We start from the raw sequence: 56,260 nt of genomic DNA on the forward strand, positions 1-56,260 counted from the left end.
TGAAAGCATCTAAGCGTGAAGCCCCCCTCAAGATGAGATTTCCCAATTAGTAAGACCCCTTGAAGACGACGAGGTTGATAGGTTCGGGGTGGAAGCACAGCAATGTGTGGAGCTGACGAATACTAATCGGTCGAGGGCTTATCCTAAAACGTTTATGATTSATTCATAAACATCGCTTAAGAAKTTTCACTTTCGCATCCAGTTTTCAGGGCACAAGTTCCTGATCTTGCAGTCGTTCCCACGCGCTGTAAGTGACACTAGTGGGATAAGTGTGGCGGTGTAGCTCAGCTGGCTAGAGCGTACGGTTCATACCCGTGAGGTCGGGGGTTCGATCCCCTTCGCCGCTACCATACTTTTCGGAGGCTTAGCTCAGCTGGGAGAGCATCTGCCTTACAAGCAGAGGGTCGGGGGTTCGATCCCCTCAGCCTCCACCATATAAGTTTTATATTGCCGCGAGGTGGAGCAGTCCGGTAGCTCGTCGGGCTCATAACCCGAAGGTCACAGGTTCAAATCCTGTCTTCGCAACCAATTTTTCGGACAAGATCCGGAAGCAGCATGGAGCTGTGGTGTAGAGGCCTAACATGCCTGCCTGTCACGCAGGAGACCGCGGGTTCGAATCCCGTCAGCTCCGCCATTTTTTTATGTGTAAATAAGGCTCGGTAGCTCAGTCGGTAGAGCAGAGGACTGAAAATCCTCGTGTCGGCGGTTCGATTCCGTCCCGAGCCACCATTTAGCTTGTGGAGGGCTAGTGAAGTGGCTAAACACGGCAGACTGTAAATCTGCTCCTTCGGGTTCGGTGGTTCGAATCCATCGCCCTCCACCATTTCTCTTTATTGAGAGCCATTAGCTCAGTTGGTAGAGCACCTGACTTTTAATCAGGGTGTCGAAGGTTCGAGTCCTTCATGGCTCACCATTTATTTAAACGTTCAACCCACATACTTAGGTATGTGGGTTTTTTGATGCTTCATTAATATAAAATAGAAAAAGCTTGAAGGATCGAGTGTCCCTCAAGCTTTTTTGTTATTTATTTTTCCGGAATTGAAGTTCTTCAATGATTTCTGCTACAGAGGAGTTTAAGCGTTCTTGTAATTCCTCGTTAAGTTCAAATTCACCGTTATCAACGCGTGCGATTTGGGAATCAGTAGCATATACTCCGCTGCCGAAGTGCTTAGCATTTAATGCGGAAAGGACTGGCTTAAGGGCGTAGTCAATTGAGAGCAAGTGTGCAATCGTACCGCCAATGAACAAAGGAGTGACAAATTTGCCGGATAGTCCTTTTTGAGGAAGCAGATCAAGGAATGTTTTGAGTACGCCGGTAAAGGATGCTTTGTACACAGGACTTGCAATAATGACAACATCAGCTGACTCAACTAAGGAAGAAGCCTCAACAATCGCAGGACTGTCGAATCGTGCATGGATGAGATCCTCTGCAGGAAGGGATGCAACCATAATATGGTTGAAAGAAATGCCTTCTTTAGACAAGTGTGATTCAACATACTGCGTAATACCTGTCAAACGTGATCCAGGATTAGGACTGCCATTTAAAATAACAACTTGCGGCATCGTATATTCACTCCTTAATTTTCGTTAATTCCGATATGATAAGTATGGATTTATCCTATCATGAACATTTCCAGTCGTCAAACACATTATAACGCTGTAAGAGGAGATTTTAATCATTATTTTCCTCTCGATAGGGAACAATGTTGACAGTTATAACAAATGATGTGACTGACGAAGGGGAACATTCGAATGACGTATTGGCTTGCTGTTGGGATGACTATTGTATTGACGGTTTTGCTTGTACCCATCATGCAGAGGATTGCTATCAGGTATGGGATTGTTGACCGGCCAAACTGGCGTAAAATTCATAATCGCCCGATTCCGCTTATGGGCGGGGCTGCGCTATACGGTGCTTGTGTTCTGACGATTCTTACTTTTCAGGGGATAACTCCACTTAGTTTATGCATTATCGTGGGTGGGGCTCTGCTTGTTACAATTGGATTGATGGATGATACATCGAAGGCGCAAGGAAAAGACTTTCCGGTGTGGCCTCGTGTCATTATCTATTTGGGAGTCTCAGCTATTCCGCTGTTTTTTGGTATTCATATGGATGGCGTTATGAATCCCGCTAATGGATTGTTCGTCAGCTTCCCTGCCTGGGTAGATTGGATCGGAACAATTCTCTGGATCTTCGCCCTTATTAATATGATTAATTTCATTGATGGTGTAGATGGCCTTGCTTCAGGAGTCTGTACATTGTCTTCAATTACTTTGTTTATTACTGCCCTTATTAAAGGGCAAGGGGATATAGGAGTAATCGCCCTTATTATTGGTGGTTCTTGTATCGGTTTTCTGCTGTATAATTTCCACCCTGCCAGAATTTTTATGGGTGATGCTGGAGCAACCTTTCTAGGCTATACCCTTGCGGTTATCGCTATAGATGGTGCGTTCAAGAAAGCTACGTTTATCACGATATTAGTGCCTCTACTAGCACTAGGCTTACCTATCTTGGATACAATAATCGTTATGCTTCGCAGACTGGCTACCGGAAAGGGACTCCATCAGGCAGATAAACTCCATACTCACCATACTCTTATGCGGTGGGGGCTAACACAGGTTCAAACAGTTTCATTTATGTATCTCATTGCAGCGCTGTTCTCCCTGCTGTCTATCTTGCTGCTTGTCATGAAAGGCTGAACTAAGCAGTGGTTTTGTGATACAATGACGAAAAAAAGCGTCATTCTTGGAGCTGGAGATTGGAGACATGTGAAATGAGCACGACAGATTGGCTAACCCCGCTGCAGCACATTTTGAACTGTCCGGTACGGTTCACTACGTTCTCGTTATCTGATTGGACAAGCTGGAGCGGAGATGACAAGCACGATAAGGTTATGGAAGGCAGTCGTGTAGAGCAAAACGGAAAGACTTGGATTGTGGTTAAGGTTACGGGCAACGATGTGGATGCCTTAGAGATCGAAGGGGAACTTAAGCGGGCTGAAGCGGAGTTATTGACTTGGACACTGCAATGGAATCAAGCTCAACAGCAGCAAGCAGTGAAACCGGGTAACTTATCAGAAAGCGAATCGTTTGCCCTCAAGCTAAGCGAGTGGATTCAACAGCAGGTTGATTCGGAGGAGCCGTCTTATTCGATTCCTGATCATTTGACTGCAGGCGGCAAGTTATTTGCGGAAATGATACCTTTCTTATTAGTAACGGAATATACGAATGGTAAACAGGCTTCTTATTCGGAACTGGAAAAGCTGCTTCGCTCATTTCTTGCGGAGGATATTTTGCTTATTCCACTTAAAAATCAGGAATGGCTTATCTGGGGACCTGTCTCTTTATTGAAGGAAGCCGATAGTGAGTTTATGGATGACGAAGATGAGGAAACGGTGGAAGACAGTTTGTCTTCTATATGTCATGGTTTATATGAGATGCTGGCAAGCGAATGGATCGGCGAATGCCATCTGGCTGTCGCTCATCCTGTAAGTCCGGCTAAAGGAATTGTGGAGACGACCGTACTGCTGCGTGAGACGATTAATCTTGGCCGTAAGTTCCATGTAGGAACAAGTATTCATTTGCCTTGGAATCTGCAGTTGGAGCGGCTCTTGAATGCGATTCCGGAGGTTCAACGTTCCCGTTACTTGGAGCATGCTTTAAAGCGGACCGAGTTATTCGTTGAATCGGAAATGCTGGCAACACTTGAAACTTTCTTCTCGCTTGATTGTAATGTAAGTGAAACGGCAAAAAAGCTTTATATCCATCGGAATACATTATTATATCGCTTAGATAAATTAAAACAGGAAACAGGACTTGATGTTCGACAGTTCCGTGATGCCGTATTAGTCAAAATTATTTTACTATTGTACAAAGTTACGAAAAGGAATTAGTTTTTTTGTATAGTTTGTGCATAGTCACAAACAGGCCTGTGCGATAAGATATACCCATAAGAAATTTTCTTTTAGGGGGACATTCAAATGGCAGGCGTACGTTTAGAAGGCATTTACAAAAAATACCCGGGTTCCGACAAAGCATCGGTAACTGATGTTAACCTTGACATTAAGGACAAAGAGTTTTTGGTACTGGTAGGACCTTCCGGCTGTGGTAAATCGACAACTCTTCGTATGATCGCAGGTCTTGAAGAAATCTCCGAGGGCAAGCTGTACATCGGCGACCGCGTCGTAAATGACGTAGCACCGAAAGACCGCGACATCGCGATGGTATTCCAATCCTACGCGTTGTACCCACACATGAACGTTTATCAAAACATGGCTTTCGGCCTTAAACTTCGTAAATTCAAAAAAGCAGACATCGACAAACGTGTTCGTGAAGCTGCTAAAATTCTTGATATCGAGCATTTGCTGGATCGTAAACCAAAAGCACTCTCCGGCGGTCAACGTCAACGTGTAGCTTTGGGACGCGCTATCGTTCGTGAACCACAAGTATTCTTGATGGACGAACCACTTTCCAACTTGGACGCTAAACTTCGTGGTCAAATGCGTGCTGAAATCAGCAAACTGACTAAACGTCTTGAAACAACTACTATCTACGTAACGCATGACCAAATCGAAGCAATGACGATGGGCGATCGTATCGTAGTTATGAAAGACGGCTTCATTCAACAAACAGCTTCTCCTGAAGAGCTGTACAACCACCCAGTAAACATCTTCGTAGCGGGCTTCATTGGCGCACCTTCGATGAACTTCATTACTGGTACGCTTGTTGATCAAGGCGGCGTTGTGAAATTCAAAACCACTGGCGTAGACGTTGTTGTACCTGAAGGTAAAGCAGCAGATCTTCGTGGCAGAGGTTACATTGGTAAAGAAGTAATTCTGGGTATTCGTCCAGAAGATCTTCACGAAGAGCCTGTGTTCTTGGAAGCTTCCCCGAACACAATCGTTAACGCTAACGTTGAAGTAGCTGAGAACCTTGGTCATGAAATGTACCTGTACCTGAATGGTATCGGTTCTGACACAGTAATCGCTCGCGTTGACGGTCGTTCGACACTTCGTGACGGTTCCAGCGTTAAGCTTGCTCTGGATATGAACAAAGTTCATATGTTCGACAAAGAGTCCGAGCTGAACATCTTCGAAAACTAATCCTTAACATTTACAACAAGGCTGTCCCCCGATTGGGGGGCAGTCTTTTTTACGTTTTTATAAATAAAAAAAACCGAAATGGCACCAGCACCGTCTAATACGTAATTAAGCTTAAGATGAGGGTTTGGGGAAGGAGGGGCAAATGGATAGAGATGAATATGCAGCGGATGCTATAAAAGGCGACGATGAGGCGCTTATTGCACGAATTCAGATGGATCAGAGCCGCCTATATGGCATTGCCTACTCCTATATGCGGAATGAAGCTGATGCACTCGAGGCTATACAGGAGACTACTTTTAGGGTATGGAATAAACGCCGTACTTTGCGTGATCCCAAGGTCTTTACGACCTGGATGACACGGATTCTTATCCGGGTCTGTCTGGATGAGCAAAAGAAGCGGCGACGTGAGCAGCCTCTAAATAACGAGCTTATGGAGAGAGATACGTTAGCTGCTACGGAAAATGGCGTGGATAGAATGGATTTGGCTGTTCAACTGCAGAAGTTACCTGCGAAATACAGGATGGTCATTGTGCTGAAATATTATCGGGACATGACGATTACGGAGATTGCTGAGCTCCTGGAGAAGCCCGATGGGACAATAAGAACGTGGCTGCATCAAGCTTTGAAGCAATTAAGAAGTAATGAGTCGTACGGAAAGGAGGGGATGACGGTTGAGTGGGAATAGGTTGGAGCTCGAGCACGCACTGGATGAGATGTTTGCAGAGGATAAGGCACAGGTGAACCTGTTACTAGGAAGTGCATCGGAGGATTCCTTTACATCAGCCATTCGGACAGGAGTAGAAAGGGCGCGCCTGCAAGGAAGGAGGAGGAGAAGAAGCAGACTGACCGTTCAAATGGCAGCTTCGGCGGTTATCGTGCTTGTTCTTCTGACAGCATGTATTCGGGTATCCCCTGCCTTTGCGAATCTGGTGCGTGAGATTCCGGGGTTGAATGGAGTTGTTGAGTTGATAAAAGGCGATAACACATTGACTAGTGCAATGAATCATGAATTTATTCAGCCGGTGAATGTCTCCGACAGTAAGAATGGCTATACGCTCACGGTTGATGGTGTTATGGCGGATCAACAGCGGATTGTGATTTTTTATACGGCAGAGGGTCCGAATGTGAGCGAAGATGCTCTTACCTCAGACTACAAGATTACCGACGGTAATGGTGAGCAATTGGAAGCTATGATCGGCAGTAACTATTATAGTATTGGGCAGACAGAGTCGGAAAAGGAAGAAGCGACAAGTATCCATGATATGATTGATATTATGTTGGGTGATGGTGTCGAGGTGCCGGACATAATAAAGTTCAACTTGAAGCTCGGCGGTAAATGGCATGAGGTCGATATTCCAATTGATCATAGCCGATTTGAAGAGTTAAGGGAAGAAATCACACTGAACAAAGAAATAGAGGTTGGGGGACAGCATTTCATCATAGAGAAAGCTCTCGTTACACCGCTGCAGGCATCGGTCACGATCCGAAGGGAACCGGATGCAAGGATTCGCGCAAATTCTTTTTTGAAGCTGGCATTGGTGGATGAGAAGGGACGGCGTTGGGAGACAAAAGGTGGTTTTGGCATGCTGGATGACGGGACAACGACGCTAACGTTCCAGAGCAATTACTTCGAGAAGCCTAAGCATCTTCAGTTGGTAGCTGATGGACTGCTACTGTCGCCGAAAGGACAAAAGCTCGTCATTAATACGGAGACGGGAGAAACGTTGGAAACTCCTGATGAACAGATACGGCTAAAGAGTGCTAAATCAACCTCAAAAGGCATCAACTTGGTAGTAGAAGCTTCGCATTTGGATAGCGTGGACATCGTTTACGGATATTGGCTTCTTGAATATAAAGGCATGTTTCATGATCAGTCGGGTAAGTCCTATCCAATAGAGGATTATACCGGTGGCAGTACTACAGGTGATGGCAGTATATCAAAGGGAATGTACGAAGCATACTACACAATCCCTAATAAACCTTATAAGCAGCCATTAACTTTTGAGCTGTATCAATACCCGGGATATGTCGAAGAACCCGTGAATGTGGTTATAAAATGACGAAAAGCGCTGAGCGACGGAGAAACGTTGCTTTCGGCGCTTTTTTCCTTTACGATGAAGTCATTGGAAATAGATTTACTTACTTCATATAACCTATTGGGAACGCAAGTGAGGAGGCCGTTCGATGGCTAAGAAAGTAAAAGTAGCGGAACTAGTGCAACATTTCTCAATGGAGATTGTCTCCGGAGAAGACGGCTTGAAGCGTTCTATTCTGGTTGATGATCTTTATCGTCCGGGCCTAGAGATGGCAGGATATTTCGACTATCACCCACATGAGCGCGTACAACTGCTTGGTAAGACAGAACTTACATTTCTCGATACGCTGACGAGTGAGGAACGCAGAAGCCGTTTTGAGCAGCTTTGTCATGAGAACACACCTTGTATTATTTTGACAAGGGGACTTGAAGCACCAGCCGAGCTGGTGGAACACTCGAACAAAGCACAAATTGCAGTGCTGCGCAGTAATGTGGCAACGACTATTTTGCAAAGCCGGATTACAGACTTCCTGGAGAAGAAGCTTGCTCCAACTGCTACGATTCATGGCGTCCTTGTAGACGTATATGGTGTTGGCATGCTTATTACGGGCGGAAGTGGTATTGGTAAAAGTGAAACCGCTCTAGAGCTTGTGAAACGCGGCCATCGTCTGGTAGCCGATGATGCGGTTGAAATTCGTCAGACGTCGGATGGACAGTTGTTCGGCAGTGCGCCGGAGCTTATTCGCCATTTGCTTGAAATTCGTGGGCTGGGAATCATTAACGTGATGACTTTGTTTGGTGCTGGTGCTGTACGTACGAGCAAGCGTATTACCCTGGTTATTAAGCTTGAGAACTGGCAGCAGGATAAACAATATGACCGTCTTGGCCTTGACGAGGAGAAGACTCGGATTATTGATACGGATATACCGCTAGTTACAGTGCCGGTTCGTCCTGGCCGAAACTTAGCCGTTATTATCGAGGTTGCAGCTATGAACTTCCGTCTGAAACGTATGGGCTACAATGCGGCTCTGCAGTTTACGAATAAGCTGACCGAAACGATTGCGGAAGATACCGATGATTTCGATTGATAGCTGAAAGAGTTGCAGGAATAGACCTATTATAGAAGGAGCATTGAACAATGAATCTGTTGATTGATCCAACGGCGTTTTCCCTTGGGGACATTCATGTGCGTTGGTACGGCATCATTCTTGGTACGGCTGCATTGGTCGGTTTGCTGCTGGCTGTACAGGAAGGAAAAAGATTCGGCATTAAGCCGGAGTTTTTCATGGACCTCTTGCTGCTTGGCGTGCCATCGGCCGTTATTTGCGCGAGAATTTATTATGTAGCATTCACATGGGACGAGTATAAGAACAATTGGGTAGATGTCTTTAAAATTTGGAATGGTGGGATTGCCATCTATGGTGCCTTGATCGGGGCGTTTGCATGTGGATTTTTCTATTTCCGCTACAAAGGCTACTCGTTCTGGCGAATGGTAGATATTTGTGCACCAGGGCTTCTTGCGGGTCAAATGATTGGCCGTTGGGGCAACTTCATGAACCAGGAAGCATACGGCGGTCCGGTGGACGAGAGCTTCCTGCGGAATACGCTGCATCTGCCTGACTTCATTGTGAATCAAATGTATGTTGCAAGTGAAGGCGTTTACCATCACCCGGCGTTTCTCTATGAATCGCTCTGGAGCTTGGTCGGTATTATCCTCTTGATGGTTATTCGTCGTCAAAAGTTCCTTCGCGCAGGTGAGCTTGTTGCGTACTACTTTATCTGGTACTCGATCGGCCGCTTCTTCATTGAAGGAATCCGTACGGACAGCTTGGCTTTCCAAGGTCCAGGGGCGCTGGGTTCCCTGATGGATGCTCTATGGACACCGATGACTTGGTTTGGGTTTGAACAAGGATTCCTTGATCCAGCTTATGGCGATGTACGTATCTCGCAGCTTCTTGCGGTCATTCTGATTATCGCGGCAGTCATCTTCATCGTTGTACGCCGTTCAACAGGAGCGGCATCTGTCCGCTATCAGGATCCGATTGTGTCCACGAAGGAGACAGCGGTGCCTGTAACGGATGTAAAGACGGACAACCTGTAAGCTTTTATATGTATTAGGAGTGAAGAAAAGCATGACGGGCAATATACGAACAATGCTGTTCGATCTGGATGGCACCATTATGGACACCAATGAGCTTATTATTCGCTCGTTTCTGGAATCACTGAAGGGCCTTGTCCCTGAGGGATTCGGCAGAGAACATATTATCCCGAGTATGGGACTTACACTTCAAGCGCAGTTTAGACATTTTACAGGGCTTGAGGATGTTGACCATCTCATTAAAGCCTATCGTACGGTGAATACAAGACTTCATGACGAGCTGCTCCGGCCATTCCCTTATACGAATGAGGTCATGAAGAATTTGCATGAACAAGGCATTCAGATTGGCGTTGTGACGACGAAGATTCGGATGTCGACAGAACGCGGAATGAAATTTTGCGGGCTGTATGATTATGTCGATGCGTTTGTTACCGTTGACGATGTTACAAATCCGAAGCCGCATCCTGAGCCAGTACTGATGGCGTTGGAGCAGCTTGGGGCTGACCCGGCAACCACGATTATGATTGGTGATAGTACCGTTGATATCATCTCCGCGAAGGAAGCGGGAGTAATCCCCGTGGGTGTTGCCTGGTCGCTGAAAGGCCAGGAGCTGCTGAAGGAGAGCGGAGCGCAGTATATCATTGAAGATATGCGCGAGTTGTATGCATTCGCAGGAATGGAGCGATAGCCGTTGCGAAACGTTGAGCGTTATCCGGTGGAAGGACCAAATGCGCTGTGGCAGGTATATCATACGGTAAGCCGTCTCAAGGCGGTACGGAATTTTATCGCGATTCAGGCTGCTCGTTATTGTCCGGAGCTCACGGTTAAAAATTGGATCTACCGCCGGATCCTTGGGATGAAAGTAGGCAAGCAGACCGCGTTTGCGCTGATGGTTATGGTTGATGTGTTTTTCCCAGAGAAGATTGAAGTAGGGGATAATACGATTATTGGCTATAACACGACCATTCTGACGCATGAGTACTTAATCAAGGAATATCGGCTGGGCAATGTGAAGATAGGCTCTCATGTTATGATTGGGGCTAACACGACCATCCTTCCTGGTGTGACGATTGGAGATCATGCGGTAATCGCTGCTGGTTCGATCGTCCATAAGGATGTACCAGCCTATATGTTTGTTGGAGGCAATCCCATTCGGGAGATAAGGCGGACGGATACCGAGTTGAAGTGATCCAGGATCTTTATAACAAGGGGAAAAGCCTCACTATTCGCAAACACTCGAAAGAGCGCGAATAGCGGGGCTTTCTTGCTGGACAGCACAAACTGGAAGCGATGCCCAGCTATCTTGACGTAAGCGAATGTTCATGCTAATATTACGACTAATACTTTATTTTGTTAGTATGGTAACATGGTAGCACTTTAATACACTAAAGTAACCGAAGGTGAATAATGATGTCTAAACCAAAAGTATTCGAGAAGCCAATTGGCGTTAAAGATTATCTACCAAACGCAGTAGCAAAGCTGCGTCATATTGAACGTGATGTACTGGCCTGTATGAAGGGCTGGGGCTACGAACAGATTATTACTCCAACGATGGAATACTACGATACAGTAGGGGTCGCGAGCTCGACTTCGGATCAGAAGCTGTTCAAGCTGCTCAATAACCGTGGTACGACACTTGTATTGCGCTCGGACATGACAGCACCGATTGCTCGTGTGGTGTCTTCCCTCCTTAAGGAATCACAATTCCCGTTGCGCTTGTCTTATCATGGCAACGTATTCCGTTCCATTGAAGAAGAGTCGGGCCGCGAAGCGGAGTTTTTCCAAACGGGTGTAGAGCTTGTTGGTGATGCTTCAGCTGAAGCGGATGCAGAGGTTGTTGCACTGGCCATCGCTTCCCTTAAGGCAGCTGGTGTTAACCGTTTCAAAATTGCGATTGGTCATGTCGGCTTCTTAAACGGTTTGTTTGAGGAGACGCTGGCTGGACGTGGGGAAGCACAGGAGCAGCTGAAGTCCTGCCTGCTTAATCGTGACTATGTCGGCTATCGTGAGAGCCTGCGTGAACTTGAGCTAGAGGAGCCGGTGCAGCGTGAGCTGGAAGGTATTCTCCGTCTACGCGGTGGGCAGGAAATCTGCGAGCAGGCACTAGAGCTGAGCGCTGATGCGACGGCGCAGAAGTCCATTCGCCATTTGTGCGAGATCTGGGATGTGCTGAAGGCATATGGCGTATGCGAGCATGTACTGATCGATCTGACGATGATTGGTGATTTCTCTTATTACACAGGCATGACGTTCGAGGGTTATGCGGCGGATCTTGGATTCCCGGTTGCAAGCGGCGGACGTTATGACAATCTGCTCAGCCAATTTGGACGTCCAGCACCGGCTACAGGCTTTGCGCTGAAGACAACACGTATTCTGGAGCTTGTTGGTGCAGAAGAGGACACAGCGGGTAAGGAGCGGGTCCTAATCGGCTATGACGGGCAAGGCCGTGCAGAAGCGCTGGGATCGGCTCAGCAGCTTCGTGAGCAGGGAACAGCGGTTGTTACAGAACGTATGGCGGCAGAGGATTGGAATGGGCTTGTAGAAGGCTCGTTTACTTATAAAGGTGTAGCGTACACGAAGGGAATGCCATTCATCAGCGGTATAGAAAAGGCGACAGGAGGCAGCGGACAATGAGCGAAGCGAGAAAAGATATTTTGAAGGTTGCGATGCCAAAGGGCCGCATCTATAAGCAGGCTTCGAAGCTGTTCCGTGAAGCGGGTCTGCCGATTCCAAGCGACTTCGATGATACACGTAAGCTCATTATCGAGCTGCCGGAGGTTGGCATGGAGTTCATCATGGCGAAGCCGGTTGATGTTCCAACTTATGTGGAATACGGTGTTGCCGATATCGGAATCGTGGGCAAAGACGTGCTGATGGAAGAGAACAAGGACGTCTATGAGCTTCTTGATCTGGGCATCGCAAAATGCCGAATGTCGGTTATTGGTCTTGCGGATTGGAAGCCGGCTATTAATCCACGGGTAGCGACGAAATATCCGAATGTGGCTTCGCAATATTTCCGCGAGCTGGGGCAGCAGGTTGAAGTTATCAAGTTGAATGGCTCCATCGAGCTTGCACCGCTGATTGGTCTTGCTGACCGCATCGTAGATATGGTAGAGACGGGTCAGACACTGCGTGAGAATGGTCTTGTGGAGATGCAGTCCATCTTCCCGATTACAAGCCGCCTGATTGCGAACCGTGTCAGCTACCGGATGAAGAATGAAGTGATTCAAGGCTTGTGTGACCGTCTGCAGAATACGATCACAGCCAAAATATAGCACGATAGATAGAGCGATATAGGTGAGGAAGGGGACGAAAGCTTATGCGGATTATGCAGGCGGAGCAGTTTGGACTGCAGCGTGAGGTGGAGTACGGAACACCTGAGCAAAATGAAACAGTGCGTCAGATCGTAGAAGCGATCAAGTCGGAAGGAGACGCGGCGCTGCTGCGGTATACGGAGCAGCTGGACCGCGTGCAGCTTGATGCGTCATCGCTGCGCGTGACGCAAGAAGAGATTCTGGCGGCGTACGATAAGGTCGACGCCGATTTCCTCACGGCAATCCGTGAGGCAGCCGTGAATATTCGGGTATTCCACGAGAAGCAGAAGCGTAACTCGTGGATGGATTTGCAGCCGGACGGTACGATGCTCGGGCAAATTCTCCGGCCCCTGAAGCGGGTCGGCGTGTATGTGCCCGGAGGCAAGGCGGCGTACCCGTCGTCCGTGCTTATGAACGTCATTCCGGCACAGGTAGCTGGCGTGCCGGAGATTGTGATGGTAACACCGCCAGCAACAGGCGGCAAGGCTGGCATTGACCCGTATATTCTTGTAGCCGCTGCAGAAGCAGGCGTTAAAGAGATGTACCGGGTTGGCGGCGCTCAGGCGATTGCAGCGCTTGCTTATGGCACAGCATCGATTGCACCGGTTGATAAAATTTGTGGACCGGGCAATATTTATGTAGCGCTGGCGAAGCGCTCCGTATTTGGTGCAGTCGACATCGACAGCATTGCCGGGCCAAGCGAAATCATAGTACTGGCGGATGAAGGGGCGAATGCCTCTTATATCGCAGCTGACCTGCTGTCGCAGGCAGAGCATGATGAGATGGCTTCGGCAATTCTCGTGACGCCATCCGAGAAGCTTGGTCAAGCGGTCGCTGCCGAAGTGGAACGCCAGCTAGCAACACTGCCGCGTGAAGCAATTGCGCGCGCGTCCATTGACAGCTACGGCGCGGTACTGCTCGTCGATTCCATTGAAGCGGGTATCGACGTTGTGAACAAACTGGCACCGGAGCATCTGGAGGTACTGACGGCTGATCCGATGAGCCTGCTTGGTCTCATCGAGAATGCCGGTGCAATTTTCCTCGGACCATACAGCTCGGAGCCGGTAGGTGATTATTTTGCCGGACCTAACCATATTATCCCGACGAATGGAACAGCACGCTTCTCCTCGCCGGTGAACGTGGATGATTTCCTGAAGAAGTCGAGCCTTATCTATTACAGCAAGGAAGCTTTGCTGAAGAACGGCAGCAGCATTATGACGCTGGCCCGCCATGAGGGGCTTGAGGCGCATGCCCGTGCGATTGAGATTCGGTTAGAGCAAGAAGGAAAGTAACAGACCATTCATATAGAAAGAAGGAATTATAGTGGCGGATACACAACGGAAAGCGGAAATTGTACGTAAAACAAATGAAACAGATATTAAGCTTAGCTTTGCAGTAGACGGTACGGGTGAAGTGAAGCTCGAGACGGATGTTCCTTTCCTGAACCATATGCTGGACCTGTTCGCCAAGCATGGCCAATTCGACTTGAATGTTGAAGCACGCGGCGATATCGACATCGATGATCACCACACGGTAGAAGATATCGGCATCTGCCTTGGTCAAACTCTTCGTGAAGCGCTTGGAGACAAACGCGGCATCAAGCGTTACGCTAGCGTATTCGTACCGATGGATGAGGCACTTGCTCAAGTCATTATCGACGTCAGCAACCGTCCTCACTTTGAATACCGTGCGGAATACCCATCTCCACAAGTCGGCAGCTTCTCGACGGAGCTAGTTCATGAATTCTTGTGGAAGTTTGCTCTTGAAGCACGTGTTACGCTGCACGTCATCGTTCACTACGGCAAGAACACGCATCATATGATCGAAGCGGTGTTCAAAGCCCTGGGACGTGCGGTCGACGAAGCTACTAGCATCGATCCTCGTGTACAAGGAGTGCCTTCAACGAAAGGAGTGCTGTAGTATGATCGCGATCATCGATTACGGCATGGGCAATCTGCACAGCGTCAGCAAGGCGGTTGAGCGTCTTGGCTACGAAGCAGTCGTAACAGCTGATCCAGCGGTTATTGCTGCAGCGGACGGTGCAATTCTGCCGGGCGTTGGCGCGTTTGGCGATGCAATGGACAATTTGCGTGAGACGAAGCTTGATGAGGCAACAAAAGCTTATGCAGCTTCCGGCAAGCCGCTTATCGGTATTTGCCTCGGTATGCAGCTGCTGTTTACTCAAAGCGAAGAGCATGGTGTGAATGAGGGTCTTAATTTGCTCCCAGGCAAAGTGATTCGGTTCCAAGGCGACTACAAAGTGCCGCATATGGGCTGGAACAAGCTAAACTTCCAACAAGACAGCCCACTGTTCAAAGGCCTCGAGGAAGGGCATGTGTACTTCGTACACTCCTATCATGCGAAGCCGGAGGTTGCTTCTGACCTCCTCGCGACAACGGATTATCATCAGCAGGTAACGGCGATTGTGGGACGCGGCAATGTGTATGGTATGCAGTTCCACCCGGAGAAGAGCAGTGAGCTTGGCATCAAGCTGCTGGGTAACTTCCTTGCTTTAACGGGAAGTCCGGTTGTACAGCGTTAAAAGGCGATTGCTCGCTACGATATAGATTAGATTCCAGCGATTAACGAGAGGGGAGCGTGCACATATGCTGGCGAAACGTATTATTCCATGTCTGGATGTAAAGGACGGACGAGTTGTAAAAGGAGTTAACTTCGTGAACCTGCGTGATGCAGGGGATCCGGTTGAGCTTGCGTCCACCTACGATCAGGAGGGCGCCGATGAGCTCGTCTTTCTCGATATTTCGGCATCGGTAGAAGGACGCGCAACAATGATTGAAGTTGTCAAAAGAACAGCTGGAGAGATTACGATTCCGTTCACAGTTGGAGGCGGTATCTCCCATGTTGACGATATGAAGCGGCTGCTTCGAGCTGGCGCGGACAAAATCGCAATCAACACAGCTGCGGTTCTTAATCCATCTCTTGTAAGCGGCGGTGCTCGCAAATTCGGCTCGCAATGTATTGTTGTAGCCATTGATGCGAAGTACAACGAGGCTTGGGGCGAGTGGGAAGTGTTCACCCACGGCGGACGCAAGGAGACTGGGATTAAGGTTCTCGAATGGGCGAAGGAGATTGAACGTCTAGGAGCAGGAGAAATTTTGCTTACTAGCATGGATGCAGACGGTACAAAAGACGGCTTTGACCTGAAGCTGACTCGTGCAGTATCGGACTCGGTTAGTATTCCGGTCATCGCTTCCGGCGGAGCGGGACGGATTGAGCATTTCTCTGACGTATTCGAAGAAGGTCATGCCGATGCAGGCCTTGCGGCGACCATTTTCCACTACAAAGAAATGACGATCCGCGAAGTGAAGGATGATCTGAGGCAGAAAGGCGTGGAAGTACGATGACGGAACTGGCAGAACGCATCAAATGGAGCGAGGACGGTCTTGTTCCGGCAATTGTGCAGGATGCGCAGAGCAAAGAAGTGCTTATGCTTGCTTACATGAACAAAGAGTCTCTTAAGTTGTCGGTGGAATCAGGTGTTACCTGGTTCTGGAGTCGCTCCCGCAATGAGTTGTGGAACAAAGGGGCAACAAGCGGCCATACACAGCGTATTCGCTCGATGTCGTATGATTGCGACGCCGACACGCTGCTCGTGCGTGTAGATCAGAAAGGTCCGGCTTGCCATACGGGTGCGTACTCCTGCTTCTTCAACGAGATTGAAGTAGCCGGCATTAGCACAGCGGGAGCAGAGACTGAGGCATCCGCTGATAATCGCTTTGCGATTCTTGGCGAGCTGGAGAGCGTTATCGCTGCGCGTTATGCAGAACGCCCCGAAGGCGCTTATACGACTTATCTGTTCGAGAAGGGTCTCGATAAGATCCTGAAAAAGGTCGGCGAAGAAGCTACGGAAGCGATTATTGCTGCGAAAAACAGTGACAACGACGAGCTTCGCTCGGAAGCAAGCGACCTTCTGTTCCATCTGCTTGTCCTGCTGCGTGAACGCGGATTGCCGCTTGACGATGTGATGAACGAGCTGCAAAGCCGTCACGGCAAGCCTGCCACTAACAATGCGATGAGAAGAGAGCAGGCAGGAAAATAACCTAATTTTTTGAAGAAAGGCCGGTATGCACATGTTTATCGATTATCATACCCATCATGCCCGCTGTGGGCATGCTGTCGGCTCGCTGGAGGAATACGTGCAGAAGGGGATAGAGATCGGTCTTCAGCAGATCGGTCTTTCTGACCATATGCCGCTTCTTCATGTTGATCCTGCTACGTATTATCCGGAGATGGCGATGCCGATGGAGGAGCTTTCCGGATATGTGGAAGAGTGTCTGGCTCTGAAGGAGAAATATAAAGGCCAGATCGACATTCGTGTCGGCCTCGAAGGGGACTATATCGAAGGTCAAGAAGAAAAGATTGAAGCCATTATTAACGCGTATCCATTCGACTATGTGATTGGGTCGGTTCATTTTCTCGGTGAATGGGATATTACGGACTTCCGGCAGACACATGGCTGGGAAGGTAAAGACCCTATGAAGGTGTATGAGCAGTATTACGATGCGGTGGCGAAAGCAGCAGCAACGAGATTCTACGACTACATCGGGCATATCGATGTCATTAAGCGTTTTGGCTTCAAGCCAGAAGGCGATGTGACTCATCTGGAGAAGGCTGCTCTAGATGCCGTTAAGCGTCATGGGATGGCGATCGAGCTTAATGCATCGGGTCTTCGGACCCCCGCTGAGGAGATGTTTCCAAGCCGCAGAATGCTCGAATATGCCAAACAATTGAACATTCCAATCACTATTGGCTCGGATGCGCATCAGCCGCAGCGACTGGGGCAATATTTAGATCAAGCGCGTGCGGTGTTGAAAGATGTCGGTTTTTCTCAGCTGGCGACGTTTGAACGGCGAAAATTGGTATTTGTCGATTTTTGAATTATAGTAAATTAGATGTATAATGATATGGAACAAGCTTGACGCTGTACGAAAGTGTCGAGCAAACGACGAAGACTTTGCCCATGCAAAGAAGCACTTCATGTCAAATTATTGGTTTAAAACGCTCAGGAGGGTATCATGTTTAGCGACAAGTTGCGTATTTTTTCGGGTTCGTCCAATCCGATATTGGCTCAAAAGATCGCCAGTGATTTGGGATTGACACTCGGCGCCATCAAAATGTCCCGTTTCAAGAGCGGGGAAATCTACGTTCACTATGAAGAAACGATTCGGAACTGTGACGTATTCCTCGTTCAATCGTTCTCGCATCCGATCAATGAGCATTTTGTCGAATTGCTTGTAATGATTGATGCAGCGAAGCGGGCATCCGCGAAGACGATTAACATCATCATGCCGTATTACGGCTATGCGCGCCAAGAGCGCAAAGCAGCTCCGCGGGAGCCTATCTCTGCTAAAATGGTTGCAGACGTACTGACTACGGTTGGCGCAAACCGTGTTATCACAATTGATCTTCACGCGCCGGCTATTCAAGGCTTCTTCAATATTCCGGTAGACCACATGACAGCGCTCGATCTGATCAGTGACTATCTGAAATCGAAGAACATTAAAAACCCGGTAGTCGTATCTCCGGACGCTGGACGTGCTTCCACCGCAGAGAAACTTGCGAACAACCTGGACACATCGTTTGCTATTATGATCAAGAAGCGTCCTGCACACAATGAATCATCGATTACTCACGTTATCGGCGATGTAGAGGGACAAACTGCGATTATCATCGAGGACTTGATCGATACGGGCTCTACTATTGTCAACGTTGTTGAAAGCTTGAAAGAGCGTGGAGCAGAAGACGTCTATGTATGCGCAACTCACCCTCTGTTCTCGGGAAATGCCATTGAGCGTTTGAATCATCCTCATATCAAAGAAATAATCGTAACGGATTCGATCTCTCTGCCAGAGGATCATCCGGAGAAGTTCACCGTATTGTCGGTAGCTCCGCTGCTTGCGGAAGCAACTCGCATTATCATTGAAGGCGGTTCGATCAGTACCCTCTTCAAGACAAACGGCGGCGTTTAATTAAATAAGGCAATGACAGAAAATCGCGGGCGTTTTACCTAACGTTCGCGATTTTCCCACATATTCTTTCGTGTTAGGATAGGCATTGCTATGGTATAATCGTAGAAAATCAAGTTCCGGGAGGTGCCTTGCTAGGTGAAAGAAAAGAAACGTGAAGCCATAGAAGAGACAGCCAAGATCATACCGATTCAATGGGACGCCACGTTCTTTTTCGAACGGGCGGTTCGCTCGTTGGATCGTTACCACTATGACAAGGCACTCAAATATTTCCGGCGTGCCGTGGAGTATGAACCGGAAAATCCGGTTAATCATTGCAACATGGCAGGCATCATGTCGGAGATGGGCAATTATGAAGAATCCAATCGGATTTTGAAATGGATTGTCGATGAGCTGGATCCGACGATGACGGAATGTCATTTCTACATGGCCAATAACTATGCCAATATGGAGATGTATGAAGCAGCCGAGGGCTCGCTTGTTAAATATCTTGAAGAAGATGCGGATGGACAATACCTCGACGAAGCCGATGAGATGATGGAGCTTCTCCAGTATGAGCTTGAGCGCCCTGCGCCGCTTACGAATATTAAAGCACGTGAAGGTATGTTCGAACATGATCAGGCCCGTAAGCTCCTTGAGGAAGGCAAGTTTACGGAGGCTGTTCGTATTCTTGAGAAGATTATCGAGGAGCAGCCAGAGTTTCTGGCCGCACGAAACAATTTGGCATTGGCTTATTACTATATGGGCATGTTCGACAAAGCGATGGCAACGATTCATGAAGCGCTTGAACTTGAGCCCGGTAATTTGCATGCCCTTTGTAATTTGGGGATCTTCTATCAGCATTCGGGGGATACGGCGAGCCTTGCCCCGTTGCTAGATCTTCTGCGCAAAACAGCACCATTTCATCAAGAGCATGTATTTAAACTTGCAACAACGATGGGGATCTTGGGCGAACATGAATCGGCTTATCGCCATTTCACCCGTCTATTGAAAGATTCGGAGCTTAATCTCGATCCATGCTTATACCATTATGCTGCGGTAGCGGCATGCAATATTAACCGGTACGTGGAAGCAGAGCGCCTCTGGAAGCAGGCGGCGAAGCTTGATCCTGAATCGGATATTCCACGTTATTACATGGAACAGCTATCGTTGATTAAGATCGGTGACCAGTCAGCGACGGTGAGCTATCATTATCATTTGCCGTTCGAGGAGCAGTTTAAACTGTGGGAAAATTCCTCCGATGGTCTTCCTGAGCATTTGAAGCGGGATCCGCTAGTCCGCTCATCGTTCTTCTGGGCGCTTCGTCATGGTGATCAGAATACGAAGCTGCAGGTGATCCAAGCGCTTGGTATGATTGCCGACAATGAAGTAAAAGATGTGCTTCGCGCCTTTTTGCTTGAGGCGGACGAAGATGACTACTTGAAGCGAATTGCCGTATTCGTGCTTCGTACACTCGGCGTACAGGAGCCGCTTCATGCTGTACTGGAAGGAAAGGCAACAGTCATTGAACCTAATCGTGTTCCATCGCGTCTTCCGGTTTGGGAAGACAAATGGCAGGAGGTTGTTGAGGCAGCACTATCCCGCGTTAATAAGCGGTTTGACCTCGTACAGCAATACGACCTGATGACACTGTGGGTTGAATTTCTCTCACGTCTGTATCCGGAAGTGCCAAAGCTGACGAAGCCGGAGGGCTGGGCAGCAGCACTTGAATATTTAACGGCCAAGATGCATCGTCGAACGACTTCGTATCCTGAAATAGCAGAGCGTTATGGTATCTCCATTGCGACAGTTAGCAAGAACGCCAAAAAAATCGACGAGATTTGTGGAATAAAGGAAAAGATGAAATCGTTCAGTTCTGTCTTCTCTTTAGACCATCTCGAATAGGCTAAATGCTTTAAATACGCCTTGTTATCACAACGCACTGAAGGATATGGTTCCCTAAGTGCGTTTTGTCTTTGCCGGGCAAACTTATATATAATAAAGTAATTAGCTTTGCCCCTGCTCTCGCCCTTATCTTTCCCTACTCAACCACTTGTTAAGTGGTTGAAACGACTTTAAAATCCTGCATGTTGCTCTCAGCACTTGGTGAGCGGAGCGAACATAACGTACTGGAGAAGCGGAGCGTTCGCCTTTGCCCCTGAATTTCAACCGCTATAGCGGTTATTGAAACCAAGAAATTCGGGGGCAACAGCGATCGGAAGGACGTTATGTTCGCGCAGCGGCCTTTGTTGCTGAGAGCAACATGCATACTTTTAGGAGGACAACCATGTACAAATCCATCATTATTGGCACCGGCCCAGCCGGCCTAACGGCAGCGATCTATCTTGCACGTGCGAATATGAAGCCCCTCATTATCGAAGGTCCTGAGCCAGGCGGCCAGTTGACGACGACTACAGAGGTTGAGAATTTCCCTGGTTTCCCTGAAGGCATTATGGGACCGGAGCTTATGGTGAATATGCGTAAGCAGGCTGAACGCTTTGGTGCCGAGTTTGTTACAGGCTGGGTTAACAGCGTTGATATGTCGGAGCGTCCATTCAAGCTTCAAGTGGAAGGCAAAGGCGAGTTCGTTGGTGAATCCATTATTATATCGACTGGCGCATCCGCTAGATGGCTTGGCATCCCGGGCGAAAAAGACAATGTTGGACGCGGCGTAAGTACATGCGCAACGTGTGATGGTTTCTTCTTCCGTAACAAGAAAATTATTGTTGTTGGCGGTGGTGACTCTGCCATGGAAGAAGCGAACTTCCTGACTCGCTTTGCGACAAACGTTGAGCTGGTAAACCGTCGTGATGAACTTCGTGCTTCGAAGATCATGCAGGACCGTGCACGGGAGAATGAGAAGATTAGCTGGAGCTTGAACCGTACGCCTCTTGAAGTTGTAGCGAGCGGCATGGGGGTTACTGGTCTTAAAGTTCGTAACAACGTTTCTGGTGAAGAGGAAGTTATTGAAACAGATGGTGTCTTCATCGCAATAGGTCATACACCAAACACGAAGTTCCTCAATGGCCAAATCGATACCGATGACCATGGCTACATTAAAGTGAAGCCAGGCAGCTCGGAAACGAATGTACCAGGCGTATTCGCTTGCGGCGATGTACAGGACAATAAGTACCGTCAAGCCATTACGGCAGCGGGCAGCGGATGTATGGCAGCACTTGATTGCGAACGATTCCTTGAGAGTAACGGTTCGCATTAATCGTTGCTTTTGATTATGAATGCAGCAATCCAGTATAAGAGGCGTATTCGGTCAGCCCTTTCCTGTTTGTTGGAGAGGGTTTTTTCACGCCAAACTTACGCAGCGGCAAGGATCCAGAGGTAAACACTGGGTAAGCGGTTATCTTGACCGAAATTGGGCATTGGCTTATAGTTGGTAACAGAGTAGATAACATATTAATGAGGTGGACTAGTAATGTCTGAGAAGATTTACGTTGGAGTCGATGTCGGCGGCACCGCTATTAAAGTTGGGATTTGTAATGTAGAGGGAGAGTTGCTCCATACTTACGAAGGGCCGACAGAAACAAGTAAAGGTACGGACACCATCCTTCATAATATTGCGCAATATGCGCGTAACATCGTTGATGAATCTTCGTTCGCATGGGAGCAAGTAGAAGGCGTTGGCGTTGGTATCGCCGGCTTCCTTGATATCCCGAACGGTATTGTGAAATTTTCGGGCAACTTGAAGATTGAGAATGTTCACTTGAAAGACTACCTCGAGAAGGAGCTTCAAGTAAAAGTTCTTGTAAATAATGACGCAAACGTTGCTGCACTTGGCGAAGCATGGGCTGGCGCTGGCAAAGGCATCGATAACTGCGTATGTTATACCCTCGGTACTGGCGTTGGCGGCGGTATTATTATCGGCGGCAAAATCGTAGAAGGCTTCGCAGGTATGGCTGGCGAGCTGGGTCATATCGCAATTGTGCCTGATCTGGAAGCTATTCAATGCGGCTGCGGCAAAATGGGCTGCCTCGAGACGGTATCGTCTGCAACGGGTATTATCCGTATGGCTAAAGACGCTGTTGAGCGCGGTGATCGTACATCGCTGACGCAAGTTGAAGATATTATGGCGAAAGACGTTATTGACGCTGCCAAAGCAGGCGATGAAGTTGCGGCGCGTATCGTTAGCCGTGCGGCTTATTACTTGGGCAAGTCGATGGCTTTGATGGCTGTTGTACTGAATCCAGAATGCTTTATTATCGGCGGCGGCGTGTCGAAAGCAGGCGATTTCTTGTTCGACCAAATTCGCGAAGTATTCGCGAAATACACGCAAAAAGAGGCGCAAGAAGGCGTGAAGATCGTTGCAGCTACGCTTGGCAATAATGCCGGCGTTGTAGGTGCGGCAGGACTCATCTTGCGGTCGTAGTGAATATAAACAGCGGCGTTACGATGGAGAAAGAGGGTGCAGCTATGGAAACGGGAGCAATGTCAAAGCTCGTTATCATTACAGGGATGTCCGGCGCGGGCAAGACCATTGCCGTACAAAGCCTTGAAGATCTTGGCTTTTTCTGCGTCGATAATTTACCGCCGGTACTTATTCCTAAATTTGCAGAGCTGATTGAGCAGTCGAACGGTAAAATAGGCAAAGTAGCTCTTGTTATTGATTTGCGGGGTCGTGAGTTTTTTACTGCCTTGTCGGAATCATTAAATTTCATAAAAGAACATTTTACAATCAGCTGCGAAATTCTGTTCCTGGATGCGACGGACGAAGTGCTTGTTCAGAGATACAAGGAAAGCCGGCGCCGTCATCCGCTTGCTCCGGAAGGTATGCCTCTTGAAGGCATTCGCTTGGAGAGAAGAATGCTGGAGGACCTGAAGGGCTCGGCTTCTCAAGTTATCGATACGAGCAGCATTAAGCCTACGCAGCTTAAAGAACGCATTATTTCCCGCTTTACCAATTTGGAACACAACAGTCTGTCGGTGAATGTAACTTCATTCGGATTTAAATACGGAATCCCGATAGATGCCGATTTGATATATGATGTACGGTTTTTACCTAATCCTCATTATGTAGACCATCTGCGCCCGAACACCGGGCAAAATCCGGACGTCTATGATTACGTGATGAAATGGCCGGAGACGCAAGCCTTTCTAACCAAGCTGCTCGATATGCTTCAGTTTCTTCTTCCTCTTTATCATAAAGAAGGCAAGAGTCAGGTTGTTATCGGCATCGGGTGTACGGGTGGCAAACACCGCTCGGTTGCGATCGCGGAATATTTAGGTCGCATGCTCGGCAGCAGTGATACAGAACGGGTACGCGTCAGCCACCGCGATGCTGACCGTGATAAGCATTGACGGGGTGATTGGATGCAGAGTAGGCATAAAATATTAAGGCGACCTAAAATCGTCGTTGTTGGCGGCGGTACGGGCCTGTCAGTTATGCTCCGAGGACTTAAGGAGAAGCCGCTTGATATTACGGCGATCGTAACGGTTGCCGATGACGGCGGCAGCTCAGGGATTCTACGCAATGAGCTGCAGATTCCTCCACCGGGCGATATCCGCAACGTCATTATGGCACTTGCAGATGCTGAGCCGCTGCTGACCGAGGTGCTGCAGTATCGCTTTCCGAGCGGCACAGGCTTAGCCGGTCACAGTCTTGGCAATCTGATGCTGGCGGCGATGACGGATATCGCAGGGGATTTCGTAACGGGAATCCGTGAACTTAGCAAGGTGCTGGCTGTACGCGGGCGTGTTCTTCCAGCAGCAGGGCGGGCCATTGTGCTGAGCGCGGAAATGACTGACGGTACGATTGTTGTTGGGGAATCACTTATTCCGAAGGCAGGCAAAAAGATTAAACGGGTATTTGTTGAGCCCGATGATGTGGAGCCGCTCCCGGAAGCGATAGAAGCCATTGAGCAAGCCGATGCGATCCTGATCGGTCCCGGCAGCTTATATACGAGCATCATTCCGAATTTGCTCGTGCCTAGGCTGGCGCAAGCGATCGTGGATTCGACAGCGGTTAAGCTGTTTGTATGTAATGTGATGACACAGCCCGGTGAGACGGATGGCTATTCTGTCAGTGATCATCTGAAGGCGATTCATGAGCATATCGGGCATAGCCTGTTCGATTATGTACTCGTTAATGATGGAGAGATTCCGCCAGAGGTATCGGATAAATATGCAGAGCTGGGCGCAACCCCTGTGGGGCTGGATTTTGACGAAGTTGCCAAAATGGGACCGGAGATTATCTCCGACCGCCTTGTCCTTTATCGGACTTTCCTAAGGCATGACGCAGAACGGCTAAGTCATCATATTTATAAATTAGTGGAAAACTGGATGATAAGAAAGAGGTGAACAAGCGATGTCATTTGCGGCGCAAACGAAGAAAGAGCTGACAATGGTTGAGGCGGACACCTGCTGCGAGCGGGCTGAATTGTCTGCACTCATTCGAATGAACGGCTCCGTCAGTGTATCCAGCCGCAAAGTCGTCCTCGACATCTCAACCGAAAATGCAGCAATTGCCCGTCGGATCTATTCCTTGTTAAAAAAGCATTTTGAAGTGCATACGGAACTGCTCGTTCGTAAAAAAATGCGGCTTAAAAAAAATAATGTATACATCGTCAGAATTCCGACGAGGGTACAGGAAATACTAAGTGAGCTTCGAATTGTATCTGAGGGTTTTGTATTTAATGATGGCATTGATAAGAATATTATCAAGAAGTCTTGCTGTAAACGGTCTTATTTGCGGGGAGCATTCCTTGCGGGTGGCTCTGTCAATAATCCGGAAGGCTCGTCCTACCACCTTGAAATTTCTTCGATGTATGAAGAACATTGTGAGGCTTTGGTGGAGCTCGCGAATAAGTTTGATCTGAATGCCAGATGTATTGAGCGCAAGAAGGGCTTTGTGTTCTACATCAAAGAGGGCGAGAAAATTATTGAGTTGCTGAACATTGTGGGCGCTCACCAAGCACTGTTCAAATTCGAGGATGTACGTATTATGCGTGACATGCGTAATTCCGTTAATCGGATTGTTAACTGTGAAACGGCGAACTTGAACAAAACGATTGGTGCAGCTGTTCGACAAATCGACAACATCAGACTGCTTCAGAGGGAGATTGGGCTCAATAATTTGCCGGATAAGCTGAGAGAAGTTGCAGAAGTCAGGCTTCAGCATCCCGATATGAATCTGAAGGAAGTTGGCGAAATGCTCAAGGGCAGTGTAAGCAAATCAGGCGTTAACCATCGGCTTAGGAAGATTGATGAGCTTGCGGAAAAAATACGCAATGGCTAAACTTTTAACCTAGTGCATCAGATGGTATAATGATATAATATGAACAAAAAGTCTTATTGAAAATTATTAGTCATGTCAGGCTGAGCATGAAGCGAAATGTCCGTTTGTATGGAGGGCTGCTTGCCGGACTTATTATAGTATAGGGGGTATGGTTACCATGACAAGGCTACCGGTTGTCGTTCGTCTTAAAACAGGTCTGCACGCAAGACCTGCCGCATTATTCGTTCAAGAAGCGAACAAATTTTCCTCCGAAGTATTTGTTGAGAAAGACGACAAGAAAGTAAATGCAAAATCCATTATGGGTATTATGAGCCTTGCTATTAGCTCGGGTACAGAGATTTTCATCAGCGCAGAAGGCTCGGATGCAGAGCAGGCTGTAAACGCTTTAGTCGCTCTCGTCAGCAAAGAAGAGCTGGAGAACCAATAATAGCGAAAGACAAAAGAGCGCCCCGGTATTCATTATGAATACCGGGGCGCTCTTTTTGTATTAATTAAACTTTCTCGATAACTCTGTCGATCAAGCCGTATTCCTGTGCTTCCGCTGCACTCATGAAGTAATCGCGGTCCGTATCTTTCTCGATCCGTTCAAGCGGCTGGCCGGAACGTTCAGCAAGAATACCGTTTAGCTTATCGCGCATCTTAATAATGCGGCGAGCCCGAATCTCGATATCACTAGCTTGGCCTTCAGCGCCGCCAAGCGGCTGATGGATCATAACCTCGCTGTTCGGAAGTGCATAGCGTTTGCCTTTAGCACCGGCCGTGAGCAGGAAAGCACCCATCGAAGCAGCCATACCTACACAAATCGTCGAAACATCAGGTTTAATGTATTGCATCGTATCATAGATTGCCATGCCCGCTGTAATGGAACCACCTGGGCTATTAATGTAGAGAGAAATATCTTTTTCAGGATCATCAGCTGCCAGGAACAGCAATTGGGCGATAATGGAGTTGGCCACTACGTCGTTTACGCCTGACCCGAGGAAGATGATGCGATCCTTCAGAAGACGGGAGTAAATGTCATAAGCGCGCTCTCCGCGATTGTTCTGTTCAATAACCATAGGAACGAAATTCATATCCAACCAAGTCCCCTCCTCATAATAAAAAAGATGGTATTGCAATAATTTCATAATAGCGGATTGCTATTCAAAAGTCAAAGAAAGTCAAACTCGCTTTGAGAAAAGCTAAATCCTGTAACAAGCAAAAAAACCGCCCTCAATCAAGAGGGCGGTTTAACGTTTATGTATAGGCGATAATGATAGTTGAATGGCGCGCCCGCTAGGAATCGAACCTAGATCTCAGGCTCCGGAGGCCTACGTCATATCCATTGGACCACGGGCGCACAATGTAAAGCAACAGCAAAACTTAGTATACGCGAATCATTTGTAGAAAGCAAGATAGATGAGAAAAATAAATTTGAGCAAATCGTGAATACAAACGCTTACATCAACATTTGCTTACTTGCCATGTGAACTGTTTTTAGCTAAAATAAAGGTGGGACTTAAAGTGAGTATGCGGGACGTTTAACGTCCATCCCCTGAAAGCCCATTACGCCTATTGACGGGTGGAGTGAAAAGTAGAGGATGCGTCACATTATTGAGCTGCAGAAGCAGCTTCTCCCAGATATGCTTGACGTAATGAAGAAGCGATACTCGATATTGCGCCAAGTTATGTTGTCTGATCTCATCGGTCGTCGAACACTCGCGAATTCTTTAGGGATGACGGAACGGGTACTCCGGGCGGAGACAGACTTCCTGAAATCACAGGGCCTGCTCGATATTCATACGGCGGGAATGCGAATCAGTGAGTCAGGAAAACAACTGCTTGAACAATTGGAGCCCTTCTACAAAACGTTGTTCGGATTATCCGATCTGGAAGAGAAGATCAGAAGTCATTTCGGTTTATCGCAAGTTGTTATTGTAGCAGGCGATTCCGAGGAGTCTGAGCAAACGAAGCGAGAGCTCGGACGAGCAGCTTGCCAAGTGCTCAGCAAAGTAATGGAGCCTAACGATGTCGTAGCCGTAACTGGTGGAACGACAATTGCCCAGGTTGCCAACCACTTAACGTCAACAACGCCGCTCAAGAACAATTGGTTCGTGCCGGCAAGAGGCGGGCTTGGAGAAAGCCTTGATTATCAAGCGAATACGATTGCCTCAACGATGGCCAAGCGCACGGGTGCGAATTACCGTATGCTGCATGTGCCGGATCATCTTGGTGATGAGGCTTATGCATCCATGATGCAAGAGCCGAGTATCCGAGATATTGTTGAAGTCATTCGTAGTGCTCGAATCGTAGTGCACGGGATCGGGGACGCTATGGTGATGGCCAGACGCAGAAAGCTGAAGCCTGAGCTTGTGAATGCAATGGCAGCTGATGGCGCATTGGCGGAGGCATTTGGGTTTTATTTCGACCGTAACGGTGAGGTTGTTCACAAAATGCAAACAGTAGGATTACGACTCGATGATATTGTGAAGACTGAAGTTGTTATTGGTATTGCTGGCGGCAAAAGCAAAGCTGAAGCGATAGGTGCCATAATGAAGTTCGGGCACGATGATGTATTGATTACAGATGAAGCGGCTGCTCTTGAGTTGTCCGCCATTATCGACGCACAGCAACAATCGTTATCTTAACGATTTGCGGCAAGTCTTGCTGCAGACCGTTTTGAAATATATACCATAGTCATTTAAAAAAGCTTAGGAGGAATTTAAAATGGTTAAAATTGGTATTAACGGATTTGGCCGTATCGGCCGTAACGTGTTCCGCGCAGCGCTGAACAACCCTAATGTAGAAGTAGTAGCGGTGAATGACCTGACTGACACTAGCACTCTGGCTCACCTGCTGAAATATGATACAACTCATGGCACTCTTGATGCTACAGTTGAAGCTAAAGAAGGCGCAATCGTTGTTAACGGCAAAGAAATCAAAGTATTTGCTGAGCGTAACCCTGAGAACCTGGCATGGGGCTCCGTAGGCGCTGAAATCGTTGTTGAATCGACTGGTATCTTCACAGCTAAAGAAAAAGCTGAGCTTCACCTTAAAGGCGGCGCTAAAAAAGTTATCATCTCCGCTCCAGCAACTAACGAAGACATCACTATCGTTATGGGCGTTAACGAAGACAAGTACGATGCTGCATCGCACACTGTTATCTCGAACGCTTCTTGCACAACGAACTGTCTGGCTCCATTTGCAAAAGTGTTGAACGACAAATTCGGTATCGTAAAAGGTATGATGACTACAATTCACTCGTACACTAACGACCAATCCGTTCTGGACGTTCCTCATAAAGACCTGCGCCGTGCTCGCGCAGCTGCTGAGAACATCATTCCTTCGTCGACTGGCGCTGCTAAAGCAGTATCCCTGGTTCTGCCTGAACTGAAAGGCAAACTGAACGGCATGGCTATGCGCGTTCCTACGCCTAACGTTTCCGTAACTGACCTGGTTGCTGAACTGAAAGTTAACGTAACAGTTGAAGAAGTTAACGCAGCTCTGAAAGATGCTTCCGAAGGCGCTCTTAAAGGCATTCTGAACTACAACGAACTGCCATTGGTTTCGAGCGACTACAACTCCGACCCAGCTTCCTCCACAATCGACGGTCTGTCGACTATGGTAGTAGAAGGCAACATGGTTAAAGTCATTTCTTGGTACGACAACGAGTGGGGCTACTCGAACCGTGTAGTTGACCTCGCAGCATTTGTTGCATCTAAAGGTCTGTAAGATAATCTAGCATTCCCCACAATGGCATGGAGGTCCCGGGGTTAATGCCCCGGGATACGCTTAGTCTGCGGCTCCACTTGGGTGGAATTTAAGGCAAAGGCGTTCCTTCCTGCGAGAAGGGGCGCCTTTTTTGCTGTATATATGCATTATGCTTTGAACTTCATAATCAGGGAGGCAACACCAATGAATAAGAAAAGTGTTCGTGACGTAGAAGTAGCAGGCAAACGCGTATTTGTACGCGTCGATTTTAACGTGCCATTGGAAGACGGCAAAATTACAGACGACAAACGGATCCGTGAAACACTGCCTACGATTAACTTCTTGATCGAAAAAGGCGCTAAAGTTATTCTCGCGAGCCACTTGGGTCGTCCTAATGGTGAAGTAGTTGAAGAACTGCGCCACACGGCTTCTGCTGCTCGTCTCTCCGAGCTTCTGGGCAAACCAGTTGTGAAAGCTAACGATTCGGTTGGCGAAGAAGTAAAAGCACAAGTAAACGCTCTGAACAATGGCGACGTATTGCTGCTTGAAAACGTTCGTTTCCATGCTGGCGAAGAGAAAAACGATCCGGAACTGGCTAAGCAATTCGCTGAGCTGGCTGACCTGTACGTAAACGATGCATTTGGCGCGGCACACCGTGCTCATGCTTCGACAGAAGGCATCGCTCACTACTTGCCTGCAGTATCCGGCCTTCTGATGGAGAAAGAACTGGATGTTCTCGGTAAAGCACTGAACAATCCAGAGCGTCCTTTCACAGCTATCGTTGGTGGTTCGAAAGTAAAAGACAAAATTGACGTTATCAACAAAATGATCGAGATCGCTGACAACATCATCATCGGCGGCGGCTTGTCTTACACGTTCTTCAAAGCACAAGGTCATGAAATCGGCCAATCGCTCGTTGATAACTCCAAGCTGGATCTGGCTCTTGAGTTCATCGAGAAAGCAAAATCGCTCGGCAAAAACTTCTACATTCCAGTAGATATCGTAGTTACTGACGAATTCAGCAAAAACGCGAACACAAAAATCGTTGACGTTGACGGCATCCCTGCTGATTGGGAAGGTATCGACATCGGTCCTAAAACGCGTGAAATCTATGCTGATGTAATCAAAAACTCGAAGCTGGTTGTATGGAACGGACCAATGGGCGTATTCGAAATCGAACCATTCTCCCATGGTACTATTGCAGTTGCTAACGCATGTGCAGAAACAGCTGGCTATACGGTTATCGGCGGCGGCGACTCTGCTGCAGCAGCTGAGAAATTCGGCGTTGCAGACAAAATGAATCATATCTCGACTGGCGGCGGCGCTTCCCTGGAGTTCATGGAAGGCAAAGCACTTCCAGGCGTTGTAGCTCTTAACGATAAATAAGAAGTTTATAGAACTATCATTATAGAAAAGAGGGATTACGATGAGCAGAACACCAATCATTGCAGGTAACTGGAAAATGTTCAAAACGGTTTCAGAAGCCGTATCGTTCTTCTCCGAAGTTAAAGGCAAAGCAGAGGTTGCTGGTGTAGAGAGCGTGATTTGCGCACCTTACACAACACTTCCAGCGCTTGTTGAAGCAGCTAAAGGCACATCGATCGCAATCGGTGCGCAAAACCTGCACTTCGAAGACAATGGTGCATTCACAGGCGAGATCAGCGGCGTAATGCTGAAGGATCTTGGTGTAAAATATGTAATTATCGGCCACTCCGAGCGTCGTGCTTACTTCGCTGAGACTGACGAAATCGTTAATAAAAAAATGCATGCAGCTTTCAAACATGGCATTACGCCAATCGTTTGCGTAGGCGAAAAGCTCGAAGAGCGCGAAGCGAACCAAACGAAAGATGTTTGTAAAGTACAAACAGAAGCAGCTTTCCAAGGCCTGTCGGCTGCACAGGCTGCTGAAGTGGTTATCGCTTATGAGCCAATCTGGGCGATCGGCACTGGCAAATCCTCGACTTCCGAGGATGCACAAGACGTTATCGGTTACATCCGCAGCGTAGTTGCTGATCTGTATGATGCAGCAACAGCTGATGTGGTTCGTATCCAATACGGCGGCAGTGTAAAACCTAACAACGTAGCAGAATATATGGGCCAAGCGGACATCGACGGCGCACTTGTAGGCGGCGCATCGCTTGAGCCAGCTTCCTATATTGCACTAGTTGAGGGGGCCAAGTAAGATGGCTCCGAAACCAGTTGCACTGATTATTCTTGACGGCTTTGGTCTTCGTGATGACGTAACAGGTAATGCTGTAGCACAAGCGAAAAAGCCTAACTACGACCGTTATTGGTCGACTTACCCGCATACGACTTTGACGGCATGCGGTGAGGCTGTTGGTTTGCCGGAAGGGCAAATGGGCAACTCTGAAGTAGGTCACCTAAACATCGGCGCTGGCCGTATCGTTTATCAGGATTTGACTCGGATTTCCAAGTCGATCCGTGATGGAGAGTTCTACGACAATGAAACGCTTCTTGGGGCAGTTCACCATGCGAAATCGAATGGCAAGAAGCTTCACTTGTACGGTCTTCTGTCTGATGGCGGCGTTCATAGTCATATCGAACATCTCTTCGCTCTGCTTGATCTGGCGAAGAAAGAAGAGCTGAACGAAGTATTCATTCATGCTTTCCTCGATGGCCGTGACGTTGCTCCAGACAGCGCAAAAGGTTACCTCGAAAGACTGCAAGCGAAGATCGAAGAAGTAGGCGTAGGCCAAATCGCAACGGTACAAGGCCGTTACTATGCGATGGACCGTGACAAACGTTGGGAGCGTACGGAAAAATCGTACCGCGCCATGGTATACGGTGATGGTCCTAAGTACACGGATCCAATCAAGGCAGTAGTTGAATCCTATGAGAAATCCGTTTATGATGAATTCGTTATGCCAACGGTTATCGTAGGTGAGAATGACCAGCCGGTAGGGCTTGTTGAATCGGAAGATTCTATCATCTTCTTCAACTTCCGTCCTGACCGTGCGATCCAGCTTGGACAAGTATTCACGAATGAAGACTTCCGTGGTTTCGACCGTGGCGAGAGCTGCCCTAAAAATCTGCATTTTGTCTGCCTGACACTGTTTAGTGAGACAATTGGCGGTTATGTGGCTTATTCGCCAAAGAACCTGGATAACACGCTTGGTGAAGTGCTTGTTCAGAACAACAAGAAGCAGCTGCGCATCGCGGAAACGGAGAAATATCCGCATGTTACGTTCTTCTTCAGCGGTGGCCGCGATGTTGAGCTTCCAGGCGAGACACGTGTTCTGATCAATTCGCCAAAAGTTGCAACTTATGATCTGCAGCCAGAAATGAGTGCATATGAAGTTGCAGCAGCTGCGGTGAAAGAAATCGAAGCCGACAATCATGATGCGATTATTCTGAACTTTGCTAACCCTGACATGGTTGGTCACTCCGGCATGCTGGAGCCAACGATCAAAGCGGTAGAAGCAACAGATGATTGCCTTGGTCAAGTGGTCGAAGCTATCCTTGCAAAAGGCGGCGTAGCGATTATTACAGCTGACCATGGCAACGCGGATATGGTATTTGACGAGAATGGCCGTCCGTTCACAGCACATACAACGAACCCTGTTCCTTGTATTGTTACAGTGGCAGGCGGAGAGCTTCGCGAAGGCGGTATTCTAGCTGACCTGGCCCCAACCGTCCTTGACCTGATGGAACTGGCTAAACCTGTACAAATGACAGGAACAACATTGATTCAGAAGTAAGTTCAAGGTAAGATCAATAAAGATGTTTTCCATGCTTCAACCCTATAAATAAACCTTAATAAGGAGTGTTACTCAAAATGTCTATTATCGTTGACGTATACGCACGCGAAGTGCTGGATTCCCGCGGGAATCCAACTGTAGAAGTAGAAGTATCCCTGGAATCCGGCGGCAAAGGCCGCGCCATCGTTCCATCTGGCGCATCCACTGGCGCTTACGAAGCTGTTGAGCTTCGTGACGGCGACAAAGGCCGTTACCTGGGTAAAGGTGTAGAAAAAGCGGTTGAGAACGTAAACGCAATTATCGCACCAGAAATCATCGGTCTGGACGCACTTGATCAAGTAGTAATCGACCGTAAAATGATCGAGCTTGACGGTACGCCTAACAAAGCTAAACTCGGCGCTAACGCAATCCTGGCTGTATCGATGGCTGTTGCTCGCGCTGCAGCTGACGCTCTGAACGTGTCCCTGTACACTTACCTGGGCGGCTTCAATGCAAAAGTTCTGCCAGTTCCAATGATGAACATCATCAACGGCGGCGAGCATGCTGACAACAACATTGACGTACAAGAGTTCATGGTTCTGCCAGTTGGCGCACCAACATTCAAAGAAGCTCTTCGTATCGGCGCTGAAATCTTCCACAACCTGAAATCGGTTCTGAAAGATAAAGGCCTGAACACTGCAGTAGGCGACGAAGGCGGCTTTGCTCCTAACCTTGGTTCCAACGAAGAAGCAATCACAACAATCATCTCTGCTATCGAGCGTTCTGGTTACAAACCAGGCGTTGACGTATTCCTCGGTATGGACGTAGCTTCCACTGAGTTCTACAAAGACGGCAAATACCACCTCGAAGGCGAAGGCAAATCGTTCACATCCGCTGAATTCGTTGACCTGCTTGCTTCGTGGGTTGAGAAGTACCCAATCATCACAATCGAAGACGGCTGCTCCGAAGACGACTGGGAAGGTTGGAAATTGCTCACTGATAAACTCGGCGACAAAGTTCAACTCGTTGGTGACGACCTGTTCGTTACAAACACTGAGCGTCTGTCCGACGGTATCGAAAAAGGCGTGGGTAACTCGATCCTGGTTAAAGTTAACCAAATCGGTTCCCTTACTGAAACATTCGATGCAATCGAAATGGCAAAACGCGCTGGTTACACAGCAGTTATCTCTCACCGTTCGGGCGAAAGCGAAGACAGCACAATTGCTGACATCGCTGTTGCTACAAACGCTGGCCAAATCAAAACAGGCGCTCCATCCCGTACGGACCGCGTTGCAAAATACAACCAATTGCTTCGCATCGAAGACCAACTGGGTTCGGTTGCTCAATATGCAGGCAAATCGGCATTCTACAACCTGAAAAACTTCAAATAAGTTTTAAAGGTCAAATAGAAGAAGGCGTTCCGCTTAGCGGAACGTCTTCTTTTTTTGCTAGATGAAGGAAATTGTAGTTAAATTTGAAACTATTGAATTACTTGTCCGCCTATGATAAAATAAATTTATGTGTTTTACGGAGCTCCTATGCTGGAGGTGGATCAAATGGAAATCTTTTGGAAGATTTTGCTCGTTATTTTCGCAGTTGGCTTGATATCGGTCGTATTGCTTCAAAAAGGGAAAAGTGCTGGTTTGTCTGGTGCGATTTCTGGCGGTGCTGAGCATTTGTTCGGTAAGCAGAAAGCTCGCGGTTTGGACTTGTTCCTTCAGCGTCTGACAGTAGGCCTGGCTTCTGGATTCTTTATCTTAGCTTTGGTTGTAGCATACGTCGTTAAAGTTTAATGATCATGATTCGTACTCGAAAACGGAGGGACACCTCCGTTTTTTGTTTTTTCCGGGGTTTTACGGATGCTGGGGAATGATTTCGTGTATACTTACGATATATGATATTCTATCAGCCGGTAGCAAAATAACGGTAGAAAAGGCCTCCGGTGTATGAGGTGACTAGGAGAATTATGATGCAAGAGCAGGAACTGCTTGATTTTATGAGGGAAACGGCTTATAAGCCAATGACTTATCAGGAGCTGGAACAGCATTTCGGCATAACCGATGCGACTGAGTTTAAACAATTTTTGAAGCTGCTTAACCAGTTGGAGGAAGAAGGTAAGGTCATTCGGACGCGCAATGAGCGCTATGGCGTTCCAGAGAGAATGAACCTGCTAAGAGGTAAAATCCAGGCGCATGCGAAAGGGTTCGCATTCTTATTGCCTGATGAAAAGGATCACCCTGACGTTTACATACATGCTAACGATCAGAAGAGTGCGATGAACGGTGATATCGTGCTGGTACGGATTACTTCGCAAAGCGAAGGCGGCGGACGAATGGAAGGCGAGGTTGTCCGCATTGTGCAGCGTGCGGTCACCCAGGTTGTTGGTACCTTCGACAGTCATGAAGCTTATGGCTTTGTGATTCCGGATGACAAACGGATTAACCGTGATATTTTTATCGCGAAAGGTGAATTCCAAGGTGCGGTTTCGGGACAAAAGGTTGTCGTTCGTATCGTATCTTATCCGGAAGGGCGTTCTGCTGCGCAAGGTGAGATCGTTGAGATTCTGGGGCACAAAAATGACCCGGGTATCGACATCCTGTCGATTATCCGCAAGCATCAGCTTCCAGAGAGCTTCCCTGATGAAGTAATGGCAGAGGCTGAAGCAGCCCCGGATTCCATTACTGAGGAAGAGATTATCGAGCAAGGTCGCCGCGACCTGCGTAGCGAAGTTATCGTTACGATTGACGGTGAAGATGCGAAAGACCTTGATGATGCTGTTCATGTGAAACGGCTTGAGAATGGTAACTATCTGCTGGGCGTTCATATCGCAGATGTCGGGTATTACGTGAAAGAGAAATCGGAGCTTGATCAAGAAGCGTTCCGCCGTGGGTGCAGCGTATATCTCGTTGACCGGGTTATTCCAATGCTGCCGCATCGGTTGTCGAATGGGATCTGCTCGCTGAATCCTCAGGTTGACCGTCTGACGTTGTCCTGCGAAATGGAATTTGAAGCGAAGACGCTGAAGCGCGTTCGTCATGATGTGTTTACTAGTGTGATCAAGACAAAAGAGCGTATGACGTATACGAATGTGAAGAAGATCCTGACAGCTACGGAAGAGGAACCGCAAACCGAGCTGAAAGAACGTTATGCAGATCTTCTCGATATGTTCAGCTTGATGGAAGAGCTGGCGATGAAGCTTCGGAAGAAACGGATGAAGCGCGGAGCAATAGACTTTGACTTCCAAGAGTCTAAGGTTATTGTGGATGAGCAGGGCAAAGCGGTTGATATTGTAAAAAGAGAGCGTTCTGTCGCTGAGCAGATTATCGAGGAATTCATGCTCTCGGCGAATGAGACAGTGGCCGAGCATTTTCACTGGCTGCGCGTTCCGTTCTTATACCGGATCCATGAAGATCCGGATCAAGAGAAACTGCTTCACTTCATGCAGTTTGCTTCGAACTTCGGTTATGTCGTGAAGGGCAAAGGTAATACGGTTCACCCTCGCGCTCTGCAGACGCTGCTTGAAGAGATTCGCGGCTCGAAGGAAGAGACAGTTATCTCGACAGTAATGCTGCGCTCCATGAAGCAGGCGAAATATGATGCAGAGAGTCTAGGTCACTTTGGTCTCGCAGCTGAGTTTTATTCTCACTTTACCTCGCCAATCCGGCGTTATCCGGACCTTGTGATTCACCGTGTTATCCGTGAAGTGTTGGACAACCATGGAGCATTATCGGAAGCACGCAACGAAGCACTCGCAGCACGCATGCCGGATATTGCGCAGCATTCGTCCGAACGTGAGCGTGTAGCAGTTGATGCAGAACGGGATACGGATAAGCTCAAAAAATGTGAATACATGCTGGATAAAGTCGGTGAGGAATTCGACGGCATTATTAGCAGCGTGACAAGCTTCGGCATGTTTGTCGAACTGAGCAATACGGTGGAAGGGCTTATTCGTCTAAGTGATATGTCGGATGACTATTACCACTTCCACGAGCTGCATATGGTGCTGATCGGCGAACGTACCTCGAAGGTATATCGCATTGGCGATGAAGTAAAAATCCGCGTCTCGCGGGTAAATATGGACGACCATACGATCGATTTTGAGATGGTTGATATGAAGCCGCGCAGTGATTTCAAAGGCGTAGCGGATGCTGGCTTTGGTGCTGGCCGCGGCAACAACGGCCGCAAACGCGGCGGTTTTGGCCGCGGCGGTGATGCAGGAGCGGTGGCTGGTCGCGGAGGCGACCGCGCTGGCGGCGGACGCAGCGGCGGAGATAAACGCGCCGGGCAAAACGGTGCGCAAGGTGGTTCCCGCGGCGGCGCAAATGCGGGCCGCGGCAAAGCCGGCGAAGCCGGTGGCGCACAGCGGAAGCGCGGAGGCGCTGACCGCGGAGCGGCGCAGGGCGCGAATCGCCCAGCCGAAGGCGCGGCGGAGCGCACGCCATGGCAAGAGCCGGCGAAGCCGCTCGAGCAAGGGCGGCAAGTGCGCGGAGCAAGATCGCGCACGGATATGTGGGGGCTGCCGATTAGCGGCAGCCGGGGTCGCGAAGCCGATACGGGTGAAGATTCGGATCAAGGGCAGCGTTCAGGCGGTAATCGCGGTGGCCGAGGTCAACGCGGAGATCGCAGTGGAGGCCAGCGTGGCGCTGGTCAACGCAGCGGCGGCACAAATTCTTCGAGTGGAGTGAATAATTCCAGCGAAGAAGGGAAAAATAAGAAGAGGAAAAGAAATAGCGGAGACGGCAATAATAACAACGGAGGAGGCAACTCCACCGCAGCGTTTGTCCGCAAGAAACGCAAATAAAAGTAAATAAATATGGAACAGATATAGTACTATAACCTGGAAAAACGGTGCTGCCAGAAGCGGCGCGGTCTGCGAGTAAGCAGCACCGTTTCTTAGGATAAGCTGGGAAAATATATTTAAGCTTGTCACTTGCATTTTGAATTTGGGTATAGTAAACTCAAAGCAATTGATGATATGAACCTGAATTCACATATTGAAAAGGGTGTCATTAAAGTCATGGACCTTTTTCAATGTGTGAATTTTTTGTTTCGATACGAAATAGGCGCATATTAATACATTTTTGGAGGTAATACACATGCAACAAGGTACAGTTAAATGGTTCAACGCTGAGAAAGGTTTCGGCTTCATCGAAGTTGAAGGCGGCAATGACGTATTCGTTCACTTCTCCGCAATCGTTGGCGAAGGCTTCAAAACTCTTGAAGAAGGCCAACGCGTTGAGTTCAACGTTGTTCAAGGCAACCGTGGACCACAAGCTGAGAACGTTGTTAAGCTGTAATAGCTTAATTTAACGAATGGAGACCGCCCTTAATGGGGCGGTCTTTTGATTTATGTAAGCGATGTATTTCCGTGGACAGGTCTCTTGCTTTAGGCTTTTAAAGTTGTTACAATGAATTCCTAATAGCACATTTTAGAGCTGAATGGCGTAAACAAAGATGAGGTGAATGACTGTGGGTAGTAAGAAAAATGACGGCAAGCAACTCGCTCAGAATAAGAAAGCTTCCCATGATTACTTCATTGAGGATACGTATGAAGCGGGAATCGTGCTTATGGGCACGGAGATCAAAGCGCTTCGAATGGGTAAAGCGAATATTGGCGATGCGTTCGCGACGATCCGGAATGGCGAGATGTTCATTCATAATATGCACATCAGTCCTTTTGAACAAGGCAACCGCCATAATCCAACCGATCCGACACGAGCTCGGAAGCTGTTGCTTCATAAGCAGCAAATTCACAAACTGCTCGGTCAGTCCAAGCAGGAAGGCTATTCGATCGTGCCGCTCAAGATTTATGTACGCAATGGTTATGCGAAGCTGCTGATTGGCCTTGGTAAAGGTAAGAAGCAGTATGATAAGCGTGAGACCGCTGCGAAGCGTGATGCACAGCGTGATATCCAGCGTGTGCTTCGTGAGAAGCAGAAGGTTGCAAGATAACCTTTTATGGTGCATCCTGTATACAATGGTATCAAGAAGCTAAGCAATTGTGATTGAGTTCGTGTTATACTAGAGAAGCGCTAAAGGAAAGACGAGGCGCTGATCTAGAAGTTATACAAGGTAAGGTAATGCTTGCTTGTAATGAAATAGCGTGTAAGTGCGCTACACCTCATTCCAGGCGTTCTTAAAGCTAATCGGCAATATGCCGTTTATGCGATATTGGGGGCGTTTATGGATTCGACGGGGATAGTACGAGCATGGGTTGCGGGTAGCAGGGAGTCGTCTGCTTCATCAACGCTAAAGCCTATTAAATGGCAAACAACAACAAACTTACGCTTTCGCAGCTTAATAACCTGTGAGCGTGCTCCTACCTAGCATCGCCCATGTGACTAGACTAGGGGCTAACAAGTAGTGGGATACGCCGTTCGGTCTCCGCCTGGGGTCGACGGAAGAAGATAATCAGGCTGACCCAACGCGTAGTCGGTTACGGGACGACGCTCGGGTGACATCAATACTGTGACTACACCCGTAGAAGCCTGTGTGGCGTTGTCTTCGGACAGGGGTTCAAATCCCCTCGCCTCCACCATGTAAAACCCCGACCGCAAGAGGTCGGGGTTTTTGCTTTCTTCGTGCGGAATCATTAGGGCAAGGTGTTGACTCTTATCCCACAAAAGGTCGGCAGAATTTTTGTCGACCCTTTGTGTTTTAATCAATTTGGCAAAGAAGCGTTGTAGTGCCTTCTAGAGCGGCGTTATGACGGGTATGGGTAATAAGCGGATGAAAATCTACTCGGAGTTGTAGAAGGGGTTTATAACGGTTATAGTGGGTCGAGGAATAGTCTATTAATACATTTCAACAAACATGCAGGCATGAGGAACTGGTATATTTGAATCGGTCCGACTAGCATTCAGCAAGTAAGCCGCAAGCAAAAAGAGGATGGATCGGCTATAGCCGATCCATCCTCTTTCTCATTCCGTTAAATTCAATTCACAAGTCCCATGCGGCGTTACTTCGCTGCCGTGATGCCTACCGTATAGATCTCGCACGGCCCGAGCTCCGCCGCGAACGATCCGTTCGCCCCTTCAACGGACGGCTGCAGGCGTTCGCCCGCCTGTTCGAGCACGTCACTCGCGTAAGCCACTGCGGCCTCCCCGACGTTCGGCTGCACTTGCAGCTTCGCGGCTTCTGGCCGCATGTTGAACCAGCGCAGCATGAAGTCTCCCGTCGCTTCCGCGATCTTGGCCGATGAGAATGCAATGCCTTCGCCTTCCCATGCCAGGAACGAGTGCGCCGGCGACAGCGTTCCACCATGTACGCCGGTTTGCGCGCTGGTCCACGGAGCTTGGAACTGATACGCGGCCGCGAATGCGCCCGTCGTTGCTCCATCGCCGCTGTGCGGAAGGATCAACAACTCGACCGTACTCTCTCCGAGGCATTGCGCTTCTGGCGTTGGGAAGACGCCCCAGTCGCCCAGCTCGGAGACGGAGCGAAGCAGCGTGACGGCAATCGTATTGCGGCCGTCGCGAAGCACTTCATATTCGTTTAAGCCCAGGTTCGCAATCGTGAGGCCCTGTGTGCCGTCGCTGACATCGGCAAAGGCTTGCTGATGCTGCGCGTTGCTCGGATTCTCCCATTCGGAAGCAGGCTCGTTATCGCGAACCGCCACTTCGAAGATCGCGTCTGCCCGATGGACGGACGCGGACAGGTCGGTCGGGAACAAGGCGCGCACGCGATGGTCCTTCGCTTGGTTATTGAACGTCGTACGGATGCCAACGCCGCGCCCGGAGCGCTCCAGGCTGACGACGGTGCGGATCGTGAACGGCACGAATACCTTCGAACGGCCTGCTTTGCGCTCGGGATAATAGACGGCTTCCTGCTTCTCCTGCTCGAACAGCTCGTCGGCGGATGCCGGGATCGACCAATGATGCACGATCTCGACCGCCGCGCGGTACGTGCTGTCTTCGATGACGCGGATTTCGGCCGCGAGACCCTTGGTCGTGAGAGCCGGCTCGCCGTCCGGCTGCTTGAACATATACTCGTTGCCGATATCTCCGACATTTTCATAGATGAGCAGATCGCGGTACGTGCGTCCGCTGGCGATATCCGTTACCGCCAAGGTTCCGTCCTCGGCGATCTCGATGCTCAGGTTGGAGTTCGCAAGCGTACGGGGACCGGTCACCAGCGATGGCGACGAAGCGACGCCATCAGCGCCGAGCACCCAAGCGTAAGTCTTCAAGCCGAGCGCCGGCACGGCGGTCGCTTCGAACGTCAGCTTCACGCGGCGTGTCCAATACGGCTGACGGAATTTGTCATCCGGCAGGTCGTAGCCGAACTGTAAGCCTAGATCCTCGACCGTATGCGCAACGGCGTTGCCGTCCGCATCCACGAGCGTCCGGCCCTCGATGGACATTTCCTTCATCATGCGAATCATGTCATTCGGGGCGATGCCTTCACGGAAATACACGCGCGCAATGTCCAGCTCAATTCCCAAGACGCCGCTGCGCGTCCATCCCGTTGTATTGAACGCGACGAGCGGCAGTGGATCCTGGCCGTAGCCTGCGAATACGCTTGTATCGACCGTGCCTGCGACCGCGTGTTTACTGTCGTCGACGATCGTCTCGGCCACATGGCGGCTCTTATCGAACCGGGTGACCATCTCGCGGTGCACCTCGTCGACGCTGCAGCCGCAGATGCTGTCGTGCGGATGGTTCTGCATGAGCGTTTTCCAAGCGTACTTCAATAGATGATGCGGGTACTTGGCCTGGCCCGTCACATGCGCAAACGCGGCAAGCGGCTCGGCGACCTTCTCGAGGATCGTCTGGCCGACCTGATTCATCTGTTTCAGGTAGACGCGGGCGGATGCCGTATTCACGAGCGTCGACCAGCCGTCTGTCCGCTGGCTGCGCAGCTCGCCGCGCACGACCGACAATTGCTTGTCTTCGAGCGACGACTTCAGTGACGCGAGGTAATCCGGGAAATTCGAATGGACGAAATCCGTATCCGGGTACAGCTTGCTTGCGACGCGGATCGCTTCGGCCAGATCCGTCTGGATTGGCTGGTGATCACAACCGTTCATGAACAGCAGCTGCTCCGTCGATGCGTATTTGCCGGCATCGGCCAGCTTGCGTTCCCAGTAGTCCCTCGCTTCCGCCTCGTCCACGGGCACCTCGTTGCCATTGCTGTACCAGTTGGCGAACAGAATGCCGAGCACCTGCGAGCCGTCCGGTCCTTCCCATACGAGCTCAGAGAAGGAGGACTCGTACGCGGAGTCCGAGACCATGTTGTTGAAGCCCGTCGGCTTGACGCCGCGGCCAAATACCGCGTTGTCGATGCCCGCCTGCTTCATGAGCTGCGGCGCTTGGCCGATGTTGCCGAAGGTGTCAGGGAAATACCCGACCTTCGCGATCGTGCCGTAATGCGAGGCATCTTGATGCCCGATCTGCAGATTTCGGACGTTCGCTTCGCTGCTCGTCAGGAACGCATCCTGCAGGACATACCATGGACCGATATGAATGCGGCCCTCGCGGATCCATTTCTCCAGGCGCTCCCGTTGGTCCGGGCGTACTTGCAGGTAGTCCTCGATGATGATCGTCTGTCCATCGAGATAGAAGCTGCGGTATTCCGCGTCGTTCTCCAGCGTGTCCAGCAGTGTATCCATGAGTGCGATGAGCCGCACGTGGTGTTTCTCGTAAGGCAGATACCATTCGCGGTCCCAATGCGTGTGCGAGATGATATGTGCCGTTTTTCTATTATTAGCGTTAGCCATGGCGAGCGTCTCCTTTCGATTTCAAGCTTTCTTCGGCCGGCTGCGCCAGCACTTCCACTTCATTCGGGCGATAGACTTCCGTCACGCAGCCGGTCCGGTCGACGGTAAACAGCACCGCGCGCTCCCGTTCCAACATGAACGAATACGTCGTTCCTGTCGCGGCGGACTTCACTTCGATCCGCGCGTCATGTGCGTATTCGGACACGAAAACGAAGAGCTCGCCGTCCTTGAAACGAAGACTCCGGCCGTATACGCCGGCCAGGTCGCCGCCTCTCAGCCATTCCAATTCGCGGCGCGCGCCCGAAACTTCCAGTGCGTGTGCATAGAGCGCCTTGACCGGTTCGGTGCGTTCGTTCAGCTCCACGGGCAGAGGGCACCAGATCAGGCGTCCTTGTCCGTAGGCCGTTTCCATGACCTGGTCTGCTCCCGCAGGGGCACCGCAGCCAGCTTCCTTGAACACTTCGGCGATCCTCCGGTGACCGTATGATACCGGATACTCCTTGTCCCCAATCGCGAGCCGTTCTTCCCGGACGACGTTGGCCGGCTTCCGCCGGTCGAACGTATCCGCGAGCCGGTCCGCTTCCCTCCAGTAGGCGTCGAACCCGATCGGGCCCGTGAACAAAAGTGTTGCAGCCGTCCGATCCACGATGTCCAGCAGCCGCGTGAATGCCTCGTCATCGAAGTTATGCGCGGATGGCACAATGATCAACTTGGCCGGCTCTGTCTCCAGCGCGTCCAGATGGTACTCCGACACGCCGCGGAACGGCGTCTTCAGCTCGTAGCCGAGCACGCGCGTCAGGCGTGTCGTCGCGTCGAACGCCAGCTTGCGGTTGGAGAAGTCGTTGGAGTACGGGAACACAGCGGCGACATCTTCCAGCTCGCGGTCCCGGAACAGATCGCGGATCCGCTCCATGAAGCTACCGAACCGGTAGGAGACGTCCGCCTCTGGCTTCTCGGTTCCATCCGCCCGCAGCGCGCCGATATGAGATTCGTTAGCGTTGTCCATGTAGAAGTTAGTATTCCAGATCCACTGTACGGCGCCGGCTCCGCCTGCCGCGAAGGCATACGCGTACTTGCGCTCCAGCATCGCTCGAAGCTCTTCCTCGGACCGCTTCGCGAATCCGGCCGGCGTTTCCACGTACATGATGCCTGTCTCCTGAACGACGTTTGGCTTGTCAGCCGTCTTCGCGAAGATACCGTCCCACAGCAGGTGGTCGTTCAGCCACCAGGAATGAACGGTCGTATAGTCAACCGCTTCCCCGTAAAAGAACGGCGACGGTCGCTGCGCGCCAAGCGCTTCGTCCTGGCCGACAGTCACAAGCTGCGACGGATTGCTTTCCTTGATCGCATCGACGAGCTGCTTTGCCCAGCGGTTGTGCATGTCCATGGAGAACAGCGCGTAATCCAGCCAACGCGTACCCCGTTTGCCTTGGTGCATATCTTGCACGTCGAAGTTGATGTCCTCCGGCTCCGGAATGACAGCGGACGCAAAATCCGGCAGCTCGCCCGGGGTCATGCCCCAGCGCTCGCGCAGTTTCTCGATGGCGCCGTGGCGCTCCGCCAGCCATTCCGCGTACGCCGCCTTCTCGAACCGGTCACGGCTCGAGCGCGGACCGTCGGAGAAGATCCGCGGCGGATCGAACATCGACGGCTCGTTGATCAGATCCCAATCGACGTTCGTCGTCTCGCGGTGACGGCTGACGATGGAGCGGATGAACCGCTTTTGTGCTTCCACGCTGCGCGGATCAAGGTACGGGTTCGTGCCTTCCCATGTCTCCGGAGTAAAGGAGAAGAACGTGAACGTTACCTGCAAGCCGTGCCGCTTCGCGGTCATGAAGAATGCGTCGATCGAGCGCAGCACTTCTTCGGACGCATGCCCGTCCACCTGCATGATGTTGCGGTACGCCGTCCAGATACCCGTGCGGATCCAGTTGATGCCCGCCTTGCGCATCTGCGCCATATCGCGATCCCACACCGATACATTCGGCAGGAACAGGAACTTGCGCGCGACGTCCGAGGTCATATACGTCATGCCGACGACCGGCATCGGCCGGCCATCCTTCTCGAAATAATCCCGGCCACGCAACAGCAGTCCGCCGGCGTTCAGCAAGTCGGCGTCCATCCCCCAGAAGCCTTGGTGAAGCAGGCGCGTCTCGCCGTCCGAGGACTTGGCGACACAATCCACATGATAATAACCCGAGTGGATGTCGCTGGGCAGCGGAATGCGCTTCAGCTCGAGCTCGGAGCCGATTTCCGCCTCGTGACGGCAGGTGAACACGTTCGAGTCTCCGCCATGGTGGACTTTGATGTCAAAGGTCCATTTCGTTTTGCCCGCCGTGCCTCGACCCAGCTTCTGCGACTGCAGTGTCAGCATCGGACGCTCATGCAGCTCATAAGAAGCATAGCTCGGCTTCAGCCACAGCTCGGTCACGCCAGCCGCGCAGAATGCCGTCCACGCTTGCAGCGCCTCGGCTCCGCCGCGTGCGAAGAAATCCGAGCTAATCGGCTGGTTGACGAAGAGCCAGCGTCCGCCGGCGAAATCACCTTTCGTGTTCTCCCACAGCACGGCTGGTGCAGCAACTTCCCGTCCTTCGGCGGAGATGCCCTTCAGCACGGGGTAAATATGCGCGTCCATCGGACCGGCCGAGCCCATCTGCTGCGGCAGGTCGCTCGATTTGGTCACATGCGGCACGAGATTCCACGTATCCGCAACGTCGAGAAGCGCCTCTCGGCCCTTGAAAAGCGGGATTTCCACGGCAGCTGCCAGCTTCGTGATTGGCGCTGCCTTCACTGGCAGCATCTCGTGAATGCGCAACTGCCGGTGATACGCCGTTTGCTCCAGCTCTGCGAGCCACTCGCCAGCTTCTTTGCGGACCGGCACGCGGAAGGGCGCGCCGCCCAAGCTGATTAATCCGCCGCCGCGTTTCAAAAACCCGAGCAGCGCTTCCCACGCCGCGACGGGAAAATAAGGCGCGTGCAGCGACACGAATACGCCGCTGTCCGCACCTTCCAGCCTTGCCGCCAGCGTATCGGCGCCGCACACCTCGCCGGAGCCCCGCAGCTGTTCCAAATCCGCTCCGCCAATGGCAGAGGCGCCCGGAAAGGCGCCATCATAGAAAATTATCGTTGAATTAAGCATCGAGTAATCCTGCTTTCATCGCTTTATAGACCAGCTGCGAAAACAAGCTGTTGGACCACGCGAACCATTTGCGCGTGAACACGGCGGGATCGTCCGAATGGAAGCCTTCGTGCATGAAGCCGGTATCGGCGTCTGTCGCTTCTAAGACTGCGATCATGGCGAGTATCTCCTCGTCTGTATTGGCCGTCAGCCCTTGCATAGACAGGGCCATATGCCAGATATATCCCGGCGGCGTATGCGGGCTGCCGATGCCTTTCGCGGCCGTACCTTCGTAATAGAACGGGTTTTCCTTGCTCAACGCGAAACGGCGTGTGTTCTGGTAGATCGGATCGTCCCCGTCCACGTAACCGAGGTACGGAATCGAGATCAAGCCCGGCGTGCCCGCGTCGTCCATCAGACAGTAGTTGCCGAAGCCGTCGGTCTCGTACGCATAGATCGGCCCGAACTCCGGATGCCGGTAGATGCCGTACAGCTGGATGCCATGGTTGATCTCACGCTCCAGCTTCGCCATTTCCTGCTCGAACGACAGGTCGCGGAAAACGAATTCGGCAATCTCGCGCATCTGGCGCAGCGTGACAACCGCGAACATGTTGTCCGGGATGTTGTAATGGAAATCGCAGGCGTCGTCGCTCGGCCGGAAGCCGGACCAGACCATGCCCGTGTAGTTGACCGGCATGCCAATGCCGTCGTTCATCAGTGAGTCGGTCATGATGCCATTGTCCCGCTCGAAGCGGTATGGCGAACGCTCGAAATGGTATTGCTCCCGTTTCCACAGGTCAACTGCGGCGCGCATGGCGATCTTGAAGTCCGCGTCAAAAATGTCGGCACGGCCTGTTTCCTTCCAGTACGCGAACGCGAGGCGCATCGAGAAGCAGATGGAATCGAGCTCGAATTTGCGCTCCCATACCCAAGGGGACATGTCCGTCTTGTCGTCGGTGTTCCAGTGCCAGTCGTTTGCCATCTCGTTGAACGCGTTTGCGTAGGGGTCGATGACGATATTGCGCATGTGCAGCTTGATCAGGCCGCCGATGATCCGCTGCAGGTCGGCGTCGTCCTTGGCGAACGGTACGTAGTGCATGACCTGCTCGACGGAATCACGCAGCCACATCGCGGGGATATCTCCCGTAATGACGAAAGTCGTGCCATCGTTCAGCAGCTTGGTTGTCGTTTCCAGCGTATTCGGAAAACAGTTCTTAAACAGCTGAAGCAGCTTCGGCCGATGAGCGAGGCGCGTTTCTGCCTCTGCTAGCACCGTTTGCACGGATTGCGGGAGCGGAAGGTGAGGCATGTCGATTTTTGGTAATCTGAATTGTTCCATGGTGTTTTTCTCCTTTATCGTTACTGTAATCGCGTAGTTGTTTATGCGTACCGCAAACGGCCCGTGGGCGGTTGTCCGCGCCACGGGCCGCTTGCGGTGTGAAATGTTCGTGATGATGTTGATCTTTCGCTTCTTTAACCTTCGATACTAAAGGGCATTACTCTTTCACGGCGCCAACCGTTAGCCCCTGTACAAAATAGCGCTGGAAGAACGGATAGGCGAGCACGATCGGCCCGGTTGCCAGGACGACCATCGCCATTCGCGACGTATCCTGTGGCATCGATTGCAGCACGGACGTCCCCAAGGAGGCGTTGTTGCTGTTGGCAAGAATGAACTGCATGCTGTTCTCGATCCGCATCAGCATCGATTGCAGCGGCACCAGGTCGGGGTTCTCGATGTACAGCAGGGCGTTGAACCAGTCGTTCCAATAGCCAAGCACGTTGAACAGCGCGATTGTTGCGAGCCCTGGCAGCGCGAGCGGTACGATGAGTCGGAAGAAGATGCCGAACTCGCCGGCGCCGTCAATTTTGCCGGATTCGATAATTGCGTCCGGGATCATGGTCGAGAAGAACGTGCGCATGATCATAATGTAGAAGGCGTTGACCGCGAGCGGCAGAATGAGCGCCCACAGGGAATTCCCGAGGCCGAGCAGCTTCGTCGTCACGATGTAGGACGGCACGAGTCCGCCATTGAACAGCATCGTGAAGAAAGCGAGGAACGAGAAAAATTTACGATATTTGAATCCTTTGCGGGAGATCGCGTACGCGAAGAGCGAGATGAAGATCAAGCTGATCGCCGTGCCGACGACCGTGACGAGAATGGTCACGCCGTAGGAGCGTAATAGTTGATCGCCAGCCTTGAATAGGTAGCTGTAGGCGTCGGTACTCCATTTGTTCGGAAACAACGAGTACCCGTCCTGCGCCAGCGTCTTCTCGTCCGTGAACGAGATGACCATGACGAGCAGAAACGGAAACACGCAAGCCAGCGCGAAGAGCCCGGCAATGAGGTTGAAGATGATGTTCCAGGCCGGTGTCAGCCGGTGGAAGTCCTTGGATTTCGTAAGGGATGCCATGATGATGCTCCTTTCTTCCTAAAATAACGCGTTGTCCTTATTGAAACGACGAACGATCCAGTTGGACGTGATGACGAGTGCGAAGCCGACGAACGATTGATACAGGCCGGCTGCGGTGCTCATGCCGATCTCCCCGGTCGTCTTCAGGCCGCGGTAGACGTAAGTATCGATAACGTTCGTGACGTTATAGAGCGTCCCGGAATCGCGGGTAACTTGGTAGAACAAGCCGAAATCCGCGTAGAAAATGCGGCCTATGGCAAGCAAGGTCAATATAGTCATGAGTGGTGTCAGCATCGGCAGCGTGACGTTGCGGATCTGCTGCCATTTGTTCGCGCCGTCGATCATTGCCGCTTCGTACAGCGATTTGTCGATGCCCATGATTGCGGCCAGATAGACGACGCTGTTATAACCGAGCGACTTCCATAGGAACACGATGACGATGATGAACGGCCAGTACTTCGGCTCCGAATACCATTGCTGCGGATCCATGCCGAACGCCAGGACGATCTTGTTCATCACGCCGCGGTCGTAGCTGAGGAAGCTATATGCGAAATAACCGACGATGACCCAGGACAGGAAGTAAGGCAGGAACATCCCCGTTTGGAACCATTTCGCCAGCCGCTTGTTTGCGATTTCGGAAAGGACGATGGCCATGGCCACTGCCAGAACTAGACCAATGATGATGAACACGATGTTGTAAAGTAAGGTGTTGCGGGTGATGATGTACGCATCGTTTGTGCTGAACAGAAACTTGAAATTATCGAAGCCGACCCAGCGGCTGTGGATGATGCTGGAGAGAAATCCGCCGTGCACGCGGTATTCCTTAAAGGAAATCACAGTACCGAGCATTGGCAGGTACGAGAAGAAAATAAACCAGACGGTAGCAGGAAGCACCATCAGAAGCAGGGCTTTATTACGGTTTATGTCTTTGAAGAAACGCCCTAAGGCCTTCATGGGGTTCACCCTTTCTAAGCGAAGTCTTGTTCGCAGCACCAAGGGCCTGCGGCAAATTGTCCCAAGGTGAAACGGCTTCCCCGTCCTTAGGGCGGGGTGGCACGTTTCAATCCGGAGAATTCTAAGCCATGTTTATAAAAAACACTTATAGACTCTTAGGATTCAAGATGAAACGGCTATGCCGTCCATTGGCGGCACAAGTTTCATCCCTTAGAACGCGAAACAACGTACGGTATCCCGTTCGTTTCTCTGTTTTTGAAAAAAGGGCGAATGCGAACATTCGCCCTTCGGTGCTATAAATGGTTTACTTGCCTTGCGCAGCTTTCCAAGCGTCAAGCTGCGTTTGCGCTTCGGTCAGGATTTTCCCGAGACCCGCGTCGTTCAGCTTCTTGATCGCTTGCGGCAAGTATTTAACCGGATCGACGGTACCCGTCATGAGCGGTGCCCAGAAGGATTCCTTCGCGTTTTGCACGGCAGCGATCTCGTTCGATACTTTCGTCGGATCGAAGTTGAAGCCGAGTAGTGCCGCAGGTTTGCCTGCATCGTTGTATTTCTTGAACTGTTCCCATTTGTCGGCAGGGTCGCCTGGGTTCAGGTGCGTGATCATAATGTTGCCGAGTGCGAACGTTGGCATGTCGTAGTTCTTGGACTCCGGCAGGTTCTCCATGTAGTCGCCATCGGTTACCTTGTAGTGCGTGCCTTCGATGCCGGAGTCGACCATGTTGCGAAGAACCGGATCAGTATTCAGCAGGTTCAGGAATTCCATCGCCTTTTCTTTATGCTTCGAGTTCGCGGAGATGGCTTGCATGGAACCCATGACCGATGCGTTGTAGATCAGCGCGTCACTCATCGGCGTCGAGACGATAGGGTAGCCGTAGCTGGTCGACCATACGTTGTCCGCGAACGGCTGCGTCGTCGCTTTGTCAGTGAACCATTTGCCCGTCGCCTGCACGTCCGAGGACGATTCCAGTGTTGCGGCTTCTGTCGGAATGTAGCCGGCTTGGTAGTATTTATGCATCGTTTCGAGTGCTTGCTTCATTTCTGGCGTTTCGAACACGTTTACAATTTTGTAGCTGGAGTCGCCCAGCTTAACGGCCAGCGGGAATTTCTCAATCAGGTAGTCATATGGAATGTACGGCGTGAAGGTCTTGTCCACTTGCAGCGGCGTCACGTCCGGGTTGTTTTGTTTGACCGTCTTCAATAACGGTTCCAGACTTTCCAGGGAGCGCACGTCTGTGATGCTCAGCTTATTTTCGTCAAGGATGTTCTTGTTGAAGCGCCATACCTCGGATGTCGGAAGCTCTTTGTTCGCTGGTACGCCGTAGTTTTTGCCGTCGACTTTGGAGCCACTTAAGAAGGCAGGGTTCAGCGTGTCGGTAATGCCTTTGCCGTATTGCGTCAGCAGATCGTCGATTGGAGCGAAAGCCCCTTTGCGCGCGTTTTGCACGTAATCGAACGCCCATGCCGCAGTGAACATGATGTCCATATCTGCGCCGGAAGCCGTCAGTACTTGCATCTTCTGGTTGTAATCGCCCCAGTCGATCATCGTCATTTTGACCGTTGCGCCGATTTTTTCTTTCGTGTAGGCGCTAACCGCTTCCATGACTTTGTCGACGTCTTTCTGCGGCGTGCCGATTGTGTACCAGTTCAATTCGACCGGTTTGGCGTTGTTGCCGCCTGTGTTGCCGGACGAAGTGTTGTTGTTCGCGGCAGTGTTGCCGTTGCTACCGCAGGCACTCAGCAAGAGCATGACGGCCATCGCGGACGTCAGGCCGATAGATGCCTTTTTACGGATGATTCCCATTTGTATTTCCTCCCTTTTGTCTGTGTAGCATTTCAGTAGTCGCGACTTCTTGCTACTTCATCTTAGAAGATGAAAACATTTTCAAAAATAATAGAAAACAAAGAATAAGTGTACAAAATAAAGAAAGGAACCACGAATGACGCCTTGGCGTCACAGCAGCTCCTTAAAATCGCCCGGCACCATCCCGACATGCTTCTTGAACTGCTTGTAGAAGTAGCCTGTCTCCCAGTACCCGACCTGTCTTGCGATCTCGTTCACTTTGAGCCGGCTGTCCGCCAGCAGTTCCTTAGCTTTGTCGATGCGAAATTTATTCAGGTAATCCGTGAACGTATCCCCCGTCTGCTTGTGAAAGAGCTGCCCGAGGTAATTGGGGTGAATGTGGAACTGCAGTCCAAGCGACTTGAGTGTCAGCGCTTCTGCGTAGTGCTCATGGATGTAGCGCAACGCCTGCTTGATGACAGGACTCATGTCTTCCCCGGAAAACGAATCGGCCGCGAAGAAGGCCGCCGTCCGTACGGCTTTCTTCACGCCTTCGAGCGTTGTCGCGGTCACCGCTTGGTCGAGCGCGCCTTGGAATACCTCTGCGGCATCTGCGCGCCCGAGCTTGTCAACTTCGATCTTCATCAGGATCATGAGCTCGATGGCTGCGCTTCTCGCCCTGATGGGATGCAAGCTCTCCACTATTTGTATAGCCGTGAAATCGCGGTCGATAACCTCCGCCAGCTCGTCCTTGTCCTTGGCGAGGATGGGCTTGGCATAAGCCTCCCATTCGAACAATCCTGAAGGAAGAGCTGCCGTTTCAGCGGAAATATCCGCATAGTCGAGCAAATGCCGGTCATGCCGCACCAGGAAAAACTGCTGCGCTTTACGCGCCTCTAAGTAGCTTGCGGCGGCATCGGCTGTCGCCATGATCCCGCCGAGCGCGATCTGCGGGCCGAGATGCCTGTTTTCCCATTTGTCCGCCACTCTTTCCAAGGCTTCCGTCACCTTAGCTTGATTCCGCTGGTCCCCGTTTATACAGCAGGCGACGACCAGCTCGCCCTCGTCGTTGCGAAAGGGAATAAGCGACAGGCTGTCCATCTCCTCGGCCAGGACATCCGCGATGCAGTCGCCCGGGTCGTAACCAGTGGAACCCTGCTCCGGACGAAAACGGATGATCGCCAGCGCTACATACGGCTTAGAGAGATCGATACCGAGAAGCGCCGTCCGCTCCGTCCGCTCGGGCAACGCGATCCGCCCATATACCCATCGGGTCATGACATTGTCCCGCAGGATGCCAATTTCGTCTTCCCCCAATGGCCTGTCCGGCTTGTCTGCCTCCAGCTTCCGTACCGTATCCGAAAGCGTCGCCTCCAGCTCCCCGAAATTAATCGGCTTGAGCAGGTAGTTCTCGATGCCAAGGTGCATGCCTTCCTTGAGATAATTGAATTCGTTGAACCCGCTCAGGATGATCACCTTCAATTGCGGCTGCAGCTCCCGCGCTTTGCGGATCAGCTCCAGTCCGGTCATGATCGGCATGGAGATGTCAGTGATGAGCAGGTCGACTGGCAACTCGCGCAGTCGCTCCAACGCTTCCTCGCCGTCTTCTGCGCTGCCGACAACCTCCAGGCTGAAGGCGGACCAATCGACGGCGTCGCTCAAGCCTTCCGTGATAAACGGCTCGTCGTCCACGAGCAATACTTTATACATGGCCAGCTTCCTCCCCTTGTTTGGCCTCGGGCCAGGTCACCGTCACCGATGTCCCCTTCCCGGGCATGCTCTCTATACTTATCCCGTAGCCGGGTCCATGCACGAGTTCGATCCGCTCGTGCACGCTGCGCAGTCCGAAGGACTGCTGTTCCTCGGTTTCCGGCATCTTTATCCGGCGCATGATGCGTGCGAGCTGCTCCGGCTCGATGCCTTTGCCGTTGTCGCGTATCTCAACCCGGATCAGGCCGTGCTCTTGTACGGCTTCGATAGTCAGGCGGTTATTTTTACGCCGGGAATCCATCCCGTGCACGATATAGTTCTCTACAATCGGCTGCAGCAGCAGCTTTGCGATCGGTACTCGCAGCAGCTCTTGGTCGCATTCGACCTCGTAGGCGAATTTGTCTTTGTAACGGATTCGGAACAGCTCCAGGTACAGCCTGCACATCTCGAGCTCCTCGCCCAGCGTGTTCTCCGCCTTCGCGCTGACCGAGTTGCGGAACAGCGCAGCGAGGCTGTAGATCATTTCGCCTACGTCGACCGCGCCCTGTGACATCGCCCGCATTCGGATGACCTCCAGCGTGTTGTAGAGAAAATGCGGGTTTACCCTTGCCTGCAGGGCGGCAAGTTCCGTCTGCTTATGCCTTATCTCCGCCTTGTATTCCCGGTCGATGTGCCGGCCCAGCTCGTCGAGCATCTCGTTGAAGCTCTGGGAGATCTGCCCGAGCTCGTCCTCGCGGGCGTCCTGAAGGCGGGCTGTGAAGTTGCCCCCCTCCACCTTCCGCATAAAGTGCACGATCCGGTTCGTCCGCCGCGAGATATTGACGATAAGGATGGATGGAATGATCACCGCGACGACGATGCAAATCGAACTGATTAGAATGATCGTCCGCTTGAGGCCGGCGTAAGCCTCGGCCATCACGCTTTTGGGCATAATGCCGACGACGAGATAGCCGGCTTTGTTCTGTGTCAGTGTGGAGATGTACGACGGCTCGTCGAGCACCTCGGTTTCCTTTAAGGAGCCGATTTGCTTCATGTACGGGAAGATCTGTCCATAGTATCGGTTTGCAGAATCGGACAGCACCTGCCCGTCCTGCGACAGCACCAGAATCTCGCCCTTAAGCGGCGTCCGCTGCTGGTCAAGCGACCGGTTCACCATGCCGGAATCGAAGTATAGCAGCAACTGTCCAATGTTCTTGAGCGTATTCTTATCGTTCACCTGGACGCGCATGGAATACAGCTGCGAGTTCCATTGGCCGATCAGCCCGCGTATCCAGATGTTCGGCGTTGCCGCCACTGGTCCGTCCGCTGCCATGATCTCGGGAATGTACGAGCGGGTCGGATTGGTCTTGTACAGCCGCCGCGGGCCGTTCCGATTGAAGGCATACAACTGCTGCATGTCCGTGCTGTACAGCAGGATATTTTGGATGTCGGGATCGGCATCCATCCGGTCCGCGAGATAGTTCAGAATATCGACCGCGCTCTCGTTGCCGCCCGCGTAGTTCTGGTCGAGCATGTACTGCGCGTATTCGCTGTAGGTATGCCGGAGAAAGTAGGACGCGTTGCTCGCGAGCAGGCTGTTGCGGTAGATGTCCTGCACCGTGTTCTGCACCCAGTCGTACTTCTGCTCCATATAGCGGTTCACCCGTTCCATCGCCTGCTTCTGGTTGTTCAGCTCGCTGTTCACGATGGAATCGGAAATGAGACCGAAGAGCAGGTACGAGAGCGTGATGATCGTCAAATGTACGATGACCGCGAAGACGAGGATGACTTTGACGAACAAGTTATTTTGTATATAGTTGCGGTAGATTTTCCGGAATCTCAAGCGCCCGTGCCCTCTCTCGTCGATAGTTAGGATTTGCCGCCATTATAACATTAAGGACGGAGCTGCGCCTATTCGGGTGCCTTTAGAACGATGGATAGACAACCCCATAATAATATTCCATAAAATAGGTATTCTCGATGCTCCTCGCCTGCGCAAGTAAATCCACTACCGCATGAGGCAGTGGATGTTTGCTGTATAAGCCTATCACAGAGAAATGCAAACACAAGAAAGAGCTCCATCCTAGAGGGACGGAGCTCTTTCTCATGTTTGGTTAGACGCATGTGAATGATTGGATGGACTGCAAGCTGAGCCCAGTATACATCCAGAACCTTCCGTTCCACTGAAAACCCGCAACGGATGTACGCCCTAAGAATACTGGGAAAAACCAGAATTGGTTTCCATTTCTGAGCCAAATGTACGTATTCCTAAACATACAACGAGAAATCGCGCCAGGGTCAACAGCAAACTGTGAGACCTGAGGTTGTTGAGGGATGAATCCTGGCGGCGGTGAGCTGGGAGCCATCGGCTGCCCTGACGGTCCCGAAGGTCCCCCGGGCCCGGGTGGTCCTCCCGGAGGTCCCGGCTGTCCGGGGAATCCTGGGGGGCCAGGAGGCGGGAAAAATGACATGATCTAGTCACTCCTTATTTGATGGGCTAAAACATTGTATGTAAGAGCGGAGAGAAGAGGATGGGCGTATCCGATATTTCTTTTTAGCAGCAGCGAAAGCATTAGGTAGTGGATTTTTTCAAATTCCTATTTAAATATTAATTTCTAGTAAGTGGATTGTTATTATATAAATTTGAATTTCTTTGTTATTGTATTTTTGGTGGATTGTACGCTAATCATTCTAATAGTGAAATGGACAAAGTTCACAGATCATGAACCTGACGAGGAAAATTATCTTTGGAGGCAGAGGGTTGCATGTGCGGATATAGTGCAATTGCAACTAACTATGTTGGGACTGACGGTTCATTCTCGATCAATGTTTCTTCGATTCAGTTGGTCACTGGCCAGACGAATAAGTGGTAGTGAAAGAAGCTCAAAAGAAGCTAGTGATCCATTGGTTATTGCGGTGAATTAGCATATACGAGGAGATCGGAGTCTCTATTCCCTAGGAGTGCAGTTGCCAAGCTATTTCAAAGAGGACGAAAGGCATGAAGAGAAAATAAAAGCCCCGTCCTCAAACGAAGCCACAGTTTGCCTCAACCATATATGCTCTGAAATGATTGCTTATAATGAAGTAATTATTTTGAGTTTCAGTTTGCATGATTGCAGGAGTTGTTTTTTTTTTTTTGTGATTAGATCAAGACATCTTGTTTTCGAAAGAGTTTTTCAAAAAAAGTCTTGCAATGCAATGTATGCCTATGGTATATTCTATTTCTGGCCGAGAGAAACAAGCGGTTGGGACGGAAAGCTGAAAAACATTGATGGATAGAAATTGAGACCGATGAAAAATAAAGCTTGACACTGAATTCGATAACGTGATAAGATATGCAGCGTTGTTGAAAAATAAATTGTTCTTTGAAAACTGAACAACGAGCAAAACTGCCCCGTTAGAAATAACGGAAAAAGCGATGTATTGATCTCTATCGAA

At 50.4% G+C, this 56,260-nt stretch carries 46 protein-coding genes, 8 tRNA genes, 1 rRNA gene and 1 other RNA gene; 44 read left to right on the forward strand and 12 right to left on the reverse strand.

The window, feature by feature from the left end; genetic code table 11:
- The 8 genes from AB4Y93_RS28405 to AB4Y93_RS28440 form a co-directional block, all read left to right on the forward strand.
- Nucleotides 1-146: ribosomal RNA gene (locus AB4Y93_RS28405) — 23S ribosomal RNA — on the forward strand; the annotation flags it as partial.
- Nucleotides 147-273: 127 nt separating this feature from the next.
- A tRNA-Met gene (locus AB4Y93_RS28410) sits at nucleotides 274-350 on the forward strand.
- Between the two features lie 8 nt (nucleotides 351-358).
- A tRNA-Val gene (locus tag AB4Y93_RS28415) sits at nucleotides 359-434 on the forward strand.
- Between the two features lie 17 nt (nucleotides 435-451).
- Nucleotides 452-528, forward strand: a tRNA-Met gene (locus AB4Y93_RS28420).
- 29 nt (nucleotides 529-557) lie between these two features.
- A tRNA-Asp gene (locus AB4Y93_RS28425) sits at nucleotides 558-634 on the forward strand.
- 19 nt (nucleotides 635-653) lie between these two features.
- Nucleotides 654-729 (forward strand) — tRNA-Phe (locus AB4Y93_RS28430).
- A gap of 10 nt (nucleotides 730-739) precedes the next feature.
- Nucleotides 740-823, forward strand: a tRNA-Tyr gene (locus tag AB4Y93_RS28435).
- A gap of 14 nt (nucleotides 824-837) precedes the next feature.
- Nucleotides 838-913 (forward strand) — tRNA-Lys (locus tag AB4Y93_RS28440).
- 107 nt (nucleotides 914-1,020) lie between these two features.
- Here AB4Y93_RS28440 and ssuE read toward each other — a convergent pair.
- Nucleotides 1,021-1,563 carry an NADPH-dependent FMN reductase gene (gene ssuE / locus AB4Y93_RS28445; protein ID WP_441897105.1) on the reverse strand — a complete coding sequence of 181 codons (543 nt, stop codon included), beginning with the start codon at nucleotides 1,561-1,563 and terminating at the stop codon, nucleotides 1,021-1,023.
- Nucleotides 1,564-1,752: 189 nt separating this feature from the next.
- Between ssuE and AB4Y93_RS28450 the strand changes: the two genes are divergently transcribed.
- The 25 genes from AB4Y93_RS28450 to AB4Y93_RS28570 all read left to right on the forward strand — a co-directional run bounded on the left by AB4Y93_RS28450 (nucleotide 1,753) and on the right by AB4Y93_RS28570 (nucleotide 26,188).
- Nucleotides 1,753-2,700, forward strand: a complete 948-nt coding sequence (locus tag AB4Y93_RS28450; RefSeq protein WP_441897107.1) for an MraY family glycosyltransferase — start codon at nucleotides 1,753-1,755, stop codon at nucleotides 2,698-2,700.
- Between the two features lie 74 nt (nucleotides 2,701-2,774).
- Nucleotides 2,775-3,893, forward strand: a complete 1,119-nt coding sequence (locus AB4Y93_RS28455) for a PucR family transcriptional regulator (protein ID WP_441897109.1) — start codon at nucleotides 2,775-2,777, stop codon at nucleotides 3,891-3,893.
- 87 nt (nucleotides 3,894-3,980) lie between these two features.
- The gene (locus AB4Y93_RS28460; protein WP_167283058.1) at nucleotides 3,981-5,102 is read left to right on the forward strand and encodes an ABC transporter ATP-binding protein; all 1,122 of its coding nucleotides are present in this window, start codon (nucleotides 3,981-3,983) and stop codon (nucleotides 5,100-5,102) included.
- 142 nt (nucleotides 5,103-5,244) lie between these two features.
- Complete coding sequence (locus AB4Y93_RS28465; protein ID WP_441897111.1) at nucleotides 5,245-5,787, forward strand: sigma-70 family RNA polymerase sigma factor; 543 nt, start codon at nucleotides 5,245-5,247, stop codon at nucleotides 5,785-5,787.
- On the forward strand, nucleotides 5,774-7,162 hold the full coding sequence (locus tag AB4Y93_RS28470) for a DUF4179 domain-containing protein (protein WP_441897113.1): 1,389 nt from the start codon (nucleotides 5,774-5,776) through the stop codon (nucleotides 7,160-7,162). The genes AB4Y93_RS28465 and AB4Y93_RS28470 overlap by 14 nt, the downstream gene beginning before the upstream one ends.
- Before the next feature lie 124 nt (nucleotides 7,163-7,286).
- Nucleotides 7,287-8,225, forward strand: a complete 939-nt coding sequence (gene hprK / locus AB4Y93_RS28475; RefSeq protein ID WP_441897115.1) for an HPr(Ser) kinase/phosphatase — start codon at nucleotides 7,287-7,289, stop codon at nucleotides 8,223-8,225.
- A 50-nt stretch (nucleotides 8,226-8,275) separates the two neighbouring features.
- Nucleotides 8,276-9,238 (forward strand): prolipoprotein diacylglyceryl transferase, encoded by a 963-nt coding sequence (gene lgt, locus AB4Y93_RS28480; RefSeq protein ID WP_441897117.1) that lies wholly within the window; start codon nucleotides 8,276-8,278, stop codon nucleotides 9,236-9,238.
- Nucleotides 9,239-9,269: 31 nt separating this feature from the next.
- Entirely contained in the window at nucleotides 9,270-9,923 is a 654-nt protein-coding gene (gene ppaX / locus AB4Y93_RS28485) for a pyrophosphatase PpaX (protein ID WP_441897119.1), read from the forward strand.
- 3 nt (nucleotides 9,924-9,926) lie between these two features.
- A complete protein-coding gene (locus AB4Y93_RS28490; protein WP_441897121.1) occupies nucleotides 9,927-10,424 on the forward strand; it encodes an acyltransferase in 498 nt (165 codons plus the stop codon).
- A 221-nt stretch (nucleotides 10,425-10,645) separates the two neighbouring features.
- Entirely contained in the window at nucleotides 10,646-11,869 is a 1,224-nt protein-coding gene (locus AB4Y93_RS28495; RefSeq protein WP_441897179.1) for an ATP phosphoribosyltransferase regulatory subunit, read from the forward strand.
- Nucleotides 11,866-12,510 (forward strand): ATP phosphoribosyltransferase, encoded by a 645-nt coding sequence (gene hisG / locus AB4Y93_RS28500; RefSeq protein ID WP_441897123.1) that lies wholly within the window; start codon nucleotides 11,866-11,868, stop codon nucleotides 12,508-12,510. Before AB4Y93_RS28495 ends, hisG begins: the two co-directional genes overlap by 4 nt.
- A 44-nt stretch (nucleotides 12,511-12,554) precedes the next feature.
- The gene (hisD, locus tag AB4Y93_RS28505; protein WP_441897125.1) at nucleotides 12,555-13,841 is read left to right on the forward strand and encodes a histidinol dehydrogenase; all 1,287 of its coding nucleotides are present in this window, start codon (nucleotides 12,555-12,557) and stop codon (nucleotides 13,839-13,841) included.
- A gap of 31 nt (nucleotides 13,842-13,872) precedes the next feature.
- Nucleotides 13,873-14,469, forward strand: a complete 597-nt coding sequence (gene hisB, locus AB4Y93_RS28510) for an imidazoleglycerol-phosphate dehydratase HisB (protein ID WP_441897127.1) — start codon at nucleotides 13,873-13,875, stop codon at nucleotides 14,467-14,469.
- 1 nt (nucleotide 14,470) lies between these two features.
- Complete coding sequence (hisH, locus tag AB4Y93_RS28515) at nucleotides 14,471-15,091, forward strand: imidazole glycerol phosphate synthase subunit HisH (RefSeq protein ID WP_441897128.1); 621 nt, start codon at nucleotides 14,471-14,473, stop codon at nucleotides 15,089-15,091.
- 64 nt (nucleotides 15,092-15,155) lie between these two features.
- Nucleotides 15,156-15,914, forward strand: coding sequence for an imidazole glycerol phosphate synthase subunit HisF (gene hisF / locus AB4Y93_RS28520; protein WP_441897130.1), 759 nt, complete (start codon nucleotides 15,156-15,158; stop codon nucleotides 15,912-15,914).
- Complete coding sequence (gene hisIE / locus AB4Y93_RS28525) at nucleotides 15,911-16,609, forward strand: bifunctional phosphoribosyl-AMP cyclohydrolase/phosphoribosyl-ATP diphosphatase HisIE (RefSeq protein WP_441897132.1); 699 nt, start codon at nucleotides 15,911-15,913, stop codon at nucleotides 16,607-16,609. The genes hisF and hisIE overlap by 4 nt, the downstream gene beginning before the upstream one ends.
- A 31-nt stretch (nucleotides 16,610-16,640) precedes the next feature.
- Nucleotides 16,641-17,447: a histidinol-phosphatase HisJ gene (gene hisJ, locus AB4Y93_RS28530; RefSeq protein ID WP_441897134.1), complete on the forward strand. Its 807-nt coding sequence runs from the start codon at nucleotides 16,641-16,643 to the stop codon at nucleotides 17,445-17,447.
- A gap of 138 nt (nucleotides 17,448-17,585) precedes the next feature.
- A complete protein-coding gene (locus AB4Y93_RS28535; RefSeq protein WP_167283093.1) occupies nucleotides 17,586-18,539 on the forward strand; it encodes a ribose-phosphate diphosphokinase in 954 nt (317 codons plus the stop codon).
- 135 nt (nucleotides 18,540-18,674) lie between these two features.
- Nucleotides 18,675-20,420, forward strand: a complete 1,746-nt coding sequence (locus AB4Y93_RS28540; RefSeq protein WP_441897137.1) for a tetratricopeptide repeat protein — start codon at nucleotides 18,675-18,677, stop codon at nucleotides 20,418-20,420.
- Nucleotides 20,421-20,802: 382 nt separating this feature from the next.
- The gene (gene trxB / locus AB4Y93_RS28545) at nucleotides 20,803-21,732 is read left to right on the forward strand and encodes a thioredoxin-disulfide reductase (protein WP_441897139.1); all 930 of its coding nucleotides are present in this window, start codon (nucleotides 20,803-20,805) and stop codon (nucleotides 21,730-21,732) included.
- A gap of 213 nt (nucleotides 21,733-21,945) precedes the next feature.
- Complete coding sequence (locus tag AB4Y93_RS28550; protein ID WP_441897141.1) at nucleotides 21,946-22,896, forward strand: ROK family glucokinase; 951 nt, start codon at nucleotides 21,946-21,948, stop codon at nucleotides 22,894-22,896.
- A 44-nt stretch (nucleotides 22,897-22,940) separates the two neighbouring features.
- Nucleotides 22,941-23,825 carry an RNase adapter RapZ gene (rapZ, locus tag AB4Y93_RS28555; protein WP_441897143.1) on the forward strand — a complete coding sequence of 295 codons (885 nt, stop codon included), beginning with the start codon at nucleotides 22,941-22,943 and terminating at the stop codon, nucleotides 23,823-23,825.
- Between the two features lie 12 nt (nucleotides 23,826-23,837).
- The gene (locus tag AB4Y93_RS28560; RefSeq protein WP_441897145.1) at nucleotides 23,838-24,824 is read left to right on the forward strand and encodes a gluconeogenesis factor YvcK family protein; all 987 of its coding nucleotides are present in this window, start codon (nucleotides 23,838-23,840) and stop codon (nucleotides 24,822-24,824) included.
- Nucleotides 24,825-24,831: 7 nt separating this feature from the next.
- On the forward strand, nucleotides 24,832-25,761 hold the full coding sequence (whiA, locus tag AB4Y93_RS28565; protein ID WP_441897147.1) for a DNA-binding protein WhiA: 930 nt from the start codon (nucleotides 24,832-24,834) through the stop codon (nucleotides 25,759-25,761).
- A 157-nt stretch (nucleotides 25,762-25,918) separates the two neighbouring features.
- Nucleotides 25,919-26,188, forward strand: coding sequence for an HPr family phosphocarrier protein (locus tag AB4Y93_RS28570; protein ID WP_167283107.1), 270 nt, complete (start codon nucleotides 25,919-25,921; stop codon nucleotides 26,186-26,188).
- 64 nt (nucleotides 26,189-26,252) lie between these two features.
- Here the strand turns inward: AB4Y93_RS28570 and clpP are convergent, their stop codons facing one another.
- Both clpP and AB4Y93_RS28580 read right to left on the reverse strand, forming a co-directional pair.
- Nucleotides 26,253-26,834 (reverse strand): ATP-dependent Clp endopeptidase proteolytic subunit ClpP, encoded by a 582-nt coding sequence (clpP, locus tag AB4Y93_RS28575; protein ID WP_441897181.1) that lies wholly within the window; start codon nucleotides 26,832-26,834, stop codon nucleotides 26,253-26,255.
- A 191-nt stretch (nucleotides 26,835-27,025) separates the two neighbouring features.
- Nucleotides 27,026-27,100: transfer RNA gene (locus AB4Y93_RS28580), tRNA-Arg, on the reverse strand.
- A 241-nt stretch (nucleotides 27,101-27,341) separates the two neighbouring features.
- Here AB4Y93_RS28580 and AB4Y93_RS28585 point away from each other — a divergent pair.
- From AB4Y93_RS28585 to ssrA, 11 genes are all read left to right on the forward strand, one after another.
- The gene (locus AB4Y93_RS28585; RefSeq protein WP_441897150.1) at nucleotides 27,342-28,388 is read left to right on the forward strand and encodes a sugar-binding transcriptional regulator; all 1,047 of its coding nucleotides are present in this window, start codon (nucleotides 27,342-27,344) and stop codon (nucleotides 28,386-28,388) included.
- Nucleotides 28,389-28,467: 79 nt separating this feature from the next.
- Complete coding sequence (gene gap, locus AB4Y93_RS28590; protein WP_441897152.1) at nucleotides 28,468-29,472, forward strand: type I glyceraldehyde-3-phosphate dehydrogenase; 1,005 nt, start codon at nucleotides 28,468-28,470, stop codon at nucleotides 29,470-29,472.
- A 183-nt stretch (nucleotides 29,473-29,655) separates the two neighbouring features.
- The gene (locus AB4Y93_RS28595; RefSeq protein ID WP_441897154.1) at nucleotides 29,656-30,837 is read left to right on the forward strand and encodes a phosphoglycerate kinase; all 1,182 of its coding nucleotides are present in this window, start codon (nucleotides 29,656-29,658) and stop codon (nucleotides 30,835-30,837) included.
- A 40-nt stretch (nucleotides 30,838-30,877) separates the two neighbouring features.
- Nucleotides 30,878-31,633, forward strand: a complete 756-nt coding sequence (tpiA, locus tag AB4Y93_RS28600; protein ID WP_441897155.1) for a triose-phosphate isomerase — start codon at nucleotides 30,878-30,880, stop codon at nucleotides 31,631-31,633.
- 1 nt (nucleotide 31,634) lies between these two features.
- A complete protein-coding gene (gene gpmI / locus AB4Y93_RS28605) occupies nucleotides 31,635-33,170 on the forward strand; it encodes a 2,3-bisphosphoglycerate-independent phosphoglycerate mutase (protein WP_441897157.1) in 1,536 nt (511 codons plus the stop codon).
- A gap of 77 nt (nucleotides 33,171-33,247) precedes the next feature.
- Nucleotides 33,248-34,540, forward strand: a complete 1,293-nt coding sequence (gene eno, locus AB4Y93_RS28610) for a phosphopyruvate hydratase (protein WP_441897158.1) — start codon at nucleotides 33,248-33,250, stop codon at nucleotides 34,538-34,540.
- Nucleotides 34,541-34,705: 165 nt separating this feature from the next.
- Nucleotides 34,706-34,942 (forward strand): preprotein translocase subunit SecG, encoded by a 237-nt coding sequence (gene secG / locus AB4Y93_RS28615; RefSeq protein ID WP_167283125.1) that lies wholly within the window; start codon nucleotides 34,706-34,708, stop codon nucleotides 34,940-34,942.
- A gap of 173 nt (nucleotides 34,943-35,115) precedes the next feature.
- Nucleotides 35,116-37,950 carry a ribonuclease R gene (rnr, locus tag AB4Y93_RS28620; RefSeq protein ID WP_441897160.1) on the forward strand — a complete coding sequence of 945 codons (2,835 nt, stop codon included), beginning with the start codon at nucleotides 35,116-35,118 and terminating at the stop codon, nucleotides 37,948-37,950.
- Between the two features lie 295 nt (nucleotides 37,951-38,245).
- Entirely contained in the window at nucleotides 38,246-38,446 is a 201-nt protein-coding gene (locus AB4Y93_RS28625; protein WP_012772186.1) for a cold-shock protein, read from the forward strand.
- A 166-nt stretch (nucleotides 38,447-38,612) separates the two neighbouring features.
- Complete coding sequence (gene smpB, locus AB4Y93_RS28630; RefSeq protein ID WP_441897162.1) at nucleotides 38,613-39,101, forward strand: SsrA-binding protein SmpB; 489 nt, start codon at nucleotides 38,613-38,615, stop codon at nucleotides 39,099-39,101.
- Between the two features lie 221 nt (nucleotides 39,102-39,322).
- Nucleotides 39,323-39,687: a transfer-messenger RNA gene (gene ssrA, locus AB4Y93_RS28635) on the forward strand.
- 420 nt (nucleotides 39,688-40,107) lie between these two features.
- On the opposite strand, the gene AB4Y93_RS28640 is transcribed toward ssrA, so the two are convergent.
- From AB4Y93_RS28640 to AB4Y93_RS28680, 9 genes are all read right to left on the reverse strand, one after another.
- Entirely contained in the window at nucleotides 40,108-42,867 is a 2,760-nt protein-coding gene (locus AB4Y93_RS28640) for an alpha-mannosidase (RefSeq protein ID WP_441897164.1), read from the reverse strand.
- Nucleotides 42,860-46,006 carry a beta-galactosidase gene (locus tag AB4Y93_RS28645; RefSeq protein WP_441897165.1) on the reverse strand — a complete coding sequence of 1,049 codons (3,147 nt, stop codon included), beginning with the start codon at nucleotides 46,004-46,006 and terminating at the stop codon, nucleotides 42,860-42,862. Before AB4Y93_RS28645 ends, AB4Y93_RS28640 begins: the two co-directional genes overlap by 8 nt.
- Nucleotides 45,999-47,324: a glycoside hydrolase family 125 protein gene (locus tag AB4Y93_RS28650; RefSeq protein ID WP_441897166.1), complete on the reverse strand. Its 1,326-nt coding sequence runs from the start codon at nucleotides 47,322-47,324 to the stop codon at nucleotides 45,999-46,001. The genes AB4Y93_RS28645 and AB4Y93_RS28650 overlap by 8 nt, the downstream gene beginning before the upstream one ends.
- Before the next feature lie 157 nt (nucleotides 47,325-47,481).
- A complete protein-coding gene (locus AB4Y93_RS28655) occupies nucleotides 47,482-48,396 on the reverse strand; it encodes a carbohydrate ABC transporter permease (RefSeq protein WP_441897168.1) in 915 nt (304 codons plus the stop codon).
- 18 nt (nucleotides 48,397-48,414) lie between these two features.
- On the reverse strand, nucleotides 48,415-49,350 hold the full coding sequence (locus AB4Y93_RS28660) for an ABC transporter permease (protein WP_441897169.1): 936 nt from the start codon (nucleotides 49,348-49,350) through the stop codon (nucleotides 48,415-48,417).
- Nucleotides 49,351-49,654: 304 nt separating this feature from the next.
- Nucleotides 49,655-51,154, reverse strand: a complete 1,500-nt coding sequence (locus tag AB4Y93_RS28665) for an ABC transporter substrate-binding protein (protein WP_441897171.1) — start codon at nucleotides 51,152-51,154, stop codon at nucleotides 49,655-49,657.
- 150 nt (nucleotides 51,155-51,304) lie between these two features.
- Nucleotides 51,305-52,843 (reverse strand): response regulator, encoded by a 1,539-nt coding sequence (locus AB4Y93_RS28670; protein ID WP_441897173.1) that lies wholly within the window; start codon nucleotides 52,841-52,843, stop codon nucleotides 51,305-51,307.
- Entirely contained in the window at nucleotides 52,836-54,665 is a 1,830-nt protein-coding gene (locus AB4Y93_RS28675; protein ID WP_441897175.1) for a cache domain-containing sensor histidine kinase, read from the reverse strand. Before AB4Y93_RS28675 ends, AB4Y93_RS28670 begins: the two co-directional genes overlap by 8 nt.
- A gap of 271 nt (nucleotides 54,666-54,936) precedes the next feature.
- Entirely contained in the window at nucleotides 54,937-55,293 is a 357-nt protein-coding gene (locus AB4Y93_RS28680; protein ID WP_441897177.1) for a collagen-like protein, read from the reverse strand.
- Between the last annotated feature and the right edge of the window lie 967 nt (nucleotides 55,294-56,260).

This window comes from Paenibacillus sp. YAF4_2 (assembly GCF_052113225.1).
In the GTDB taxonomy this organism is placed as follows: Bacteria; Bacillota; Bacilli; order Paenibacillales; family Paenibacillaceae; genus Pristimantibacillus.

Excerpts from the sequence above, each read along its gene's own strand:
- ssuE (WP_441897105.1), bottom strand. The coding sequence starts at position 1,563 with ATGCCGCAAGTTGTTATTTTAAATGGCAGTCCTAATCCTGGATCACGT.
- AB4Y93_RS28450 (WP_441897107.1), top strand. The coding sequence starts at position 1,753 with ATGACGTATTGGCTTGCTGTTGGGATGACTATTGTATTGACGGTTTTG.
- AB4Y93_RS28455 (WP_441897109.1), top strand. The coding sequence starts at position 2,775 with ATGAGCACGACAGATTGGCTAACCCCGCTGCAGCACATTTTGAACTGT.
- AB4Y93_RS28460 (WP_167283058.1), top strand. The coding sequence starts at position 3,981 with ATGGCAGGCGTACGTTTAGAAGGCATTTACAAAAAATACCCGGGTTCC.
- AB4Y93_RS28465 (WP_441897111.1), top strand. The coding sequence starts at position 5,245 with ATGGATAGAGATGAATATGCAGCGGATGCTATAAAAGGCGACGATGAG.
- hprK (WP_441897115.1), top strand. The coding sequence starts at position 7,287 with ATGGCTAAGAAAGTAAAAGTAGCGGAACTAGTGCAACATTTCTCAATG.
- lgt (WP_441897117.1), top strand. The coding sequence starts at position 8,276 with ATGAATCTGTTGATTGATCCAACGGCGTTTTCCCTTGGGGACATTCAT.
- ppaX (WP_441897119.1), top strand. The coding sequence starts at position 9,270 with ATGACGGGCAATATACGAACAATGCTGTTCGATCTGGATGGCACCATT.
- AB4Y93_RS28495 (WP_441897179.1), top strand. The coding sequence starts at position 10,646 with ATGTCTAAACCAAAAGTATTCGAGAAGCCAATTGGCGTTAAAGATTAT.
- hisG (WP_441897123.1), top strand. The coding sequence starts at position 11,866 with ATGAGCGAAGCGAGAAAAGATATTTTGAAGGTTGCGATGCCAAAGGGC.
- hisD (WP_441897125.1), top strand. The coding sequence starts at position 12,555 with ATGCGGATTATGCAGGCGGAGCAGTTTGGACTGCAGCGTGAGGTGGAG.
- hisH (WP_441897128.1), top strand. The coding sequence starts at position 14,471 with ATGATCGCGATCATCGATTACGGCATGGGCAATCTGCACAGCGTCAGC.
- hisF (WP_441897130.1), top strand. The coding sequence starts at position 15,156 with ATGCTGGCGAAACGTATTATTCCATGTCTGGATGTAAAGGACGGACGA.
- hisIE (WP_441897132.1), top strand. The coding sequence starts at position 15,911 with ATGACGGAACTGGCAGAACGCATCAAATGGAGCGAGGACGGTCTTGTT.
- hisJ (WP_441897134.1), top strand. The coding sequence starts at position 16,641 with ATGTTTATCGATTATCATACCCATCATGCCCGCTGTGGGCATGCTGTC.
- AB4Y93_RS28535 (WP_167283093.1), top strand. The coding sequence starts at position 17,586 with ATGTTTAGCGACAAGTTGCGTATTTTTTCGGGTTCGTCCAATCCGATA.
- trxB (WP_441897139.1), top strand. The coding sequence starts at position 20,803 with ATGTACAAATCCATCATTATTGGCACCGGCCCAGCCGGCCTAACGGCA.
- AB4Y93_RS28550 (WP_441897141.1), top strand. The coding sequence starts at position 21,946 with ATGTCTGAGAAGATTTACGTTGGAGTCGATGTCGGCGGCACCGCTATT.
- rapZ (WP_441897143.1), top strand. The coding sequence starts at position 22,941 with ATGGAAACGGGAGCAATGTCAAAGCTCGTTATCATTACAGGGATGTCC.
- AB4Y93_RS28560 (WP_441897145.1), top strand. The coding sequence starts at position 23,838 with ATGCAGAGTAGGCATAAAATATTAAGGCGACCTAAAATCGTCGTTGTT.
- whiA (WP_441897147.1), top strand. The coding sequence starts at position 24,832 with ATGTCATTTGCGGCGCAAACGAAGAAAGAGCTGACAATGGTTGAGGCG.
- AB4Y93_RS28570 (WP_167283107.1), top strand. The coding sequence starts at position 25,919 with ATGACAAGGCTACCGGTTGTCGTTCGTCTTAAAACAGGTCTGCACGCA.
- clpP (WP_441897181.1), bottom strand. The coding sequence starts at position 26,834 with ATGAATTTCGTTCCTATGGTTATTGAACAGAACAATCGCGGAGAGCGC.
- AB4Y93_RS28585 (WP_441897150.1), top strand. The coding sequence starts at position 27,342 with ATGCGTCACATTATTGAGCTGCAGAAGCAGCTTCTCCCAGATATGCTT.
- gap (WP_441897152.1), top strand. The coding sequence starts at position 28,468 with ATGGTTAAAATTGGTATTAACGGATTTGGCCGTATCGGCCGTAACGTG.
- AB4Y93_RS28595 (WP_441897154.1), top strand. The coding sequence starts at position 29,656 with ATGAATAAGAAAAGTGTTCGTGACGTAGAAGTAGCAGGCAAACGCGTA.
- tpiA (WP_441897155.1), top strand. The coding sequence starts at position 30,878 with ATGAGCAGAACACCAATCATTGCAGGTAACTGGAAAATGTTCAAAACG.
- gpmI (WP_441897157.1), top strand. The coding sequence starts at position 31,635 with ATGGCTCCGAAACCAGTTGCACTGATTATTCTTGACGGCTTTGGTCTT.
- eno (WP_441897158.1), top strand. The coding sequence starts at position 33,248 with ATGTCTATTATCGTTGACGTATACGCACGCGAAGTGCTGGATTCCCGC.
- secG (WP_167283125.1), top strand. The coding sequence starts at position 34,706 with ATGGAAATCTTTTGGAAGATTTTGCTCGTTATTTTCGCAGTTGGCTTG.
- rnr (WP_441897160.1), top strand. The coding sequence starts at position 35,116 with ATGATGCAAGAGCAGGAACTGCTTGATTTTATGAGGGAAACGGCTTAT.
- AB4Y93_RS28625 (WP_012772186.1), top strand. The coding sequence starts at position 38,246 with ATGCAACAAGGTACAGTTAAATGGTTCAACGCTGAGAAAGGTTTCGGC.
- smpB (WP_441897162.1), top strand. The coding sequence starts at position 38,613 with ATGACTGTGGGTAGTAAGAAAAATGACGGCAAGCAACTCGCTCAGAAT.
- AB4Y93_RS28640 (WP_441897164.1), bottom strand. The coding sequence starts at position 42,867 with ATGGCTAACGCTAATAATAGAAAAACGGCACATATCATCTCGCACACG.
- AB4Y93_RS28645 (WP_441897165.1), bottom strand. The coding sequence starts at position 46,006 with ATGCTTAATTCAACGATAATTTTCTATGATGGCGCCTTTCCGGGCGCC.
- AB4Y93_RS28650 (WP_441897166.1), bottom strand. The coding sequence starts at position 47,324 with ATGGAACAATTCAGATTACCAAAAATCGACATGCCTCACCTTCCGCTC.
- AB4Y93_RS28655 (WP_441897168.1), bottom strand. The coding sequence starts at position 48,396 with ATGGCATCCCTTACGAAATCCAAGGACTTCCACCGGCTGACACCGGCC.
- AB4Y93_RS28660 (WP_441897169.1), bottom strand. The coding sequence starts at position 49,350 with ATGAAGGCCTTAGGGCGTTTCTTCAAAGACATAAACCGTAATAAAGCC.
- AB4Y93_RS28665 (WP_441897171.1), bottom strand. The coding sequence starts at position 51,154 with ATGGGAATCATCCGTAAAAAGGCATCTATCGGCCTGACGTCCGCGATG.
- AB4Y93_RS28670 (WP_441897173.1), bottom strand. The coding sequence starts at position 52,843 with ATGTATAAAGTATTGCTCGTGGACGACGAGCCGTTTATCACGGAAGGC.
- AB4Y93_RS28680 (WP_441897177.1), bottom strand. The coding sequence starts at position 55,293 with ATGTCATTTTTCCCGCCTCCTGGCCCCCCAGGATTCCCCGGACAGCCG.